The sequence below is a fragment of the Aestuariivirga sp. genome (assembly GCF_046294715.1).
Taxonomy (GTDB): Bacteria; Pseudomonadota; Alphaproteobacteria; order Rhizobiales; family Aestuariivirgaceae; genus Aestuariivirga.
The window spans coordinates 1-51,731 of the sequence record NZ_JBKBKI010000027.1; the positions used below are offsets into that span (position 1 = coordinate 1).

Consider the following 51,731-nt stretch of genomic DNA (forward strand, 5'->3'; position numbering starts at 1 on the left):
GGCGAGCGCGAAGCCCACCCAGCCGAGGGGCGGCATCTCCTCGCCCAGCATCGGCCAGGCCAGCAGGGCCGAGAGCGGCGGCACCAGGTAGAAAAGGGAGGAAACCCGGCTGACCTCGCCCGCCCGGATCATCGCGAGCAGCAGCGAGATGGCGATGATGGAATTGCCGATCACCAGATAGGCCAGGGCGCCGACGAAGGGTGGGTTCCACTCGAAATCGAAGCTTTCCAGCGCAATCGCAACAGGCAGGGTTCCGGCGAGGCCGGCGGCATATTGCACGGCGTTGGAGGCGAGGGGATGGTGGTTCTTCCCGAAGCGCTTCTCCCAGAGCGTTGCCGCAGTGATGGCGAAGAGGGCGATTACCGCGGCTGCCACCCCCCACGCATGTTCCGCTTCCACGCTCGAGCGCGAGACAATCACGGTCGCCGCGCCGGCGAGGCCCAAGCCCAGGCCAGCCCAGCGCATCAGGCCCACCTTCTCGCCCGCAAAACGGGGCGCGAGAATGCCGACGAGGAGTGGTTGCAGGCAGACGATGATGGCAAGTCCCCCCGCCGAGACTCCCGCCTTGAGGCCGAGATAGGAGAGCCCGAAATAGACGGTCTGGATGAGGAAGCCGACCAGAGCGAGGTGCCCCCAATCCGCCGCCTTGCGCGGCAAGGGCGGCCGCATCGCGGCGAGCAGCGGCAGGATGATGGCGAGCACCAGCCCATAGCGGAGTGACAGGAAGCTCAAAGGCTCGGCATGGGCGATCCCCAGCTTCGCCACAGGGAAGCCGGCCGACCACAGGAGCAGGAAGATGAAGGGAGCGGCGATCAGCCAGATTGGTTTCTTGCCGGGCATGGAGGGACCATAGGGTTGCCCATTCTCCCACGCCATCCTCACAAGGCGCCGGGCGGCCATGATCGGCCGCCATGACATCGCCGGGGTCTGCTGCTAGTGATGAGACATGCGCGTTCCCCCTTCATTCCTGGAAGACATCCGCGGCCGGCTGCCGATTTCCTCCGTCGTCGGGAGAAAGGTCACATGGGACCGGCGCAAATCGAATCCGGGCAAGGGCGATTACTGGGCCTGTTGCCCCTTTCACGGTGAGAAGTCGCCCTCCTTCCACGTGGACGACAGGAAGGGACGCTACCACTGCTTCGGATGCAAGGCCTCGGGCGACATCTTCACCTTCCTCGTCGAGAAGGAGGGACTGAGCTTCCCGGAAGCGGTCGAGCGGCTCGCGGCGGAGGCGGGGCTTCCGATGCCCGTCATGTCCGAGGCGGAAGCGCGGCGCGAGGAGCAGCGCGCCAGCCTCTACGACGTGATGGAGATGGCCGCGAGGTTCTTCGAGGCCGAGCTCCAGTCCGCCCGGGGCTCCCGCGCGCGGGGTTATCTGGCCGACCGGCAGCTCTCTCCGGCGATCCAGAAGGAGTTCCGTCTCGGCTATGCACCGGACGACAGGGCGGCGCTGCGCACCCACCTGGCTGACAAGGGCATCACGGTGGAACAGATGGGCGAGGCGGGCCTCGTCGTTTCAGGGGAGGGGATCGCCGTCGCCTATGACCGCTTCCGTGACCGGGTGATGTTCCCCATCCGTGACCCGCGCGGCCGGGTCATCGCCTTCGGCGGCCGGGCGATGTCGAAGGACGTCCCGGCAAAATACCTGAACTCTCCCGAAACCCCGCTCTTCCACAAGGGCAATGTGCTCTACAATCTCGACAAGGCACGGGGGCCAGCCCACGAGCGGGGCACGATCATTGCGGTCGAGGGATATGTCGACGTCATTGCCATGCACCGCGCCGGATTGCCGCAGGCCGTGGCGCCGCTCGGCACGGCGCTGACGGAGGACCAGCTCCGCATCCTGTGGAAACAGGCCGCGGAACCCGTACTCTGCTTCGACGGCGATGCTGCCGGGCTCAAGGCCGCCCACCGGGCGCTGGACCTGGCACTGCCGCTTCTCGAGCCGGGTCATTCCCTGCGTTTCGCCTTGCTGCCGGAGGGCCAGGACCCGGACGATCTCTTGAAGGCGCAGGGACCGGACGCCCTGCGCGCAGTCATCGAGACCGCCCAGCCGCTCTCCGACATGCTCTGGCAGCGGGCGCTCACCCAGAACGACCGCTCGACGCCGGAACGCCGCGCCCAGTTCGAGCAGGAATTGAGAAGTGTTCTCAATAGTATAGCGGATGATGTTGTGAGAAAGCATTATCTTGCGGAGTTCTCCGAGCGGGTGCGGGGCCTGTTCCGGCCTGCAGGCGAATTCCGCAGCCAGGGCGGGCGCCGCCAGTTCGGCGCGGTCGGCGGCAGGCGCCCGTTCAAGCCTGGCGTGCGGCCCTGGGATGTTCAGCAGCCGCCCACCGCCCAGCTCAAACGGCTCGCCGGGCAGCCCGCTTTCCAGTCAGGCGCCGAGCGACGCGAGAGGCTCATCGTGCTGACCCTGATCAATCATCCAGAGCTCCTGCACGAGTTTCTGGACGAATTCGCGAGCCTTGAAATGACGGTCCCGGAGCTTGACTCGCTCCGTACACAAATCATAGATAGCGCGGCCCTGGGGTCCGGCCTTGACGGAACGGACCTGCGGGGCCACCTGAAGCACGTGGGTTCGGGTCCTTTGCTGGACCGATTGGAATCCCAGGCGAAACGGCTGAACGAATGGTTCCTTGGGAGCGGGGCTGCGCAAGATGACGCCCGCACAGGCCTCCGTCAGATGATCGCCCTGCACCGGAAAACCGTGACCCTCGAGCGGGAGCTCCGGGCGGCCGAGGCCGCCTTCGCTGCCGACCCGACGGAGGAGAAGCTCAACGCGCTCAAGGCGGTGCGCGAGCAATTGTCGTCCCATGCGGGATCGGAAGCCCAGATCGAGGGCTTCGGCGCCGCGAGCGGAAGGCCGATTGACGCAATCACCTGAGGGGCGCCCGAAAAACCGGGTTTGGGTCTCAATCTTGGGGTTAATGCGCGCTTAACAGCCCGCCTCCTAGGTTTTGACCGCGAATCACAACGCTGCTATGGCGGTTCCCCCGCCTCGCAAGATCAAGGACTTGTTCATGGCTCGAGCCCAAGTGCGCGCACCCGCCCCGGACGATCAGGAAACCCCGACCGCGGCCGACGAAACCGAAGCCCCCGAGGCACAGGGCGGCGACGGCTCGGACTCGCCCATCCTCGATCTCTCGGATGCGGCCGTCAAGCGGATGATCAAGCTCGCCAAGGCGCGAGGCTATGTCACGCTCGACGAGCTCAATGCCGTGCTCCCCTCGGAGGAGACGAGCCCCGAGCAGATCGAGGACATCATGGCGATGCTCAATGAGATGGGCATCAACGTCGTCGAATCGGAAGAGGAGTCAGAGAACCTCGCCGCCAAGGTCGAGGCCGAGGCAGAGGGCGAGTCGACCGAGACGGCCCTCATCAAGGTGGAAGCCGCCAAGACCCCGGCCGACCGGACGGATGATCCGGTGCGCATGTATCTGCGCGAGATGGGCCAGGTCGAGCTTCTCTCGCGCGAGGGCGAGATCGCCATCGCCAAGCGCATCGAGGCTGGCCGCGAGGCGATGATTGCAGGGCTCTGCGAAAGCCCGCTCACCTTTCAGGCCATCATCATCTGGCGCGACGAGCTGAACGAGGGGAAGATCCTTCTCCGCGACATCATCGACCTCGAGGCCACCTATGCCGGCCCCGACGCCAAGAAGCAGGGCCCGGTGCAGACGCCCGCCCCCTATGTTCCGCCCAAGGAAGAGGTGAAGAAGAAGGCCGAGGCCAAGCGCGCCGAGGCCAAGCGCGCCGCCGCCGCGATCCGCCGCCCCTCGGCCGACGACGAGTTCGGCGACGTGCTGAGCCCCGAGGATTTCGACAAGCCGCAGGTCGAGGAGGAAGATGACGAGGAGGGTGACGATCTCGGCGTGTCGCTCTCCGCGATGGAAGCGGAGCTGAAGCCCAAGGTCCTCGAGATCTTCGACACCATCGCCCGCAACTACAAGAGCCTGCGCAAGCTGCAGGACCAGGAGGTGGCCGAGGGCACCGAGCTGTCGCCCTCCCAGGAGCGGCGCTACAAGAAGCTCCGCGAGGAAATCGTCGCCGAGGTGAAATCGCTCTCGCTCAACAACGCGCGCATCGAGGCGCTGGTGGAGCAGCTCTACGACATCAACAAGCGCCTCAACGCGCTGGAGGGCCGGCTCATGCGGCTCGCCGAGACCTACAAGGTGCCGCGGCCCGAATTCCTGAAGGAATACCAGAGCCACGAACTCGACCCCGACTGGCTGAAGCGGGTCGGCCGGCTGGCCAAGTTCGGCTGGAAGAAGTTCGTCAACGACGAGAAGGAATCGATCAAGGTCATCCGCGACGAGATCTTCGAACTCGCCACCGCCACGGGGCTCCAGATCCCGGAGTTCCGCCGCATCGTCGCCATGGTGCAGAAGGGCGAGCGCGAGGCGCGGATCGCCAAGAAGGAGATGGTGGAGGCGAACCTCCGCCTGGTGATCTCGATCGCCAAGAAATACACCAACCGCGGCCTGCAGTTCCTGGACCTGATCCAGGAGGGCAACATCGGCCTCATGAAGGCGGTGGACAAGTTCGAATACCGCCGCGGCTACAAGTTCTCGACCTACGCCACCTGGTGGATCCGGCAGGCCATCACCCGCTCGATCGCCGACCAGGCGCGCACCATCCGCATCCCCGTGCACATGATCGAGACGATCAACAAGATCGTGCGCACCTCGCGCCAGATGATGCACGAGATCGGCCGCGAGCCGACGCCGGAAGAGCTTGCCGACAAGCTCTCGATGCCGCTCGAGAAGGTGCGCAAGGTGATGAAGATCGCCAAGGAGCCCATCTCGCTCGAGACGCCGGTGGGCGACGAGGAGGATTCGCACCTCGGCGACTTCATCGAGGACAAGAACGCCATCCTCCCCATCGACGCGGCGATCCAGGCGAACCTGCGCGAAACCACGACGCGGGTCCTGGCCTCGCTCACGCCGCGCGAGGAACGCGTGCTGCGCATGCGCTTCGGCATCGGCATGAACACCGACCACACGCTCGAGGAGGTCGGCCAGCAGTTCTCGGTGACCCGCGAGCGCATCCGCCAGATAGAGGCGAAGGCGCTCCGGAAGCTGAAGCACCCGAGCCGCAGCCGGAAGCTGCGGAGCTTCCTCGACAACTGATCGGGCTGGTATAACGGGATGTGATTTTATAGACTTAGCGCATCACCCGGCCAGCGGAGGGCCAGCCATGTCATTTCTGAAGAAGCTTTTTGGCGGCGGCAGGTCAGCGGATTCCGGGCCGAGCAAGCCCAAGAAGCAGGTCGAGTACAATGGCTATCTGATCTCCGCCACGCCCTACAAGGAAGGTGGGCAGTGGCAGACCTGCGGCACGGTCTCGAAGACTCTCGACGGCATCGCGAAGGAGCACCGCTTCATCCGCGCCGACCGGTTCGCGGACGAGGAGGGCGCCGTCGATCACTCCATCATGAAGGGACAGCAGATCGTCGATCAGCTCGGCGACCGCATCTTCGACTGATGGCGCTCAGGCGAGCACGTAATTGAAGCTCACGCTGATGCGGTTGCCCTCCGCCCGGTTCAGCGGCACCTCGTGGCGGAGCCAGCTTTCCCACAGCATCAGCGTTCCGGTCTCGGGCCGGAAGGAGACGTGCGACTTGAACTCCCGCGGCAGGGTCTGCTTTCTCGGCGGCGCGGCCATCATGAAGCCCAGGCGAGGATCCTCGTAGACGATGGGGCCCGCGCCTTCGGGCACCGCGACGTAGTATGTCCCGCTGATCACCGAGTTGGGATGGATGTGGGAGGTGTGCGAGCCGCCCTCGGGCATCACGTTCACCCAGAGGGAGTCGACACGGGGCTTGGTTCCGCGCAGGTCCCAGTGCAGCTCCTTCGCATAGGCGAGGCAATGCCGGTCGATTGCCTTCACCAGCTTCCGGAACTCCGGGAAGCGCCAGGGAAGATCGTTCAGCGAGGCATAGGACGTATAGCCCGGATAGCCGTGCTTCTCGCACCAGCGCAGGCCGGCTGCATCATCGACCGCGAGCGACATGCACAGCGCCTCGACGGCGTTGTTGAGTCTCTCGGGCACGATCTTCTCCGCCCGGTAGATGCGGGTGACGAAGAGATCGTGCGTCTGCGCGGCGGTCGCCTTCTTCTTCTCTGACATGCCCTTCCGTTAGCGGAGGGCTCAATCGCCTTCAAGCGCCTTGACGACGATGGCGGCGACGTCAGACGCGGCGTGCTTTGTGAGATCCTTGTTGATCTCCATCAGCGTCGCCTTTTGCAGCTGCTGCGAGGCGGCCTTGCGGTAGACGCCCAGCGCGACCGGAGGTGCCACGACGATGAGTTCCTCGAACTCCCCCGCCTTGAGGTCCTTGTCCATGTCGTCGGCGATCTGCATCACGAAGCGATCTTCCGCCTGCTGGTGCAAGTCGGTCTGCTCCGATGCCGAGCGCGCCATGCCGACGCTTTCGTTCACCCGGGCAGGCTTGTCGGTGCCCTGCTCGCGGGTGGGAGGGTTGTCATGGGCATAGACCTTGAACTGCTGCAAATCCGGCTTTCCCACCTGTCCGGCGTTGCGGAACACGATGGCGCGGCCCCCGTCGGTGACCAGAACCCGGGCGTTGTGGCGAAGTCGCTTCATGTTTCAAACCTCCGTAAGTGAGACAAACAAGACACCGGCGGATGGGTTCCCGCCTTGCGAAAGATCAATTATGAAGGCGCTTTAGAGGGGACAAGTTGCCAGAATGCGCAGGCTTTTCAACTTCGAGAAACGAACCGAGCCGGTTGCAAGCTCCACGGTCTTCTTCAACCGGCTCTCGCGGAATGCGTTGTGGTCCGCGGTGGTCGTGGTGCTGTCGTTGCTGGTCGGTTCGACAGGCTACATGTATTTCGAAAGCATGCGGGTGGTCGATGCCTTCGCCAATGCCGCCATGATCCTCTCCGGCATGGGGCCGCTCAGCCCTCTGGTGACGGATGGCGGCAAGATCTTCGCTGCGCTCTACGCAATCGTTTCTGGGCTGCTCCTCTTCGCCATCGCGGGCCTGATGCTGGCGCCGGTCTATCATCGCATCCTGCATCGCTTTCACGTCGACGGGATCGAGGCCGAGGGAGAACGGAGCCGCAGCAGGCGGCGCTAGGCGGGAGTGAGGATGAGATCCGGCGGATAGGCGGCGGCGAGCCTCCGGCGCGCCGCCATCGCGGCGCCGAGGTCCGTCGCGTTGATCACGGCAAGCCTGAAACCGCCGGGCGGCATGGGATGGTCCTCCGGCGGCTTGTCCTCGTGGAAGGTGATCTGCAGGCTCTGGACCTCCGGCATGGCACGCAACTCCGCTTGCAGACCAGGCGGCGGATGGGAGTAACGCCGGCCATGCACTGCGAAGAGTGGAACCGAAAAGCCGTTCCTTCGCTGCCCGTCGGCGAATTCCCAGTGTCCCTTGTCGTAGAGCCCGACGACCGCCTGGACCCAGCCTTGCCCATAAAGATCGCACCACTGGTCGGCAAACCTGAGATGAGCCTCGATGATGGTGCCGCCGATCGTTTCGAAATTCATCATGCCGGTGTAGCCGCGCATGTGCCGTTTCACCCAGCCGGAGAGCTTCTCCTCCAGTTCCGGGAAAGGGGCGGCGTGGATGGTCCAGTGGCGGAACATGCCGTCAGCCGCAGCGACGCCGGTGGCGTGCCGTATCCAGCAGATGAGTCCTTCGCGCACGGCGCAGTCGGTGGAGACGTGATCGCCCTCGAGCAGCGGCATCCACATGTGGCCGGGCTGGTAGGAATGATCCATTTCCGCCGCGCTGCCTATCGCACGGCTGCCCAGCCCCATGCCCTTGAGGTTGACGATGGGTTTCGAGAACACCGGATAGGAATCCGGCGGAACCCCGTGCGGCCCGCAGGCGAGGCCCTGCGTCTCCGCCACCTTGAGCTTGTCATAAATCCAGCGGCGGTCGGGAAAGAGCAGCCAGCAATCGGGATCGTCCACCGGAATGAGCACATGCTCCGGACACGGGACGTGTTCGAAATACTGGAGCCGCCACGGGTCTCGCTCGAGCACCGGCATGGGCGGAGACTAGCATGGCTGTCCCTTGCCGCAATCGGCCTCAGCGGATCTCCCATGTGATGTTCACGTCGATCGAGAGCGTCTGCTCGCCCGCCGCCACCGGAACCGGAGCGGAGGCGGCCTCGGCCATCATCGCCTTGCCGCGCATGAACGGCACCGGCGGCTCGAGCGTCATGCCTTCGCTGATCGACATGACGGGGCCTAGCGTGACGCCCATCGCACCCGCGTAGAGCTTCGCCTTGCGGGTGGCATCCTCCGTGGCGAGCTTGCGGGCCTCGTCCAGCGCGGCATCGGGTTCGGACACCTGGAAGGATATACCGTGAATCTGGTTGGAGCCGGCCTGCACCAGCCTGTCGAGCAGTGTTCCGAGGTCTCCGATCTTCCGGAGCGTGACGGTGACGTTGTTCGAGACGTCATAGCCAACCAGCCTGGGCGGCTGCCTGTCCTGGAAGTCGTAGCGCGGCTGCACGGTGAAATTCGACGTCTGCACGTCCTTCTCGGCGATGCCTGCCTCCTTCAGCGCCGCGAACAGCGCCGTCATGGCGGAGGTGTTGGCAGCGAGCGCCTCGGCGGCGGTGGCGCCTTGGCTGAACACGCCGGTTGTGACGAAGGCCAGGTCCGGCGGGCTCTTCACTTCCCCGTGGCCGACGAGGGAAATGGTGCGGGGCATCCTGGCCTCATCTGCAAGGGCGGGCGTGGCGAAGGCGGCGAGCGCAGCCAGGGCGGCTGCGGCAAAGGTGAGACGCTGCATGGGGTTCTCCTTCCAGTGGTGACTGGATCGTATGGGATTGCGGCGCCTTTTTGACGTCAGCGGAAGGGCGGCTCGTCGAAGCTGCGGAGCTTCCGGGAGTGGAGCTGGCCGACATTGCCGCGCAACAGTTCGATGGTCTCGAGCCCGATCAGCAGGTGCTCGCCCACCGCGCGGTCATAAAAGGCGTTTGCCGCGCCGGGGAGCTTGATCTCGCCGTGGAGCGGCTTGTCGGAGACGCAGAGCAGCGTGCCATAGGGCACTCGCAGCCGGTAGCCCTGGGCGGCGAGCGTTCCGGATTCCATGTCCACTGCGATGGCGCGCGAGAGGTTGATGCGGCGCAGCTCCTGGCTCCAGCGCAGTTCCCAGTTACGGTCGTCGTTGGTCACCACGGTGCCGGTGCGCAGCCTCTCCTTCAGCGCATCTCCACGCTCGCCGGTCACGCGGGCCGCAGCCTCCTGAAGCGCCACCTGCACCTCGGCAAGGGCCGGGATGGGGATTTCCGGCGGAACGAGGGAATCGAGAATGCGGTCCTGGCGCAGATAGCCGTGGGCCAGAACATAGTCGCCGATGCGCTGGCTCTGGCGGAGCCCCCCGCAGTGGCCGACCATCAGCCAGCAATGCGGCCTCAGCACCGCGAGGTGGTCGGTGATGTTCTTGGCGTTGGAAGGGCCGACGCCGATGTTGACGAGGGTCACGCCACCCTGGCCGTCGCTCCGCGCCAGGTGGTAGCCCGGCATCTGGAAGCGGTGCCAGTGCGAATTGGCGACGACGGCCTCCGCCTCCGCCGCGTTCATGCCGCGCGTGATCTTGCCGCCGCCCGGCAGATGCAGCACCCCATAGGGGCTCTCGGCGGCAAGCTGGGCGATGCTCCACTTCACGAACTGGTCCACGTAGCGGTGATAGTTGGTGAGAAGGATCCAGGGCTGCACCGCGCGCCAGTGGGTGCCCGTGTAGTGCTGCAGCCGCTTCAGCGAATAGTCGACCCGCACCGCATCGAAGAGGGCCAAGGGCAGCGGCTGGCCTGGCTCGTGGTGCCAGAGGCCGTCGGCCACCTCGTCACCGACATGGGAAAGCTTCGGGGCTGGAAAGTGCAGCGCCAGCTCCGCCGCCGTGACACCGTTGCGGCCGAGATCGTCGCCCTGTTCCAGCACATAGGGATAGGGGATCTCCTGGTCCGACTGGTCGACACCGATCGAGGCGCCGTAATCCTTCACCAGATAGCGCAGCTGCTCGGTGAGGTATCGGCCGAAATGCTCGGGATGGGTGATGGTCGTGGCATAGCTCCCGGGGCTCTGGAATTTTGCATAGGCCCTGGCGATGCGCGGCTGAACACCGCCTCCACGGTAATCGACCCGTAACTCGGGATAGCAGAAGCGCCGCCGCTCATCATCGCCCGGCGGCTCGCGGGTGTCGAAATAGCGCTCGAGGCAGGTCTTGAGGCTGCTCGTGGCCTCGCGGTGGAGCTCGATCAGGCGGGAGACGGCGGCTTCGGGCGAAAGGTCGTTGTTCATGCCGCCGAGCCTATAGCATGCGGCGGAGATTTGCTGTAGCCATGCCCGCCGTGGGGGCCCATAGCTCAATGGTCAGAGCTGACGGCTCATAACCGTCTGGTTCCAGGTTCGAGTCCTGGTGGGCCCACCACGTCCGGCCCCTCAGGTAAGGCCGAGGTGGGTCTCCAGGTCGAGCCTCACGGCGACGCCGGCGGTGGCGATGACGGAGACGCCGCCGCGTTCCTCGTCGGGAACGTCGAGGCCGCCCTTCACCACCTTCACCGTCACCTGGCCGTGGGGAAGGCTTGCGGCCACGGCGGCCTTGTCCACCTTCTCCGGTTGCTGCACGCCGATCGTCACCTCGATCTGCATGGTCTTCGGATCGACGCCGAGCGTTCTCAGGAAGGGCAGGGAGGAATGGTGGATGCAGTCCTGGACGGCGCGCAGGGCCGCCTTGGTGTAGTCGCCGCCATGCATGTCGTTGCCATGGCCCATTTCGAGGATGATGCGCTTCAGTGCCATCACGTCTTCTCCGGCATGTCGAGATAGACGATGGCCGCGGCATTGGCCATCAGGGTGAGGTTGGTGCCTTCGTCGTTCATGATCTCGAGGCCGCCCTCGACCACCTCGACGGAGGACTTGCCGTAGGGCAGCACGGCGGCCACCGCCGCCCTGTCCACCTTGTCGGGCTTCGGCACGCCGACCAGCACCTTCACGTGCATGTCATGCGGCTTCTGGCCCACCGCATTGGCGATGGTGAGCGAGTTGTGCCAGAGCGCGTCCTTCAGCGCCCGTATGGCGGCCTTGGTATAGTCGGCCCCGGTAAGGTCCGTTCCCATGCCGAGTTCGACGATCATGCGTGTGAGCGCCATTCGTGGTTCTCCAGTTCCGTTTTCCGTCACGATGAGAGGAAGGCCGAGACTTCCGCGTTGAAGCGGCGCGGGTTCTCGAAAAACATGAAGTGACCGCCGCCTTCGTCCTCCTCGTAGATCGAGGCCCGGGCGTTCGGGTTGACGGCCGCAATCCATTCCTGCGATTCCGCCGAGAAGATGCTCTTGCGGCCGCCGATGACGAGTGCCGGCAGCCGTGTCGCGGTGATCACGTCCCGCCAGTCGTTCAGGCAATGGTCGAAGAGCAGGTCCGCCGCCGCCATGCGGGGCATCTTGAGGTTCTCGCCTGCGATCCAGCGAAGATCCGCCTCGGGCAGGGCCGGGGTGAACATGCCCTTGAGGATGGCCATGGTTCCCTCCACCTCCTGCGTGCCGCGCACGGCGTCACAGAAGCCGGCGACCGATTGAACGTCCGGCAGCAGGCAGCCGTATTTCCGCTTCACGTCCTCGTTCCAGCCGGGCAGGGCCGCCACCATCGGCGCCTGGTCGACGATGACGAGGCGGCGCAGCTTCGCGGGCCCGAAGAGGTCCAGATAGCTCCAGATGATGGAACTCCCCATGGAATGGCCGAGCACGTCCACACCGCTCAGTCCGAGCACGTGGATGACCTCATCCAAGTCCTTGGCGAGGCGCTGGATGCGGTGACCGCCTTCGGCGTTGGGGCTTTCGCCGTGGCTCCGCATGTCGAGGGCGATCACCCGGCGGTGCTTCGCCAGGTCGTCGATGTTGCGGCCATATTCGGCGGCCGACTGGGACCAGCCGGGTATCATGATGAGCGGCTGGCCGCGCCCGGCCTCCAGCGCGTGCAGAACCGCACCGCCGGGAAGCTCGATCTTTCGGCTCGTGGGCATGATGTCTCCCCCTTCCCTTAGAGCTGAACGCCCTTGGTGAGGGCGCCATCGATCACCAGGTTGGTACCCATGGTGAAGCTCGATGCGGGGCTGGCGAGGAAGACGATGCCCTTGCCGATCTCCTCCGGCGTCGCCATGCGGCCGGTGGGGTTGAGCGAGAGGGCCTGCTTGAACAGGTCCGGCAGGTTCTGTTCGATGTAGTGCCAGATGCCGTCCTTGAAATAGACGTTGCCGGGCGAGACGGAGTTCACGCGGATGAGCTTCGGCGCCAGCTTGTGCGCGAGGCCGTGGGCGTAATGGATGAGTGCCGCCTTGAACGCCCCATAGGCGGGAGTGGTGAAGTCGATCTCGCGGCCCGAGACCGATGAGACGACGACGATCGACGGCCACTTCGACTTTTCGAGGTGGGGGAGGGAGGCGTTCACCGTGCGCACGGTGTGCATCATGTCGATCTCGAATTCGGCTTGCCAGGAAGCCTCCGTATCCTCGGCGGCGGCAAGAGCGGAGACATTGGCGATCACGATGTCGATACCGCCGAGTGCCTTCGCACTTCCCTCAACCCAGGCTTCGAGTGCGGCCTTGTCGCCGACGTCGATTGCCCGCCCGAAGGCCTTCACCCCGGCGGATTCAAGGCTTGCCACGGTGGCCTTCACCTCCGCCTCGTTGCGGGCGCAGACAGAGACATTGGCGCCCTCCGCCGCGAAGATGTCAGCGGCCCGCCGGCCGATGCCTTTGGTGCCGCCGGTGACCAGCACGTTCAAACCCTTGAGCCCCAGATCCATTGCCGTCCCTTCCCTGTGTGTTTGCGCCTGCGAAGATCGTTCGCCGGTCGTCGCGAGCCTCGATCTGGCTCTGCACGTCCCGTGCCACTGTGCAATGCAACACAGAGCCCGAAAGGACCGTCCTCCTTCCGCAGGCGGTCACGCGATCATGCGCTCTGCAGACTTGACATGCGGATTCTGCCGGCGTGATAGTCTCGGTCTTCGCAAAGGAGCCACGCCGATCTCTTCAGCGCGCGCCGAGCACATCGAGGAACTGGTCCGCGTCGCTGAGGGCCGCGACACGGCGCGCGATGAACTCATCCTCAGGTCCTGGCGGCGCTGCATCGACGGCCACAAGCTGGACCCGACGGTCCTGCGCCCGGCGGTCATCGTGGAAGACCGGAGGCTGCGCGAGCATCGCGAGGTCATTGAAGACCTGCTGCACACCGCGCGCTTCGGCGTCGAGGCGCTCTATAGGCAGGTGGCGGGCCTCGGCTACGTGCTCTTGCTGACCGATCACGAAGGCATCACAGTCGATTACATAGGCGATGAGGCGACCACGGACTACCTGCGCGAGGCCGGGCTCTACCTCGGCGCGGACTGGAACGAGGCGCGCGCCGGAACCAATGGCACGGGCACCTGCATCGCCACGGGCGAGGCCCTCACCGTCCACCAGGACGACCATTTCGACGCCATGCACATACCGCTGACCTGCACGGTGGCGCCGATCTTCGACCCCGTCGGCAACCTCTCCGCCGTACTCGACATTTCGGCGCTGCGGTCGCCGCGGGAAAAGTCGAGCCAATACCTGGCGCTGCAAATCGTGAAGAGCTTCGCCCACCGCATCGAGACCGCAAATCTCATTCGATCCTGCTCGCGGAACTGGATCGTCAAGCTCACCTCCAACCAGGCTTTGGCGGAAGTCGACATCGAACACGTGCTGGTGCTCGATTCCTCCGGCCGCATCGTCGGTTTCAACCATCACGGCCGCCGGCTCCTGGCCCAGGAACTCCGCGCCGATTGGCGGGAGGAAAGCCGCATTCTCGGCCGCCCCTTTTCCGATTTCTTCGACTGCGAGATCGACGGCCTCACGCGGTTCGTGGCGCCCAACGCAATAGAGCGCAACGTGGTGAGGCTCACCGCAACCGGCCGGAGCCTGTTCATCCAGGTGGTCCCGCCGGCCACGATCCGGGTGTTGCCCTCCGCCGTCGCGCAGGAGGACTGCAAGCTGCCGCAGCCGCTCAGGGCCGTCGCGGGCGAGGAAGCGTCGATCCAGAAGAATCTCAAGAAGCTGTCACGGCTGCTCAACACCAACATGAGCATCCTGGTGAATGGCGAGACGGGGACCGGCAAGGAATACCTCGCCAAGGCCATCCACCAGGCCAGCGCGCGGGCGAGGGGCCCATTCATCCCGGTCAATTGCGCCGCGCTCCCGGAAAACCTCATTGAAAGCGAGCTCTTCGGTTACGAGAGCGGTTCCTTCACCGGAGCGCTGGCCAAGGGCAAGAAAGGCCTGATCCGAGAGGCACATGGCGGAACCCTGTTCCTCGACGAGATCGGCGACATGCCGCTCAGTTCGCAGACGCGCCTGCTCCGCGTTCTCGCCGAGCGCGAGGTCACGCCGATCGGCGGCTCGCGGCCAAGTGCCGTCGACATGCGGGTGATCGCCGCCACCCACCGCGACCTTCTTTCACTCGTAAAAAGTGGCCGCTTCCGCGAGGATCTCTATTTCCGGCTCAACGGCGCCACAATCTCGCTCCCGCCGCTCAGGGAGCGCAGCGATCTCTCCTGGATCGTGATGCAGCTTCTCGAGAAGCGTCCCTATGTGGATGGCACGCCGCGCAGCATCTCACCTCAGGCGCTGGGGGTGCTGGCCTCCTACGACTGGCCCGGCAACATACGAGAGCTCGTCAACGTCGTCGATTTCGCCTGTGCCGTGGCGAGCGACCCCGCGATCGACATGGAAGATCTGCCGGATCAGGTTTTCCGCCGCACGGATGAAAGCCCGGCACGTGGGGAGGATACGAAATTGCCGCGGGAAAACAGCGAGGCAGCCGTCCTGCGGGAAGATTTGCGGCGCGCCGGATGGAACGTTTCTGCCGCCGCGCGTCTTCTGGGTATCGACCGCACCACGTTGCACCGCCGAATGAGGCGCCTTGGCGTGACCTTGCCGCCGCGCGCCACATAGAGGCGTGGCGCCACACCTGTGGCGCCCGGCTGCCACAGCTGTCGCAGCCCGCGCGCCTGCTTCTCGCAATTGCAAACCAACTTTGTTGCGGCGCTTTTCGCTGGAATGCGCATGAGGCCTGTGCGCATGCAAACTGGCACGCCCCTTGCTGCTCGGTCATCCAAACACAATAAGGACGTCCAGGGTTCAAATGGGAAGCGCCATTGGCATCATCGCCAATCCTGTCTCCGCGCGTGACATTCGCCGCGTCATCGCCAATGCGACGGCGCTGCAGATCACAGATCGTGCAAACATCGTTCTGCGCGTGCTCTCCTGCGTCAAGGCGTGCGGCGTCGACCATGTCTACATGATGCCCGAGAACGGCGGTATCCGGCATCACGTGCGGCGTGGCATCGACCGGGCGGAGAACCAGGGCCTGAAGCATTTTCCGAAAATCGAGTACCTCGACTACAAGATCTCGGGGACGGTCGAGGACACGCTGAAAGCGGCCCGTCTCATGAAGGAGAAAGGCGTCTCGGCCATCGTGGTGCTCGGCGGCGACGGAACGCACCGTGCGGTGGTGACGGCCTGCGGCGACGTGCCCATCGCCGGGATTTCAACCGGCACCAACAACGCCTTCCCCGAACATCGCGAGCCGACGATCACCGGCCTGGCCGTGGGGCTGGCGGTCACCGGCAAGGTTCCGCCCAAGGAGGCCTTCCTTCCCAACAAGAAGATCGTGGTCCGGGTCAACGACCAGGAGGAAATCGCTCTCGTCGATGTCGCCGTCGTCACCGAGCGCTACATCGGTGCGCGTGCGCTGTGGCGGACGGAGACCTTCCGCGAACTGTTCGTCACCTTCGCCGATCCCGAGGTGATCGGCATGTCGGCCATCGCGGGGCTGTTGACGCCCGTCACGCGGCTGGACGGCGGCGGGCTCCATGTCCGGCTCGCGCCGGAGGACGAGGCCAACATCGTCCTCGATACGCCCATCGCACCCGGCTACATGCGCGGGATCGGCATCCGCGATTACACGCCGATGAAGCCCAACGTGAAGTATCGGCCATCGATCACCGACGGTTCCATCGCGCTCGACGGCGAGCGCGAGCTCTCCTTCACGCGCGACGACGACGTCACCATCGAACTCGTGCCCAACGCTTTCCGGACCGTGAACGTCAGCGGCTGCATGCAATACGCCTCGCGTCACGGCCTGATGCGCCTGAAGACCAAGATCAACGCATAACACCACTGGGAGGACATTGATGACTGCACCCAACAGCACAGCCGGGATTTTCCCGCTGGACAAGCCGGACCTTCTCAAGGCCTACCGCACCATGCGCACCATCCGCGAGTTCGAGGAGCGGCTCCACGCCGACTTCGCCAAGGGTGACATTCCTGGCTTCGTGCATCTCTATGCCGGCGAGGAAGCGGCCGGCACCGGCATCATGATGCATCTCGAAGACAAGGACCGCATCGCCTCAACCCACCGCGGCCATGGCCATTGCATCGCCAAGGGCGTGGACCCCAAGGAGATGATGGCGGAAATCTACGGCAAGGTGACGGGCTCCTGCCGCGGCAAGGGCGGCTCCATGCACATCGCCGACCTGTCGAAGGGCATGATGGGCGCCAACGGCATCCTCGGCGCCGGTGCCCCGCTGGTCTGCGGCGCGGCGCTCGCAGCCAAGTACCGCGGCGATGGCGGCGTGGCGATTTCCTTCGTGGGCGACGGCGCCTCCAACCAGGGCACCTTCCTCGAGAGCCTCAATCTCGCGGCCGTCTGGAACCTGCCGGCGATCTTCGTCGTGGAAAACAACGGCTATGCCGAGTCCACCTCGCGCGACTATGCGGTGGCCGTGGACTCCTACGTCGACCGCGCTGCGGGCTTCGGCCTACCCGGCGTCACGGTGGACGGGCTCGACTTCTTTGCCGTCTACGAAGCGGCGGGCGAAATCATCAAGCGGGCTCGCGAGGGCGGCGGCCCCGCGCTCCTCGAATGCAAGATGATCCGCATGTACGGCCACTTCGAGGGCGACCAGCAGACATACCGCGCCAAGGGCGAACTCGAGGACATCCGCGCCAACAAGGACTGCATCAAGATGTTCTCGCAGCGCGTCACCGAGGCCGGCGTCGTCAGCCGCTCCGAACTCGACGCCATAGACCGCGAGGTGGTGGCGGAAATCCAGCAGGCCGTGACCTTCGCCAAGTCGGCGCCGCTCCCGACGGCAGCCGACCTCACCACCGATGTCTATGTCAGCTACTGATCTGAAGGAGAGATAAGCAATGGCACGCAAGATCAGCATGCGCCAGGCGATTAACGAGGCGCTCGACCAGGAAATGGCCCGCGATCCGAACGTGATCGTCATGGGCGAGGACATCGTCGGCGGCGCCGGCGGCGAAGGCGAGGAGGATGCCTGGGGCGGCGTTCTCGGCGTCACCAAGGGGCTCCATGCCAAACACAAGGGCAGGCTGCTGGATACGCCGCTCTCCGAGTCGGCCTATATCGGCGCGGCCATCGGTGCCGCTGCCTGCGGCATGCGCCCGGTCGCGGAACTCATGTTCCTCGATTTCATGGGCGTCTGCTTCGACCAGATCTTCAACCAGGCCGCCAAGTTCAAGTACATGTTCGGCGGCAAGGCGGAGACGCCGGTGGTGATCCGCGCCATGGTCGGCGCCGGCTTCCGCGCCGCGGCCCAGCACAGCCAGATGCTGACGCCGCTCTTCGTGCACATTCCGGGCCTGAAGGTGGTCTGCCCGTCCAACGCCTATGACGCCAAGGGCCTGCTCATCCAGTCGATCCGCGACAACGATCCCGTGATCTTCTGCGAGCACAAGAACCTCTATGGCATCGAGGCGGACGTTCCCACCGAATCCTATGCCATCCCCTTCGGCGAGGCGAACGTCGTGCGCGAGGGCAAGCATGCCACCATCGTCACCTACGGCATGATGGTGAACCGCTCCATGGAAGCCGCGGCGGCACTCGCCAAGCAGGGCGTGGAATGCGAGGTGATCGACCTGCGCACCCTCTCGCCCATCGATTGGGACACCGTGATCGACAGCGCGGAGCGCACCGGACACGTGGTCTGCGTGGACGAGGCCAATCCGCGCTGCTCCATCGCCTCGGACGTGTCGGCGATGGTCACCCAGGAGTGCTTCAAGGCGCTGAAGGGCCCGATCCAGATGGTGACGGCGCCGCACACGCCCGTGCCGTTCTCGCCGGTCCTGGAAGACCTCTACATCCCCTCGGCCGAGGCGATCGCCAAGGCGGTGAAGCGGTCGATGGCGAACTGAGCGTTGCATTGCAAGTGAGGACGTGAAGATGACTGACACCCGTATCGTGCCGATCGTCATGCCCAAGTGGGGCCTCTCCATGAAGGAGGGGAAGGTGACGGGCTGGCTCCTCGAAGACGGCTCGAAGATCAATGTCGGAGACGCGATTCTCGAAGTCGAAACCGACAAGATCGCGGGGTCCGTCGAAGCGCATGAGGCCGGCGTGCTGAGAAGGCGCGTCGGCCAGCCCGACACGATCTATCCCGTCAAGTCGCTGCTTGGGGTGATCGCCGATCCTTCCGTGCCGGACTCCGAGATCGAGGCCTTCGTGTCATCGTATGTGACGCCTGCCTCGGACGACGAGGGCGAGGAGCAGGGTCCGAAATACGAGTTCGCGGACACGGCGGCTGGCAAGCTCCGCTACGCCAAGCGCGGCTCGGGGGACGAGACCCTGATCCTCATCCACGGTTTCGGCGGCGATCTCGACAACTGGTTGTTCAACATCGATGCGCTGGGCGAGAAGGCCACCGTCTATGCCCTCGACCTGCCGGGCCATGGCCAGTCCGCGAAGGCGCTCGAAAACCCCGGGCTCGGCAGCCTCACGGCGGCGCTTTCCTCCTTCATGGACAAGCTCGGCATCGGCAAGGCCCATCTCGTGGGCCATTCCATGGGTGGGGCCATCGCCATGCAGCTGGCGGCCGACCAGCCGCAGAAGGTCAAGTCGCTGACGCTGATCTGCTCGGCAGGGCTCGGCCCCGATATCGGCAGCTATGTGGACGAGTACGTGGCAGCGCAAGGCCGCAAGGACCTGAAGCCGGTCCTCGAGCAGCTCTTCGCCGACAAGAGCCTGGTAAGCCGGCAGCTCGTCGAAGACGTGCTGAAATACAAGCGGCTGGACGGTGTCGAATCCGTGCTGAAGGCGCTTTCGTCCGCACTCTTCGGCGGACGCAAGCAACATGACGCGCCAGGTGCGAAGCTCGCCGGAAAGCTGCCGCCGACGCTCGTCATCTGGGGGAAGGAAGACCAGATCATACCCGCAGCCCACTCCGCCAACCTGCCCGGCACCAAGGTGCACGTCATCGATGGCGCCGGCCACATGGTGTTCATGGAGAAGGCCAGCGATGTGAACAACCTGATCAAGGCTCACATCGCTGGCTCGTGACCACCCCGTCGCCCAGCCGTTCACACGGCCAGAGAAAGGAGGACCACGGATCACGGAAGCTTGGGACTTTCCGCGAGATGCGACGGCGCTGCAACGCCACCGCGTCTCCTGTTTGATCGACAAGAACACGAAAATCAACATGGGAGAAAACGCTGATGTTTTCGATACCGAAGAATGCGGTCTACTCGCGCGTAAGCCGCCGCAAGTTCCTGGAATTGGGTGGTGGCGCGGCATCGGCTCTGGGCGTCGGATCGATGACGCTGGGTCTCGGCTCCACCATCACCAGGAGCAGGGTTCAGGCGGCCTCGTCGGACGATGCCAAGTGGAAGCAATATGCCGGCTCGAAGCTCGTCTTCATGTCGGAGAACACGCCCCCGTCCTTCGCCATCCGTGACAACATCAAGGCCTTCACCGATCTCACCGGCATCGAGGTGACCATTCTCACGGACGACCTCCCGGTGGTGCAGCAGAAGGTCGGCATCGACCTGCGCGGCGGCAAGTCGGACTATCACCTGAACTACGTGCAGGACAAGCCGATCGGCGCGCCCTTCGGCGAGTTCTACGCCGACATGTCGCCGATGTTCGGCGACGACACGCTGCCGCAGGACCCCGACGGCTATGGCGACGAGGCCTGGTTCGAGAACTTCCTGTCGGCCTGCGGCCGCTTCTACACCGAAGGAAAGATCGTCGCACTTCCCTATGATGCGGCCATCGCCTGCACTTTCTACCGCCAGGACCTGTTCGAGGCCAACTCCAAGGACTTCGAGGCGGAATACGGCTACCGCCTCGAATTCACCAAGGATTCGACCTGGCAGAACGTCATCGACATGGCGGCCTTCTTCAAGAAAGCCAAGGAGGCCGGCAAGGACGTGCCATATGGCTACGCCCAGCACCAGGGTTCCTTCGCTTGGACGACGCAACTCGACATCCAGCGCTTCCTGTTCGCCAACGGGCGCTGGATGGACTGGAACATCGACGACGTCTACGGCTCCAAGGAGCCGGGCAAGACCAACTGGGGCGACGAATCCTCGATCGCCATGCTGACCAAGTTCAAGGAGCTGGCGGACGTCTGCCATCCGGACAATCTGGCCAACGGCACGCTGGAACTGAACACCGTCTACCAGGCCGGTAACATCGCGATGCAGACGCAGTATCACGAGTTCGCGGCCTCGATCGAGGATGAGAAGACCTCGCGCGCCGCTGGCGGCAAGACGGCCTATGCGCCCTGCCCGAAGGGCGATCCCAAGTGGATCAAGAACGGGGGCGAGGCGGTCAACGGCACCAACTGCGGCATCGGCGGCATCGGCATCAACGGCAATGCCCCCGACGATCTCAAGCGTGCGGCCTACATCTTCGCCATCTGGTCGGTATCGCGTGACAACCAGTTCAACGTGCTCAAGGGTCTGGGCGGCACGCCGACCCGGAAATCGGTGCTGGAGATCGACGAGGTGAAGAAGGCGCAGCAGCGCCCGACCACCATGCCGAACGCGCTCACCTTCGACCCCGTCTACAATTACGGCATCAAGAACCCGCATTTCGTTCTTGGGCCGAAGATCCCGAACGCCAACGAGTACCACTCGATCCTGGCGGCGGAAGTGCAGAAGTGCCTCTCCAATGAGCAAACGCCGGAAGAGGCGGCGAAGTCGATCCAGACCCAGCTCGACGAGCTGAACGGCGCCGGCTGATTTTACCTCCCTGCACGAAAAGACCGGCGGCCTCCGGGCCGCCGGTTCACCCCACCCTTTCCATTGCGAGAGCCCGATGACCGACGTCACAATGTCCACCGGCCCGGGATCACCCGAGAGGGCGAAGAAGGCCAGCTCCGGCCTCGAGCTTTTCCGCGTCCGTCACATTCCGGACAGCGTCGAGTCGCGGCCGGTTTCGGCAGTGGCGGCGGAACCCGCGTCGGTGAACCCGCCGGCCTCCAAGGCCTATTACTTCCTGCTCATGGCACCCGCCATTCTCGTCCTGGCCTTCATCTCGATCTATCCCTTCTTCTGGATGATCTACATGAGCCTGCACGAGGTGGACATCGGGAAGATCGAATGGAACAACTTCGAGAATTTCACCAGGCTCGCCGGCGACACGCGTTTCCTGATGGGCTGGTGGCTTCTCATCCAGTACAGCTTCCTGTGCCTGGCGCTGCAGATCGCGATCGGCGTGTTCCTGGCGGTCTCGCTCAACGGCTCCCGTTACGAGAAGGTGCTCGTCACCACGCTTCTCATGCCGATGATGATGGCCCCGCTGGTGGCCGGCATGGTCTGGTACTTCCTCTATAACGGCACGTTCGGCTGGTATCACTGGCTGCTGCAAAGCATGGGGATACTCGGCCCCAAGTCGATCCTCGCCAGTTCCAGCACGGCGATGATCGGCATCGTGCTGGTGGACGTGTGGCAGTGGACGCCCCTCATCACGCTCATCACGCTGGCGGGCCTCAAGCGCGTGCCGCAGGACCAGCTCGAGGCCAACATGGTTGACGGCGCCTCGCCGATCCGCAACTTCATGTCGGTCACGCTGCCCAATCTCTACCCCGTGCTTCTGATCGCCATCATGCTGCGCTTCATGGACAATTTCCGCTTCATCGACTCGATCCTGGTGCTCACCGGCGGCGGGCCGGGCAACGCCACGAAGATCCTGCCCGTCTATCTCTTCGAGGTGTCGTTCAAGTTCTTCAAGCTCGGGCGGGGTGCCGCGATCGCGCTCATCCTGCTGATCGTCACCATCATCCTTGGCATGCTGCTCGTGCGCGTCTTCGACCGCCAGCAGCCGAAGAAGGTGTAAGCCATGGCATCGCGCGAAGTCATCCACTACGAGACGCCGCTGTCGAAGGCGCTGAAGTGGTTCTCGGCCGTGTTCATCGCCTTCTACGTGGTGTGGACGGTGCTGCCGATCTTCATCATGTTCGTCTCCTCCTTCAAGGACCTGCTGGAGGCCTTCAAGCTTCCAGCGGTGGGAGACTGGGGCGGTATCACGGTGTTCTTCGAATTCACCCCCACGACCAAGCATTACTACGAGCTCTTCGCCAATCTGGGCTTTTCGACCTATCTCTTCAATTCGCTGGTGGCCGCGGCAGGCTCCGCCGTGGTGTCGGTCATACTGGGCTCGATGTGCGCCTACTCGCTTTCGCGCATCGATTTCCGCGGCAAGAGCGACCTGTTCTTCTGGATCATCTCGACGCGCATGGCGCCGGTGGTGGCGGTGATGGTGCCACTCTACTGGATCTTCCGCGAGCTCGATCTCGTGGGCACGCTGCCGGGCCTTATCCTCGCCTACACGACCTTCAACCTGCCCTTCGCCATCTGGATCCTGAAGGGCTTCTTCGACAATGTCCCCTATGCCATCGAGGAGGCGCAGATGGTGGACGGCGCCACCCGGCTCCAGGCCTTCCGCGCCATCCTGCCGCTGGTCGCGCCGGGCATCGGTGCCTTCCTCGTGCTGTGCATTCTCTTCGCCTGGAACGATTACCTGTTCGCCGCAATCATCGGATCGGGCGGTGCCAAAACGCTTCCGGCCGCCACGCGCGAACTGGTGCAACCGCAGAACATCCAGTGGGGGCAGATCATGGCGGCGGGCGTCGTCACCACGCTTCCCATGATGTTCCTGGGCCTGGTCATCCGGAAATATCTCGTCACCGGCCTCACCATGGGCGCGGTCAAGGAATAGCAGGAGTTCGCAATGGCAAAGGTATCGTTCCGCAATGTCTGGAAGAAATACGGCAGCCTTCCGGCCGTGAAGGACCTCAACATCGAGTGCCCGGACGGGTCCTTCCTCTCGATCCTCGGGCCCTCGGGGTGCGGAAAGTCCTCGACCATGCGCATGGTGGCCGGCCTCGAGCACATCACAGCCGGTCAGATCCTGTTCGACGAGAAGCCGATCAACGAGCTTGCTCCGAAAGACCGTGACGTCGCGATGGTGTTCGAGAACTATGCTCTCTACCCGCACAAGAGCGTGTACGAGAACATGGCGAACCCGCTGAAGCTGCGCGGCCAGGACGTGGCCAAGATCAAGGAGAGGGTCACCGCCGCGGCGAAGCTCCTCGAGATCCATCACCTGCTCGAACGGCGCCCGCAGGAGCTTTCGGGCGGGCAGAAGCAGCGCGTGGCGATCGGCCGCGCCATCGTCCGGGAGCCGAACCTGTTCCTCTTCGACGAGCCGATCGCCCACCTCGACGCCAAGCTCCGCGCCCACATGCGCGGCGAGATCAAGCATCTCCAGCGCACGCTCGGCACCACCATGATCTATGTCACCCATGACCAGCTCGAGGCCATGTCCATGGCGGATAAGATCGCCGTGATGCATGAGGGCGAGCTGCAGCAGCTCGGAACCCCGCGCGAGGTCTACAACAGGCCGGTGAATGCGTGGGTTGCGGGCTTCGTCGGCGAGCCCGCGATGAATTTCGTCGACGTGCAACTGCAGGACAAGGCCGGCACGACCCATTTCACCCATCCGAACTTCTCCATCCCGGTGACCGGCGAACAGCAGCAGATCATCGGCCGCGGGGCACGGCCCAATGCCCTGCGCATGGGCGTGCGACCCGATGCGCTGTCGATCTCCATGACGCGGCCACAGGAGGATCACATGACGGGCAGGATCTTCGTCACCGAGCTTCTGGGCGGCGACATGATCATCGACGTCGACCTCGAGGACAGCCGCATCCGGGTGAAGACCTCGACGGAGTTCGACGGGGTCGAAGGCCAGACCTGCTACATGACCGTCAATCGCGACAAGTGGCATGCCTTCTCCAAGGAGAACGGCAAGGCCCTGTTCTGAGACTCTGAAAGGAACCGATCATGGCTGACGCCAAGGAACTGCTCGCCGGCGTGAATGCGCGACTGATGAACCTGTTCAAGGCCGAAAAGCAGACGATGATGGCCTTCAACGGCCTCGCCGTCGCGGCCACGCGGGAGGGCAAGATCTCGCCGGCGCTGAAGGAGCTGACGGCCGTCGCCATCGCGGTCGCCACAGGCTGCGAGGATTGCATCGTCTATCATGCGGCAGCCGCGAAAAAACATGGCGCCACGCGCGAGGAATTGGGCGAGATGCTGGCGGTCGCCGTCGAGATGTCGGGGGGACCAGGCGCGGTCTATTCCGCCAAGGCGCTGGACCTGTTCGACCAGCTCTCCTAACTCAGCGGGAGAGCAGCTTCGTCCCGATCAGCACCGCGAGGGCGGACACGGATGCCGTCAGCGCCGTGCCCCAGATCATGTCGATGATCGCGATGCGCGCCGTGAAGCCCTTCATCACCGCGAGATTGGTGAGATCGTAGGTGCCATAGGCAATGAGGCCCAGCAGCGCTCCATAGAGGAGACCCTGGAGCGCGGACTGGGCCTGAACGGCCGGCCAGATCACCATCACCAGCATTCCCGTCACGTACAGAAGATAAAAGGCGGCGGCGGCCCAGAGGTTGGGCGGCTGGCGCAGGATCTCGCCGATCTCGCTCACATAGAGGCTGCGGCCAAGCCAGAGCAGCCAGGCCATGTCGATGGCGAGAAACAGGATCGCCGCGGCAAACCAGAGAACCATCCACTGCATCATCGGCCGCCTCCCCGTCACGCACGACTCCTTACGGACGGCAGCCGGGAGGGATCACATGCCGCCCGCCATCAGGCGACTGCCCGTGAAAGCGCGCATTGCGACCAGAGCTCCGACAGGGCGGACACGAGATGGTCGATGTCGGCATCGGTGTGGAGCGGGGTCGGTGTGATGCGCAGCCTTTCGGTGCCGCGCGGCACGGTGGGATAGTTGATGGGCTGGATGTAGATGCCGTAGCGTTCCAGCAGGATGTCGCTGATCCACTTGCATTTCTTCGCATCGCCCACCATCACGGGCACGATGTGGCTGTCGTTCGCCTTGTAGGGAACCCCCGCCTGGTCGAGCTTGCGGCGCAGCCTGGCTACCCTCTCTTTCTGGCGCATGCGCTCGAACTGGCTCACCTTGAGATGCCGGATCGAGGCGGCAGCACCAGCCGCCACCGCCGGCGGCAGCGCGGTGGTGAAGATGAAGCCCGAAGCAAAGCTCCGCACGAAGTCGCACAGCGCCGCCGAGCCGGTGATGTAGCCGCCCACCACGCCAAAGGCCTTGCCGAGCGTTCCCTCGATCACCGTCAGCCGGTCCATCAGCCCGTCTCGCTCGGCAATGCCGCCGCCGCGCGGGCCATACATCCCCACGGCGTGCACTTCGTCGAGATAGGTCATGGCGCCGTAGCGCTCCGCCAGGCCGCAGATGTCCTCGATGGGGCCGAGGTCGCCATCCATGGAATAGACGGATTCGAAGGCGATCAGCTTCGGGCGGGCCGGGTCGGCCGCCTTCAGCAGGCGCTCGAGGTCGTCGAGATCGTTGTGACGGAAGATGTGCCGCTCGGCCCGGCTGTGACGGATGCCCTCGATCATCGAGGCGTGGTTGCCGGCGTCCGAGAAGACGATGCAGTTCGGGATGCAGCTCGCCAGCGTGCCGAGCGCCGCCCAGTTCGAAACATAGCCCGAGGTGAAGAGCAGGGCGCTCTCCTTGCCATGGAGGTCGGCCAGTTCGCGCTCGAGTTCCACGTGATAGTGGTTGGTGCCGGAAATGTTGCGTGTGCCGCCGGCGCCCGCGCCGCAGCGGTCCAGCGCCTCGTGCATTGCGGCGAGCACCTTGGGGTTCTGGCCCATGCCGAGATAGTCGTTGGAGCACCAGACGGTGATCTCGCGTCCTTCCGTTCCGTGATGGATGGCCTTGGGAAACTGTCCCGCCTTGCGCTCGAGATCGGCGAAGATGCGGTAGCGGCCCTCGGCACGCAGCGTGTCCAGTTCCGACTTGAAGAAATTCTCGTAGTCCATCAGGTCCTCTCCGCCAGGCGCGCGCTCGCACCTTTCCGGGGTTCGGTTTTCAGGGCTGTATAGTCAAATCCCCCCGGGAAGGACTTGCGAGATTTCGCCGCGTTGCGGCAAGATGGCCGGTCTGGGGGCATGAAACCTCCGCGTGAAGCGCCCTGACGGTTTCAGCGGTTCCATTGCCCCCGCGTCCTTGATCCTGCTCAAGGCACTCGCTTTCCGCGACGCTCAGTTTTCTGGATCGGAATGGACTTGGAAGCCTTCATTTACAGCGGACGCATCGCCGACACGGTCCTCGTGGTGCTTTCCGCCGAGGTAGCCCTTGTCGGCTTCCTGCTCTGGCGGCGGAGCGAGGCCTTCGGCCTCCTCTCCTTCGTGGCGAGCGCGCTGGCATTGGGATCGATTGTCCTCGCGCTGCGCGCCGCCTTGCTCGGGGCGGGAGGTCTCTTTGTCGCAATCTATCTCGGCGCGGGGCTCCTTGCGCACGGCTCGGAGATCGCCTTAAGAGTGCTGGCCACGAGACACGCGGACGGCGTTTCCTCGGAAGAAAAGAAGTAACCGAACCCATCCTTCGAACGACGAGGAGTATTCCCCATGTTCAAGACCGCCATCCTCGCCGCTGCCGCGGCGGTGCTGCTTGCCGTTCCGGCTCACGCCGAGGGCGATGCCGCCAAGGGAGAAAAGGTCTTCGCCAAGTGCAAGGCCTGCCACGAGGTGGAGAAGGGCGTCAACAAGGTCGGTCCGACGCTGAAGGGCGTGGCGGGACGTGCGGCAGGCAGCGTGCCGGATTTCAAGTATTCGGAGGCCATGCTGGCGAAGGGCGGCGAGGGCCTGGTGTGGGACGACGCCAATCTGGGCGCCTATCTGGCCGATCCCAAAGGCTTCATTCCCAAGAACAAGATGGCCTTCGCGGGTCTGAAGAAGCCTGAAGAGGTGGCGGACGTGATCGCCTATCTCAAGGCGCACCCCTGATCATTGCTTGAGCAGCCGGGGCGCGCTCACTCCACCCGCACGCGCGCCGTGGCGGTCTTGCCCCTGGCGTCGATCACCGATAGCCGGGCGAAGCCCTTGGCCGGCCCTTCCCAGAAGGATTCGCGGCGGAATTCGCCCGCGGTCACCGGCACGCCGTCGACGAGCCAGGTGAAGGGCGGCGTCCCGCCATAGACCTTGAGGCTCACGGGCGACGTCTCTCCGCCAAGGTCGATGCGCGCACCGTCGGGCGGGAAGGCGATGGCCGGCGGCGCTTCGCCCGAAGACGCGCTCGCCACCTCCGGCAGGCCATGCGGGCGGAAGCGCTGGAGTGCCGCGGAAAGCTCGGTCGTACGCGCGATCACGGTGCCGGGAGGTGCCGGGGGAAGCGGGCTTCGCGATGGCCACAGCCGCTGGAACGCCTCGAAAAGGATCGGGGCCGCGGCGAGCCGCCCGACGACGCCGGGAACGGCGGCGCCGTCCGGCCGCCCCACCCAGACGGCGATGGTGGCTGCGCCGTCATAGCCAACCGCCCAGGCATCGCGGTAGCCATAGGAGGTGCCGGTCTTGTAGGCGATCAGCCCGCCCACCGCGTTCTGCGGCGCCGGAGCGCCCCTCAGAACGTCGCCGATCATCCAGGCGGCGGAAGGCTCGAAGAGGCGGCGGAGCGGCTTGGCATTGCGGCGCTCCTCCAGCTGCCAGCTCAGGCTGACGGGCTCGCCGCCGCGGGCCAGCGCCAGGTAGAGTGCTGCAAGGTCGGTCAGGCGCACGCCCGCGCCGCCCAACCCCACGGCGAGCCCTGGCCCGGCATTGGGCGGCAGCACCGGCTTCACGCCGGCATTGGCGAGCCGCGCCATGAGCCGGTCCGGCCCGACCTGGTCGAGGATCTGCAGGGCGGGAACGTTCAGCGATTGCTGGAGCGCGGTGCGCACCGTCACGGTGCCGTGGAAGGCGTCGTCGAAGTTCTCCGGCGCGTAGGCGCCATAGCGCACGGCGCGATCGTCGATGAGGGTCTCGGGGTGGACGATGCCATCCTCGAAGGCCAGCCCATAGATGAAGGGCTTCAGCGTGGAGCCCGGGGAACGGAGCGCCAGCGCCAGGTCCATCTGCCCGGCCCGGACGCGGTCGAAATAGCCGGTTCCCCCCACATGGGCGCGAATCTCGCCGGTGCGGTTGTCGGCAACGAGAATGGCCGCGGCGACGCCTGAGCCGATCGCCAGCGCCCGGTCCCGCGCCAGGGTCTCGAGCGAAGCCTGCAGCTCGCGCGCGAGGGTCGTCGTCACGACAGCCCCGGAAAGCGACTGCTTCGCCAGGCGCTCCGCCACATGGGCCGCCAGCAGCGGAAAGGCGAGGCGGCCCTTCGGCGCCTCTTCACCGGATGCGGCCTGCGCCTGGTCGGCGTTGACGACGCCCTCTGCCGCGAGGCGCGCGACGACGCGGTTGCGCGCGGCCTTCGCCGCCTTGGGATTGCGGTCCGGCCGCCGGCTTTCGGGCGCCTGAGGCAGCGCCACCAGCAGCGCGCTCTCGGCCGTCGAGAGCCTTTTCGGTTCCTTGCCGAAATAGGCGAGCGCGGCGGCGCGCGTGCCCTCGATGTTGCCGCCATAGGGCGCGAGCGTCAGGTAGAGGTCGAGGATCTGGCGCTTCGACAGCCGGCGCTCGATCTGCACCGCACGGATCATCTCCGCGATCTTGTCGGTGAGGCGCCGCTGCGGCCGTGGTTCGAGCAGCCGTGCCACCTGCATCGTCAGCGTCGAGCCGCCCGAAACGATCCTGCCATGGCTGAGCGCCTGCCAGGAGGCGCGGAGAAGGGCTCTCGGGTCCACCCCATGGTGGGAGTAGAAGCGCTTGTCCTCATAGGCCACGAGCATATTCAGGAAGCGCGGGTCGACGTCGTCCGCAGTCACCGGGAGCCTCCAGTAACCGTCCTTGGTGATGAAGGGGCGGAGCAGCCTGCCGTCGCGGTCCACCACCAGCGTCGAGTAGGTGACGTCCTCGCCGAGGGGCACGGGCCCGAGGCGGCGCAGCGTCTCGCTGACGCCGAAGCCCACGCCGTTCAGGGCGAGCAGCACGAAGAGCAGCGCCACGTAGAGCCGCAGGGGCCAGCGGCGGGGCTCGCCCTTCATGTCATGGCGCCTGGACGGTCACCGTGCCATGCGCGGTGCGGGCATTCATCTGCGGGCGGTACATGTCCTCCACGTAAGCGCCCGGATGGCTGAAGCTCCCGGGGGCCACGGCACGCACCATGTAGGCGAGCTTGGCGGTGGAGTTGTTGAAGCTCGCCATGAAGCGGTCGTCGCGGAACTCGGTGTAGCTCGCCCAGGTCGTGTCGGTGAGCCACGGGATGTTGGCAACGCCGCCGGAGGAGACGAGCACCGGGTTCTCGATTTCGAAGCCCGCGGGCAGCGGGTCGACCAGCAGGAAGGTGCCGTTCTCCGAGTCCCCAACCGGCTTCATCACCGAGAGCACAGCGATGAGGCGCGTGTTCTGCTTCACCGCCGCGATGTCCGCCGGCTGCCCGTCAGGCGTGAAATACTTGCGCTCGATGGTGAGGCCGTTGCTCGTGGCGGGCTCCGGCACGAAGGGCGAACCGGATACGGAGACCACCGCCCGGACGGGCTCGCCGCCGAGGTTCGCCACGCGCACGTCCTGGCCCAAGGCCGCTTCGGAGAAGACGCGGTTCAGGCTGCCGTCATGCGTCTTGCCGCCGACGTCGAGGCGGATCGCCATGGCCTCCTGCTGCACGGCGCGCGCCGCCAGCACCATCCAGGCCATGTCCTGCGTCGAGACATGGTACGTGCGGGCGCGCTCCACCTCGACGGCGCTCATCGCCGTGCGGATGACCTCTGGCCTCGCCTTCGCATCCGTGGCAAGCGCCAGGATGGCGGAGGCATCCCGCAGCACGCTGCCATAGTCGGAGCGCCAGCCGCCGCGGTTCGCGGATTCGACATCGCTCGCCAGCGCGTCGGTCGCGGCGGCGAAGGCCCGTTCCGCCCGGTCCCGGTCGCCCAGCATGGCAAGTGCGGATGCCATCTGCGCCCGCGCCAGCGGCGAACCGAAATCGCCGATCTTGGTATCGGCCAGGTACTTGAGGTCGCCCACCGGCGCGCGGCCGGCGCGGGCCAGCACGTATAGGGCATAGGCCGTGTCCTGGCCGCTCCCCTGCACGATGTCGGGCGCATTGCCCACCATGTTTCGGAGGTAGTCGAGCCCGCCCATCAGCGTATCCTCCGGCACGTCGAAACCCTTCTCGCGGGCACGCAGCAGGAAATCCGTGACATAGGCGGTGAGCCACAGGCTGCCGTCGTCGCCGAAGGCGGACCAGAGGCCGAAGGCGCCGGAGCCGGACTGGCGGTTGACGAGTCGCGTCACCGCCTGCTGCATGCGCTCCCCGAGGTCGGCGTCGATGTCCTTCGCGCTGACGCCGAGATCGCTGAGGTAGAGGAGGGGCAGGGCCCGGCTCACCGTCTGTTCCGAGCAGCCGTAGGGATACCGGTCGAGATCGCGCACCAGCCCCGCCGCGTCGAGCTGCGGCAGCGGGCTGATCGAGAGCGCAACGCTCCCGGTGCCCGGCAGCATGTCCATCAGCAGATCCTTGCCGATGGTCAGCGCTCCGCCATTGGCGGTGAGCGGTGTGGTGATGCGGCGCGTCACGAGCGGGTTCGCCGGCATGACGCCCAGCGCGAATTGCTGGTCGAGCAGCATGTCTCCCGGTCCCTTCAGCGTGGCGATGATGCTGGCGGTGCCGGGACCCGTCGCATTCACCGGCACGGTCAGGCTGGTCCGGGCCCCGGCCGCACCGATCGTCACGGTGCGGATCAGGGAGCCGGGTGCGGCCGCGAGCGGCCCGTCGATCGAGACGCCGAGCGTGTATTCGCCTGCCGGGCCCTCGGCGTTGACGATGTCGAAGCGGAGCTCGGAGGCATCGCCCACCGCGAGGAAGCGCGGCAGCGTGCCGGCGACCACGACAGGGTCGCGCACGATCACGTCGGCGGAGGCATGGCCCGCCTTGTCCCGGGTCCAGGCCACCGCCATCACCCGCACCGTTCCGTTGAAGGCCGGGATCTCGAAATCCACCGAGGCCGTGCCGTCCTCTGCCACCTTCACGATGCCGGAATAGAGGCTCAGCGGCTTCTGCGCCGGGGGTGGGGCATTCAGGGCCGCGCCGCCGTCGCCGCCGGAGCGCAGCCGGCCGCGCTCGCCCTGCATGCCGTCGATGAGCAGGCCGTAGATGTCGCGCAGCTCCGCCGTGAGGCGCTTCTGGTCGAAATAGAAGTTCTCGGGCGCGGGAGGATCATAGCGCGTCAGGTTCAGGATGCCGACGTCGACGGCTGCCACCGTGATGAAGGCCTCCTCGCCAGCAGCGAGATTGCCGAGCTTCACCGGCACGGTGAGCTTCTGGCGCGGCTTCATCATCCCGGGAGCCGTGAGCGTCACGTCGAGGGTGCGCGCGGCGCGGTCGATGCCGAACCAGGCGAGCCCCATGGCGCGAGAGGGCATGCGCTTGGCCTGAACGTCCATCGGCCGGTAGAGGCTCGCCAGCACATAGGCGCCGGTTCCCCAGCCTTCGCCCACCGTGAAGGGCAGCGTGATGCCGCCTTCGGGCACATCCACCTCGCGCGCCGCGAGGAGCTTCTCGCCCACGATCTGCACCGTGGCCTTGCCCGCGCTGCGGGCCTCGATCTTGACGTTCACCGTGTCGCCGGTCTTCGCGTCCGTCGTGTCCAGCGCCACCTTCAGCGTGTCGGGCGTATCGGCCTTGGCGATTCCTGCGCTGTAGTAGCCCGACGAGAAGTCGATCGAGACCGGGGTCACGCCGGCCGCGCCGATCTCCAGCCGGTACTCGCCCCAGGAGAGGGTCTGGGCGAAGTCGGTCGGCTTGTCGCCGGCAAGGTCAAGCGTGCCGTTGGCGATCTGCGAGGTGCGGGTGATCGCCTCCCAGCGCCAGCTGCCGTCGACGTTGAACCACTGCCAGTCGCGCGTCAGGCGCTTCAGCGTCCAGTTCGCACCCTTGGCGGCGCTGAGCTTTCCCGCGGCATCGAGTGCGATCACGCTGAAGCCGGCGGGCTGTCCCTCGGGTGCCGCGCCGTCCTCGAAGAGCGGCTTGATGCCGAGCATGGGCTGGTTCGCGGCGATGGGCAGGCTTGCCGTCTTCTCCACCGCACGGCCGCCGGGCTCGCGCAGGCGCACCGCCACGTCGGCCCGGAGGGGCCGGGTCGTCACCGGCAGCTCGGGCAGCGCGATCGTCAGGTCGGCATGGCCGCTGATGTCGGTCTCGGGAAGTCCTTCCGCCGTCACCTGGATCGTGTCAGGCCGCTCGTCCATCAGGCCGAAGCTGTAGTCCTTCCAGCCCGGGAAGGGGGTCTCGTCGGGCGTCACCGCCACATTGGCCTCGAGCTGGAGGCCGGCGCCCGGGGCGCCGAAGAGGTAGCGCCCGTCGACGGTGAGCAGCAGGCCCTCCGCCGGCTTGACGCGCGGCGTCTTTGAGGCGAGGTCGAACTCGATACGGTCTGGAATATAGTCCTCGACCAGGAAAGACGTCTCGCCCACCGGCTCGCCGTTCGGATCGGTCAGGGCCTTGATGCGCCAGGTCCCGCCCTGCGCCCCGGCGGCGATGTCGAAGCTGTGGCTGTAGCCGCCGGCACCCTGGTCCGACAGCGCCTGCCCCAGATACTCCACTCCGTCCGGCCGCTCGACCACGAGCGTCACCGGCGTTCCCGGCATGGCCACCGCCTTGTCGTCGCGCAGCAGGACGGTGGCGTGCACCGTCTCGCCGCGGCGGTAGACGCCGCGTTCGGTATAGACGAAGGCGTCGACGGCGCCCGAGGGAGCGCGGCCATCGACGCCGCGGTCGGTCAGGTCGAAGGCGGGCTGGGCCAGGTCGACGAAGCTGTAGTCGCCCTGATCGGACTGCGCGACGAGGAGGGCCGGCGCCGTTCCGCCAACGCCCTTGAGGAGGCCGGGCTCGAACAGCACGCTTCCGGCGGCGTCGGGCGTCGCCTCGGCCAGCACCTCGTTGTTGCGGGCGAGAAGCCGGACCCTGGCGGCGGAAACGGGCTCCGCCGTGGCGATCGAGCGCAGGGCCACGCGCAGGCCGTCCTTGCCGTTCATGGTGGAAAGGCCGAGGTCGGAGACCACGAACCACTGCGTCGCCACCGCTTCGTATTCCTCGGCCTCGTGCGTGGCGGGCTCTGCCGTCATCACATAGAGGCCGGGCTCGAGCTTGCCCATCGCCTCGTCCACGGGAATGGCGGTGGTCACGTCCTGGTTCAGGGTCGAAGGCGTTTCCAGGCTTCCCTCCCACACCAGCTGGCCCTTGTCGCGGGAGATGTCACCCGCGGCGTAACCGTTGATCTGGGCGCGGAAATCGGAGCCCAGCACGCTGCCGATGAGGTTGCGGTCGCCGATGCGGTACAGTGCGAGCTTCGCCTCGCCGCTGTTCACGGAGACGAGCGGAATGCCGGTCTGGCCGGTGCGCGGCAGAACATAGGCATTGCCGGCGAAGCGCACGGAGGGGCTCCGGTCCCGGACGTAGAGATCGTAGGTGAAATCCTTTGCCGTGCTGTCGTCCACCGCGGCGGGCAGGCCCTGGCGCAGGGTGATGGAATAGCGCTCGCCATGTTTCAGGCCTTCGACGCAGAGCCTGGTTCCTTCCGCCGTCACCGCCGCCACGGGGCCTGGCTGCTGGGTGAAGTAGGAGGTGAAGTCGGTCAGCGTGCGCGACACCGGCTCCGACATCTCGAAACAGGCGCGCGGCGGGTTCGATTCCGTATCGACCTTGTAGTCGGCGACGCGGAACCCGTGCTCCACCCGCATCGCCTCGTAGGCCTCGCGGGTTTCGCCATCGTCGAGGAGGCGCAGGCTTTCCTTGTAGGCGGTGAGCGCCGGGCGCCAGTATTCGCGCCGGGCGAAACCCTGCGCAACGACGTTGAGTGCCGCCGCCTCGTCTTCCGGGCTCCCTGCCATGCCATAGGCCTTGAGCCCGGCGCCGATCATCTTCGAGGGAAGCGCATAGCCGTCGGAGTCGTTGATGGGTTCGGCGGCGGCGAGCTGCTCGGCGAGCCTGAGCCACAGGCTGCCGTCGGTCGGGCGGATCGCCAGCAGCTGCTCAAGGGAGACGGCGGCGAGCCTGGCGTTTCCGGCGGCCTCCGCGGCGGCGAGGTCGGCCTCGATTTCGGGGGCGCTGCGCTTCAGGTCCCGGGCGATGCGGGAGAGCTCGTAATCGTAGTCACTGACATAGGCGCTGAATTGATCGGCGGGGAACGGCTTTGCCGCCAGGGAGGGGGCCGCCGCCACGAGGAGCGCGAGGAGGATGCTGAGCAGGGCGGCAACCGGATGGTGGCCGCAAACACGATGCGCCGTCATGGTCTTTCCCTCCGCACGTTCTTATGTCGCGTGGAGGGAAGCTTCCATCCGCCGCCGCCCGCTTGTCAACGGGCGGTGCTGAGCCTGGGCCGCCTTTGCGGCGAATTGTTGAAGCGGCGGGCTTCAGGACTTCGGTTTGTCGTCGTCCTGAAGGATGCGCCAGGAGGCCCCCTCGAGATCGTCAAACTGGCCGGACTTCAGCGACCAGATGAACGCCGCGAGGCCGATGGCGCCCATGAACAGGGCGATGGGGATCAGGTAGAGAAGACCGGTCATGCGGCATCCTTCAGCGACCCGGCCGCTACGGGACCGGCATCGCCTTGCTGGGCGGCAGCGGGTTCGCCCTTCGCCTTGAGCCCCGCCCGGAGCGCGTTGGCGATGACGATGATCGATGAAGTGGACATGGCGATGGCGGCGATCAGGGGCGAGACGAGGCCCGCCATGGCCAAGGGCACCGCCAGAACGTTGTAACCCACCGCCAGCGCGAAATTCTCCTTGGCGATCTTCTGGCTGCGGCGGCCCATGGCGATGGCGCGCGCAACGCCCGAGACCTGCTCGCCCATCCACACTGTCTCGGCCGCGGTGCGCCCGATGTCGGAGGCGGTGGCGGGCGCCATGGAGGTGTATCCCGCCGCGAGCGCCGGGGCGTCGTTGATGCCGTCGCCCACCATCAGCACCTTGCGGCCGGCCTTGGCGAGCGCATCGACATAGGCGAGCTTGGCCTGGGGGCTCGCCCGCCAAACGGCGGTTTCGATGCCCACTGCATCGGCGACGCGGCGCACGGCGGCCTCGCGGTCCCCCGAGAGGAGGTGAACGTCGAGCCCCAACGCCTTGAGGTCCCGAACCGTATCGGCCGCCGCGGGGCGAAGCCTGTCCTCGAACTGGAAAACCACCGGGGTGTTGGCGCCGCGCCGGAAGACGAATTCGAGCAGGCCCTGATCCTGCCCGCCCTCTTCCATGCCGCACCAGGCGCGGCTGCCCAGCCTCAGCTTTTCACCCTGGTGGAGGCCGGAAAGGCCGAGGCCGGGGTGTTCGGCGATCTCGGAGACGGCGGAGGGCGCGAGACCCCGCGCCGCCACTTCGCGCACGAGCGCGCGCGACAGCGGGTGCTTGCTCGACTGGGCGAGGCCCGCCGCGAGCGCCAGCGTCCCGGTCGAGACCATGAGCGGCGAGACCAGCACCGGCTCGCCCTTGGTGAGCGTGCCCGTCTTGTCGAAGATGACGGTGTCGACGAGGCTCAGCTTTTCCAGCGCCGCGCCGTCCTTGATCATCACGCCGGTGCGGAACAGCCGGCCGCTCGCCACCACCTGGACGGCGGGAACGGCAAGCCCCAGCGCGCAGGGGCAGGTGATGATGAGCACGGCAACGGCGGCCATGAGCGAGGCGTGCCAGCCATTGCCGAGAAGGAGCCAGCCGGCGAGCGTGGCGGCCGCCAGCGTGTGGACGGCCGGGGAATAGAAGCGCGCCAGCCGGTCGGCGATGCGGATATAGCGCGACTGGCCCTGCTCGGCGGCCGACATCAGCCGGACGAGTTCGCTGAGGAAAGTGTCGTTGCCCGCCGCGGTGACCTCCACCGTGATGGGTGCGGTGAGGTTCAGCTCTCCGGCATGAACGGCGGAGCCGGGCTTCACCGTCTCCGGCGCGGATTCGCCGGTGAGCAGGGAGCGGTCCAGGTCGCTCACGCCGTCCCGCACCGTGCCGTCGGCGGGGAGCCTGTCGCCGGCGGCGACGGCCACCGTCATGCCCGCCTTGATCTCGCGCGCGGGAACATAGCGGCGGCTGCCGTCCGGCTCGATCACGCTCGCACCCTCGGCGGAGAGGGAGACGAGCTGGGCAATGGCGGAGCGCGCACGGGCCCGCATCAGGTGGTCGAGGTAGCGGCCGGCGAGCAAAAAGAAGAGCAGGGTGACGGCGGCGTCGAAATAGGCGTGATGGGCGCCGTTGATGGTCTCGAACAGGCTCATCAGGGCGGCGAGCGTCACGCCGAGCGAGATCGGCACGTCCATGTTCAGGCGGCCGAGGCGCAGCGCATTGACGGCCGAATAGAAGAACGGCCTCCCGGCATAGACGACGGCGGGCAGCGCGATCAGGGCGGAGAGCCAGTGGAACAGGTCGCGGGTCGCGCCCTCCGCCCCGGACCAGACGGAGACCGAGAGCAGCATCACGTTGCCGGCGGCGAAGCCGGACACGGCGAGGGCGCGGAGCAGCCTGCTCCCCTCGCGGTCGTCGCTCGTGAGGCCCGTCTCGCGGGGGTCGAAGGGGCGCGCCATGTAACCGAGAAAGCCCAGCCGGTCGACGAGCGCCTGCGGCGTGATCACGCCGTCCTGATAGATCACCACCACGCGCCGTCCGGTGAGGTTGACGCGGGCCGAGGTGACGCCGTCGAGTGCGGCAAGATCGGCCTCGATCTCACCCATCGCCTGGGGGCGGTTGGCCTGGGGCACCAGGAACTCGATGCGCTTCAAGCCCGGGCCGGCGGAGGAGATCCAGCGCTCGGCGTCCTCGCCCTCGAGCTTGAAGGGCTGGAAGTATTCGCCGTCGATGGTGCAGCAGGGCAGCGTCACGGCTGCGCACCCTTCACGAAGAACCGGAAAATCTTGCGGTAGTCGGGAACGCCCTCGCCCTGGGCGTGGACCTCGACCTCCCAGACGCCACTGGAGAGGCGGGCCGGGGCCGAATAGACGCCCGCACCCATCGCGGCAAAGGTGAGCTTCTGGTCCTCCTTGTCGGTCACCGTGCGCTCGAGATTGCCGGCAATCGAGAGGCCGTCGATCTTGGCGCCGCCGGCATCTTCGAAGGTGAGGCGGATGCGGTCCTCGCCGAAGGTGAAGCCCACGTTCCAGCCGAGTGCGTCCTGTGCCTTGGCGCGGGCAAGGTCCTTGTCGAAGCTCTGGCTCGCCACATAGCCGTTGGCGACGATGAGGCCGGACCAGGTGGAGTTGGCGAAATAGGCCATCAGCCCGTTCACCCCGATGATGACGCCGAAGAAGGCGAGGAGCATGGCCAGCACGTGCCAGCCGGTGAGTTGCTTCTCGGTCGCTGCGGTGGTCATGGTTCACTCCTTGCCTTCGGGCGCGTGGAAGAGGGCATCGTAGCTCGCCTCCTCGGCGCGGTCCTGTCCGTTCAGTTCCTCGACCCGGAACACGAAGTCGCTGCGCTCGCGGTTGACGATGGCGGGGTCGCTGGTGGAGACGTAGATCTTCACCGCCTTCAGCTTGTCGGGCTCCACGGTGATGTCGAAGCTCGTGCCGGTGGCGCCGGAATCGCCCACCATTTCCATGCTGGCCCCGGGCAGGTTCTCCAGCGAGAGGCGGAAGGTGCGTTCCTCCTGGCGCTTGTTGAGGATCTTGACGGTGTAGCCGTTGCGGATCGCGCCGTCGGAGAGCGTCACGTAGAGCGGGTTGCGGTCCGGCACGACGTTGACGTCGAGCTGGGTGCGGTTGAGGAGGGTGACGAGCATGGCCAGTCCCACCGCCGTCCACATGGAGAAATAGATGACGGTGCGAGGGCGGAGCAGGTGGTGCCAGTTCCAGTGCTCGTTCTTGCCCTGGACGTTGGCGGCATAGAGGCTGGAGGTCGTGTAGTTGATGAGGCCGCGCGGCTTGCCGATCTTGTCCATCACCGCGTCGCAGGCGTCGATGCAGAGGGCGCAGTTGATGCATTCGAGCTGGTTGCCGTCGCGGATGTCGATGCCCATCGGGCAGACGGCGACGCAGGCGTTGCAGTCGACGCAATCGCCCACCTTGAGGCCCTGCGCCTCCGCCTTCTTGCGGCCGGCCATGCGCGGTTCGCCGCGCCAGGCATTGTAGGTGACGATGAGGGATTCCTCGTCCAGCATCGCGCCTTGGATGCGCGGCCAGGGGCACATGTAGGTGCAGACCTGCTCGCGCATGAAGCCGGCGAAGGTGAAGGTGGTGGCGGTGAGGATGGCGATGGTGAAATAGGCGACCGAAGGCGCCTGGCCGGTGAGGAGATCGCGGAGCAGGGCGGGGGCGTCGGCGAAGTAGAACACCCAGAAGCCGCCGGTGGCGATGGCGATCACCAGCCAGACCGCCATCTTGCTGGCGCGCCTGGCGAACTTCGAGGCGCTCCAGGGCGCGGCGTCGAGCTTGATGCGGGCGTTGCGGTCGCCCTCGATCTTGCTCTCGACCCAGATGTAGAGGTCGGTCCAGACCGTCTGCGGGCAGGCATAACCGCACCAGGCGCGTCCGAAGAGAGAAGTGATGAGGAAGAGCCCCACGCCCGCCATGATCAAAAGACCGGCGACATAGTAGAATTCCTGCGGCCAGATCTCGATGAAGAAGAAATAGAAGCGGCGGTTGGCGAGATCGATGAGGATCGCCTGGTCGGGCGCATCGCCCGGCCTCGCCCAGCGCAGCCAGGGGGCCACGTAGTAGATGCCGAGAAGGACGATGAGCAGCGTCCACTTCAGGCGCCGGAAGGTGCCATGCACCGCCTTGGGATGGATGGCGACGCGGGAGGCGTAGAGCGAGCGGTTCTCGGCCTTGTTGACGGCCTCGGCGTCGTGCGTGTCGACCTCGGCGTGCTTGCCGTCGACCGTATTGATAATCTGAACCATCATTCCCCTCGAATCCGGGATTCTACATTAGCGTCGTCTAATATAGATCCGGCTTCAGCCGTCCGCATTGTGGCCCGAGGCCGCATGCCATGATGTCACGGCACGCGGCCTCCGGCCTTGCCGTTACTGGGTGGCGGGCACTGCCGCTTCGCCGCCGCCCAGGGAGTGCACATAGACCGCGAGCTGCTTGATCGTAGCGTCGTCGAGACGGTGCGACCAGGCGGGCATCACGCCGTGACGGGGCTTGGCGATCTGCGCCTTCACCTGGTCCAGCGTTCCACCATAGAGCCAGATCTTGTCGGTCAGGTTCGGCGCGCCGAAATCGCGGCCGCCCGCGCCGGTGTCGCCGTGGCAGGAGGCGCAGTTCTCGGCGAAGACCTGCTGGCCTGCCTGGGCCTCCGCGGCATCCGCCTGCTCGCCCGCGAGGGTGAGCACATAGGCGGAGACCTGGCCGATCTGCTCCGGCGTCAGGATGCCGTCCGTGCCGAAGGCGGGCATCTGCGAGTCGCGCGTCTCGGCGTTTTCCGTGTAGCGGATGCCGTTCTTGAGCGTCACGTAGATGGCCTCGGGCGAGCCGCCCCACAGCCAGTCGTCGTCGTTGAGGTTCGGGTATCCGGCGGAGCCGGCCGCGCCCGCGCCGTGACACTGAACGCAGTTCACCTTGAAGGCCGCCGCACCGCCCGCGCGGGCGAAGGAGAGGAGCGTCTCGTCCTTCAGGATGTCATCGACGTTCGCCGCGGCGATCTTGTCGAGGTTCTCCTTCTGGGCGGCCCTTGCGGCCTCGATCTGCGCCGAGACGTTGGCGCGCGAGGAATAGCCGAGGAGGCCCGGCGTTGCCGCGTTGATGAGCGGCCAGGCGGGGTAGGCGATGGTGTAGGCCACCGCCCAGATCACGGTGCCGTAGAAGGTGTAGAGCCACCATTTCGGGAGCGGGGTGTTCAGCTCCTTGATGCCGTCCCACTCATGGCCGGTCGTCGGGGTTCCCGAGACTTCGTCCTTTTCGATCTTCCTTGCCATTGCTTCAGTCCTCGGAACCGTTCTTGAGGGGGATTTTCGCGGCGTCCTCGTAACGGGCCTTGGAACCCGGCCGGAACACGAAGAGCACCGCGCCGATGAAGAAGGCGAACATCAGGAGGAGGCCCCAGCTGTCGGCGAAGTGCCGCATGACGTCATATTGGGTCATGGCCTTACCTCGACACGTCGGCTTTGAAGGTGGAGAAGTCGACGAGGGTGCCGAGCATCTGGAGATAGGCGATCAAGGCGTCCATCTCCGTCAGGCGCGGGTCGCCGTCGAAGTTGCGGGCCACCGTCCTGGGGTAGCGCTGCAGCAGCCCGTCGGTGTTCTCGCCCGTCGCCTGGGCCAGCATGTCGGCCTCGGCGCTGGCGATGGCCTCCTCCGTGTACATGGCGCCGTTGCCGTTGTTCACGGTGAGGTTCAGCGTGGCGAGATGCTTGCCGATCCCCTTCGCGTCCACTTCCTTGTCCTGGAGGTAGGCGTAGCCGGGCATGACCGACTCCGGCACCACGTTGCGCGGGTTGGCGAGATGCTCGCGATGCCATTCGTCGGAGTACTTGTTGCCGACGCGGGCGAGATCCGGGCCGGTGCGCTTCGAGCCCCACTGGAAGGGGTGGTCGTACTGCGACTCGGCCGCCAGGCTGAAGTGGCCATAGCGTTCGACCTCGTCCCGGAAGGGGCGGATCATCTGGCTGTGGCAGGTGTAGCAGCCTTCGCGGATGTAGACGTTGCGGCCCGCCAGCTCGAGGGGGGTGTAGGGACGCATGCCCTCCACCTGCTCGATCGTGTTCTGGAGGTAGAACAGCGGGACGATCTGGACGAGGCCGCCGATCGTCACCACGAGGAAGCTGAAGATCAGCAGCAGCGTGGCGTTCTTTTCGAGTGTTTCGTGCTTCATGGCACCAGTGTCCTTGTTCTTAGGCCGCTGCCGAGATCATGCCCACGGGCTGGGTCACGGGCTGGGCATTCCTGATGGTGCGGTAGAGGTTGTAGACCATGATCAGCGAGCCGGCGAAGAACAGCAGGCCGCCGAAGGCACGGATCACGTAGTAGGGATGCATGGCCTGCACCGTTTCCGCGAAGGAATAGACGAGGAAGCCGTTCTCGTCGTACTCGCGCCACATCAGGCCCTGCATGATGCCCGAGACCCACATGGCCGAGGCGTAGACCACGATGCCGAGGGTGGCGAGCCACACGTGCCAGCTGACGAGGCGGAGCGAGTAGACCTCCGTCTTGCCCCACAGCCGCGGGATCAGGTGATACATGCAGCCCATCGAGATCATGCCCACCCAGCCGAGCGCGCCGGAGTGAACGTGGCCGATGGTCCAGTCGGTGTAGTGGGAGAGCGAGTTCACCGCCTTGATCGACATCATCGGACCTTCGAAGGTGGACATGCCGTAGAAGGCGACCGAGATCACCATCATGCGCAGGATGGGGTCGGTGCGGAGCTTGTCCCAGGCGCCCGAGAGCGTCATCAGGCCGTTGATCATGCCGCCCCAGGAGGGCATCCACAGCATGATCGAGAACACCATGCCCAGCGTCTGCGCCCAGTCGGGAAGGGCGGTGTAGTGCAGATGGTGCGGCCCGGCCCAGATATAGAGGAAGATCAGCGACCAGAAATGCACGATCGACAGCCGGTAGGAGTAGACCGGCCGGTTGGCGCGCTTGGGGATGAAGAAGTACATCATGCCGAGGAAGCCGGCGGTGAGGAAGAAGCCCACGGCGTTGTGGCCGTACCACCACTGCGTCAGCGCGTCCTGGACGCCGGAGAACAGCGAGTAGCTCTTGGAGCCGAGGAAGGACACCGGGATCGACAGGTTGTTGACGATGTGCAGCATCGCGATCGTCACGATGAAGGAGAGGTAGAACCAGTTCGCCACGTAGATGTGGGATTCCTTCCGCTGCAGGATGGTGCCGAAGAACACCAGGAAGTAGGCCACCCAGACGACGGTGATCCAGAGATCGATGTACCATTCGGGTTCGGCGTATTCGCGGCCCTCGGTGACGCCGAGGAGGTAGCCCGTGGCGGCCAGCACGATGAAGAGCTGGTAGCCCCAGAACACGAACCAGGCGAGGTTGCCGAGCGCCAGGCGGGTGCGGTTGGTGCGCTGGACCACGTAGAAGGAGGTGGCGATCAGCGCGTTGCCGCCGAAGGCGAAGATCACGGCCGAGGTGTGAAGGGGGCGGAGCCGGCCGAAGTTGAACCATTCGAGGTCAGGGTTCCAGGCGGGATAGGCGAGCTGAAGCGCCACGACGATTCCGACCAGGAAGCCGACGACGCCCCAGAACACGGTGATGATGGCGCCCCAGCGCACGACACCGTCCATGTATCCGGAGGTGTCGGGAGCGGGCTGCCCGAAGCTGCGCGCCTTGACGATCAGCGCCAGGATTGCGGCGCCGGCGAAGATGAACATGTGGACCGCGTAAGGCGTATCTTCCGCCTTGGCACCCAACGAGATGGCGATGACGGCGAGCAGGCCCCAGAGGCCCATCATCACCATCGCACCGCCTCCCGAGGGCGATCCTTTGTGCACAAGTGTATCAGCCCCCATAGGAGACCCCCTTTCTGAGTAGAAACCGCCTCCACGAATGCGTGTGGGGCGGCAAGAGGGCATTGACTTGGATCAATCGGCCCTGCGACTCCGGTGCATGTCCGGGGAGCTTGCGCCGGAAGCCGGGTGGGCCCGGCGCCGAGGCTTGATTCGCCATGGCTTCGCGCCGATCATGCCGGGCGCATGATCGGCGAATGGAGCATCCTGGCCTCTGGCCTCATCTACCTCGGGGCGCTGTTCGCGGTGGCCACCTATGGCGACCGCATGGCCCGCACCTCCGGCACGTGGACCGTCCGGGCCGGCCGGCCCCTGATCTATGCCCTCTCGCTCGGCGTCTACTGCACCTCGTGGACCTATTTCGGCAGCGTGGGGATCGCCTCGCGCACCGGGCTCGACTTCCTGCCCATCTACATCGGGCCGATCCTGGTCTTCGCGCTGGGCTGGAAGCTCCTGCAAGCGATTGCACAGCTGACCAAGCGGCACAACATCGCCTCGATCGCCGATTTCCTGTCCGCCCGCTACGGCAAGAGCCAGGCGCTGGGCGCGCTGGTGGCGGTGATCGCCGTCATCGGCATCGTTCCCTACATCTCGATCCAGCTCAAGGCGGTCGCGGTCTCGCTCCAGGTGCTGATCGCCGAGCCCGAATGGTCGCGCGAGATCCTGCGGCCCTCGACGGGCCTCGACGGGCTGTCGCTGTTCGTCGCCCTCACCATGGGCATCTTCGCCATTCTCTTCGGCACCCGCCACATCGACACGACCGAGCACCAGGACGGCATGATCCTGGCGATCGCCGTCGAATCGATGGTGAAGCTCCTCGCCTTCGTCGCGGTGGGGGCCTTCGCGGTGTTCGGGCTCATGGGGGGTGCGGGCGCCTTCCTCGAGCGCGCCGCGGCCAACCCGGAGGTGAGGGCCCTGTTTTCCGGCGGCCTCGACGGCGGCCAGTGGCTGACGATGACGCTGCTCGCGGCCTTCGCCGTCGTGCTGCTGCCCCGGCAATTCCACGTGGCCGCGGTGGAGAACGCCAGCCGGGAGGAGATCCGGCGCGCCGCCTGGCTGTTCCCGGCCTATCTGGTGGCGATCAACCTCTTCGTCATCCCGATCGCCGTCGCGGGGCTCCTGCTGCTGCCGGCGGGGTCCGACGGCGACACCTTCGTGCTGGCCCTCCCGGTGCAGGCCGAAAGCCCCGGCTTCGCGCTGATCGCCTTCCTCGGCGGGCTCTCGGCCTCCACCGCGATGGTGATCGTCGAGTGCATCGCGCTCTCCATCATGGTGTGCAACAACCTCGTGGTGCCGTTGCTGCTCCGCCGCCAGGTGGAGCGCTCGGAAGTGCACAAGGACATGGGCGAGACCCTGATCCTGGTCCGCCGCGTCGCCATCATGGTGGTGCTGGCGCTGGCCTATGCCTATTACCGCATGATCGGCTCCTCCGCGGCGCTGGCACAGGTGGGCCTTCTCTCCTTCGCGGCGGTGGCGCAATTCGCGCCCGCCTTCTTCGGCGGCCTCGTCTGGCGCCGGGCGACGGCGCGGGGCGCCATGTGGGGCATCACCGCGGGCTTCGCGGTGTGGGCCTACACGCTGCTGCTGCCTTCCTTCGCCGATGCCGGCTGGATCGGGCGCGGCTTTCTCGAGGAAGGGGCCTTCGGCATCGGCCTGCTCAGGGCGCGAACGCTGTTCGCCATGGAGTTCAGCCCGCTCACCCACGGCGTGATCTGGAGCCTGCTGGCCAACATCACGGCCTATGTCGCAGGTTCGCTCATGCGCCAGCCGACGCCGATCGAGCGGGTGCAGGCCACGAGCTTCGTCACCCGCGACATCCAGCCCGGCAGCGGCTCCGGCTTCAAGCTGTGGCGGACGGCGGTGACGGCGGAACGGCTGGAAGAGACCGTGGCCCGCTACATCGGCGCCGACCGGGCGCGCGCCGCCTTCGAGGGCTTCCGCGCCCAGCAGGGGCAGATCGGTGCGCGCGGGGGCGAGGCCGACGTGCGCCTGATCCGATTCGCCGAGCACCTGCTCGCCTCCGCGGTGGGGGTGGCCTCGGCGCGGCTCGTCATCGCGCTGATGCTGGAGCGGCACTCCACCCATGCGCGCGGCGCCATGAAGCTGCTCGACGATGCCTCGGCCGCGATCCAGCACAACCGCGACCTGCTGCAATCGGCGATCGACAACGTCGACCAGGGGCTTGCGGTGTTCGAGCCCGGCATGACGCTGATCTGCTGGAACTCGACCCTGCAGGAATTCCTCGGCCTCGGCAGTGACCTCAACCGCGTGGGCACCCCGATCACCGAGGTGATCGGCGCCTTCCTCGCCCGCACGGCCAGCGGGCGCGACGCAGTGGACGACCGGGTGGAAAAGATCGCCGTTTCGCACGAGGTCTTCCGCGAGCGCCGCGCCGACACCGGCCAGGTCTTCGAGTTCCGCTCGAGCCCGATGCCGGATGGCGGCGTGGTCGTCACCGTCATCGACGCCACGGAAAGCGTGCTCGCGGCGGAAGAGCTGCAGCGGGTGAACGAATCGCTCGAGCGCCGGGTGAGGGAGCGCACGGCCGAACTCACCCGCCTCAACGAGCAACTGGCGCAGGCCAAGGCGGAGGCCGACGCCGCCAACCTCTCGAAGACGCGCTTCATCGCGGCGGCGAGCCACGACATCCTGCAGCCGCTCAACGCGGCGCGGCTCTTCACCTCGACACTGGTCGAGCGCATGAAGCGCTCGAAGGACGGCGAACTCGTGCGCAACGTCGATTCCTCGCTCGAGGCGGTGGAGGAGATCCTTTCCGCCCTGCTCGACATCTCGCGGCTCGACGCCGGGGCGATGAAGGCGGATGCGGCGCCCTTCCGCATCGACGAGATCCTGCAGGCGCTCTCCCTCGAGTTCGGGCCCGCGGCGCGCAAGAAGGGGCTGCGATTCACCGTCATCCCCTGCGGGCTCAGCCTGATGACTGACCGCAAGCTCCTGCGGCGCGTGCTGCAGAACTTCGTCTCCAACGCCATCAAGTACACGCGCGAGGGGCGGGTGCTGATGGGCTGCCGCCGGCGCGGCAACCTGCTGCGGATCGAGGTGCACGACACCGGGCCCGGCATTCCGGAATCGAAGCTCGACGTGATCTTCCAGGAGTTCCAGCGGCTGCACACCGACGGCGACGGGACCTCGGGGCTCGGCCTCGGGCTGTCGATCGTGGAGCGCATGGCGAAGGTGCTGGAAGCGCCGGTCCACGTGCGTTCGCAGCCGGGCAGGGGATCGGTGTTCGCCATCGACATCCCGGTCGCCGAGGGGGTGAAGCCCGCGCCGGTGCCGAAGACGCGCAAGGTGCAGCCGCCCGCACTCGCCGGCGCCTTCCGCGTGCTCGTCATCGACAATGAACGGCCGATCCTCGAGGGCATGGAGCTCCTGCTCTCCGGCTGGGGCAACAGGGTGGATACTGCGACGGGACTCGAAGAGGCGCTCGCCGTGCTGGCGGAGGCCGACGGCAGGATCGACATGATCCTCGCCGACTATCACCTCAACAACGAGGACGGCATCTCGGCGATCCGGGCGCTGCGGACGCGGGCGCGCCGCCATATCCCTGCGGTGCTCATCACTGCCGACCGCACGCCCGCCGTCTCCGACATGGCCGTTGCGCATGACGTGCACGTGCTCAGAAAGCCCGTGAAGCCGGCGGCGCTCAGGGCCGCCATGTCGCACGTGGCGATCAGGACGGAGGCGTGAAGCCCGATCCACGCCCCCGGCGGGCCGAAGGGAATAAAATCCTTGACAGCGCGCGCTCGCCCGGGTAGAAGCAGGCATTCTCGACAATTGGGCAATGAAACGGGCGCGCCGGCCCTCATGCGGCGCGTGCCGCGCCCCCTTCTCCCATCCTTCGGACGGGAGAAGGGGGCCTGACTTCACTGTTCCGCCGCCTGGACGCCGTCGATGCGGGAGGCGGCGATCACCGCCTGGGTGCGGCTCGAGACGTTGAGCTTCTGGAGGATTGCCGAGACATGCGCCTTGATGGTGGCTTCCGAGACATTGAGCTCGTAGGCGATCTGCTTGTTGAGGAGGCCCTCCTTCAGCATCATCAGCACACGGATCTGCTGGGCGGTGAGGGTGGCCACGCGGCGGGCGATCTCCTCGGCCTCCCGGTCGGCGGCGGAGGACTCGGCATAGCCGTCCGGCACCCAGATCTCGCCCTTCAGGACGGCGTTCACGGCGGCGATGATGGTCTCGATGCCGGACGTCTTGGGGATGAAGCCGGCGGCGTTGAGGTTCAGCGCTTTGCGCACGAGGCCCTGGTCATCCGCCGCGGTGATGATGACGACGGGCACGTTGGGGTATTGCGCGCGGAGATAGATCAGGCCCGAGAGGCCCTGGACCCCGGGCATGCGGAGGTCGAGCAGGATGAGGTCGAAGTCGTCCTCCCTGTCGAGGATGGCGGTGGCCGCGTCGAGGGAGCCCGCCAGGGCGACAGCAGCATTGGCGACGCCCCCGGAAATCGCCTGCTTCAGCGCCTCCCGGAAGAGCGGGTGGTCATCGACGATCAGGATCCGGGTTGCCCCCATCTTCCGGCCCTCCCAAGCCTTGGGTTTCATTCTTCAACCAACTCGAGAGCCTTGACAAGAGTCGGCCGGCGCGGCGCCTCACCCCAGCGCCGGCTTTCCGCGCTCCGATTCGAGCGAGGTCTTGCGGTCCATGAAGGTGCGGCGCATCCACGGCACGTCGGGGGCGGACCAGTTGGGCTGGAGGCCCACCACCATGTCGAAGAAGGCCACCGCGTTGGCCGGGTTCTCGGCGGCGTTCTCGCGGAAGGAATCCCAGAAGCGCGGGTCGTCCGCGACGCCGGATTCGGCGGGTTCGGCATCGCCCATCTCGTTCAGCACGGCGGAGGCGACCGAGAGGCAGAAGCTCGTGTAGGCATAGCCTTCCGGCCAGCGCTTCAGGCGGTGGTCGATCGTGTCCGGCAGCGCCGGAAGGCCGAGCTCCGAGGGCACGATCGCGGTGATCGGCCGGGCGGCGAGCAGCTCCTTCAGCATCATGCCGGCGGCGAAGATGGTGAAATCCCGCCGGTCGATGTCGGCGAGGTGCTTGGTCCTGTCGAAGGCCTGCCGCCAGCGCGAGAAGGCCTCGGCGAGGGCCGCATGGTCCACCTCGGCGGCGAGCCCGGTGCCCTTGAACAGGAGCTCGATGTTCTTCTCGAAGCTCCACAGGATGGTGCGGAAGCGGCGGGCCTCGTGGCTGAGGTCGTCGACTTTCAGGACTTCCGTCTTGAGGGGCGTCAGCATGGCCGCATTCTAGACCCCCCGGGGGTGCAATCAATCGGGAAAAGCCCGCGCCGCGGAAAGGGTTGCAAATCAACGCCGTTCAGGGCCAGAAATGAGGCCAGAAGGGGGAATTGCCCAATGTCTTCGCCGATCTCGAGCGACCTCAAGTCGGGCTCGCTGTTCTATCACGCCGAGCCGAAGCCCGGGAAACTGGAGATCCGGGCCACCAAGCCGCTCGGAAACCAGCGCGACATGGCGCTCGCCTATTCGCCCGGCGTGGCGGCGGTCTCCGAGGCGATCCACGCCGAGCCGGCGCTGGTGTCGAAATACACGAGCAGGGCGAATCTGGTCGGCGTGATCACCAACGGCACGGCGGTGCTGGGACTCGGCAACATCGGCCCGCTCGCCGCGAAGCCGGTGATGGAAGGCAAGGCCGTGCTCTTCAAGAAATTCGCCGACATCGACGTCTTCGACATCGAGGTGGCGGAGACCGGCGTCGAGGGCTTCGTCAGCACGGTGGCCGCGCTCGAGCCGACCTTCGGCGGCATCAACCTCGAGGACATCAAGGCGCCGGAGTGCTTCGAGATCGAGCAGCTCTTGCGCGAGCGCATGAACATCCCCGTCTTCCATGACGACCAGCACGGCACGGCGGTGATCGTGGGGGCCGCGGTGACCAACGCGCTGATGCTGGGCGGCAAGGACATTTCCCGCGTGAAGATCGTGGCGAGCGGCGCGGGTGCCGCCGCGCTCGCCTGCCTGAACCAGCTCGTCAGCCTCGGGGCCGACATCCGCAACATCTGGGTGACCGACCTCGAGGGCGTCGTCTACAAGGGCCGCGAGGCCCTGATGGACCGCTGGAAGGCGGCCTTCGCGCAGGAGACGGAGGCGCGGAGCCTCGCCGAGGTGATCACCGGGGCGGACATCTTCCTCGGCCTTTCGGCGGGCGGCGTGCTGAAGCCCGAGCTCCTGAAGCGGATGGCGCCGGACCCGCTGATCCTGGCGCTCGCCAATCCCACGCCGGAGATCATGCCGGAAGAGGCGATGGCGGTGCGGCCGGACGCCATGATCTGCACCGGGCGCTCGGACTATCCGAACCAGGTGAACAACGTGCTGTGCTTTCCCTATATCTTCCGCGGCGCGCTGGACGTCGGCGCTTCCACCATCAACGAGGAGATGAAGCGGGCGGCGGTGAACGCCATCGCCGGGCTCGCCCGCGAGACGCCCTCGGACGTGGTGGCGCGGGCCTATGGCGGGGAAACGCGGCTGTTCGGCAAGGACTCGCTCATCCCCGCGCCGTTCGACCCGCGCCTCATCCTCAGGGTGGCGCCCGCCGTGGCGAGGGCCGCGATGGAGAGCGGTGTCGCCACCCGGCCGATCGCCGATTTCGAGGCCTATGGCGAGCGGCTGCAGCGCTTCGTGTTCCGCTCCGGCTTCGTGATGCGCCAGATCTTCGCCGCGGCGAAGAAGCAGCCGAAGCGCGTGATCTATGCCGACGGCGAGGACGAGCGCGTGCTGCGCGCCGCCGAAGTGCTGCTCGAGGAGAAGATCGCCAGGCCGATCCTGATCGGCAGGCCGGCGGTGATCGAGACGCGGCTCAGGCGCTATGGGCTTTCGATCCGGCCCGGCCGCGACTTCGACATCGTCAACCCCGAGGACGATCCGCGCTACCGCGACTACGTGGCGACCTATGTGGAGATCGCGGGGCGGCGCGGGGTGACGCCCGACGCGGCGCGCACGCTGGTGCGCACCTCGACCACGGTGATCGCCGCGGTGGCGCTGCGGCGCGGCGAGGCGGATGCGATGATCTGCGGGCTCGAGGGCCGCTTCCGCTCCAAGATCCGCCACATCCGCGACATCATCGGGCTGGCGCCGGGAATGCGCGAGCTCGCCGCCATGAGCCTGATGATCACCTCGCGCGGCATCCTGTTCCTCACCGACACGCATGTGCAATCCGACCCTTCGGCCGAGGCGATCGCGGATACGGTGCTGATGTGCGCCGCACACGTGCAGCGCTTCGGCATCACGCCCAAGGTGGCGCTGGTGGCGCATTCGGATTTCGGCGATTTCGACACCAACGACACGGTGAAGATGCGGAGCGCCCTCGGGCTCATCCAGGCGCGGGCGCCCGAGCTCGAGATCGACGGCGAGATGCAGGCGGACACGGCGCTGATCGAGGCGGTGCGGCAGCGGAAGCTTCCGTCCTCCACGCTCAAGGGCGAGGCCAACCTGCTGGTGATGCCGGACCTCTCCTCGGCGAACGTCGCCTACCAGATGATGAAGGTGTTCGGCGATGCGCTGCCGGTGGGGCCGATCCTGCTCGGCACGGCGATGCCGGCGCACATCCTGACGGGCTCCGTCACCTCGCGCGGTGTCGTGAACATGACCGCCATTGCCGTTGCCGAGGCAGCGACCGCGGCCCGCGCCTGATGATCTGAGACGATGACACAGAAGACCTATCTCATCGGCGTCGACACCGGCGGCACCTACACGGATGCGGCGGTGATCGAGGCCCTGGGGCACAAGGTGGTGGCCTCGGCGAAGTCCATCACCACCAAGGGCGACCTCTCGATCGGCGTCACCGGCGCGATCAAGGCGGCGGTGGCGAAGCTTCCGCAAGGCCTCGCGCCTGAGGACATCTCGCTCGTCTCCGTCTCGACGACGCTCGCCACCAACGCGGTGGTCGAGGGCCATGGCAGCGCGGTGGGGGTGATCCTCATCGGCTTCGACCAGCCCATGGCCGAGCGCACCGGGATCGCCAAGGCATTCCCCGGCATGCCCATCGCCATGGTCTCCGGCGGGCACGACCACAATGGCGAGGAAGCCCGCCCGCTCGACGTCGAGGCGCTGGCGGCGGCGGTCTCGGCCATGCCGGTCGATGCCTTCGCCATCGCTTCGGCCTTCGCCGTCAGGAACCCCGCCCACGAACAGCGCGCGCGCGAACTCGTCGCGCAGATCACCGGCAAGCCCGCCACGCTTTCCACCGAGCTCACCTCGGCGCTCGACGCCCCGCGCCGGGCCCTGACCGCGGTGCTCAACGCACGGCTCATCTCGCGCATTTCCATGCTCATCTCCGCCGTGCGCCGCTCGATGGCGGAGCTCGGCATCGCCTGCCCGCTGATGATCGTGAAGGGCGACGGCACGCTGGCGCTGGCCGAACGCGTGGCGCTGAAGCCGATCGAGACGGTGCTTTCCGGCCCGGCGGCGAGCCTCGTCGGCGCCTCATGGCTGTGCGGCCGCAAGGACTTCATCATGTCCGACATGGGCGGCACGACCACCGACCTCGGCATCCTGGCAGAGGGCCGGCCGCAGGTTGCGGAGCAGGGAGCGGAAGTCGGCGGCTGGCGCACCATGGTGAAGGCGATCGACGTCAAGACGGTGGGGCTCGGCGGCGACAGCGAGATCGCGATCGGGCTCAACGGCAAGTTCAGCGTGGGACCGCAGCGCGTCGCCCCCGTCTCGCTGCTGGCCTCGCGCTACCCGGAAGTCGTCGCCATGCTCGAGGCCGATCTGGCCGACAGCGAGGGCGGCTCGCTGCACGGCAAGTTCGTGCTGAAGCCGTTCGGCGCCTCTTCCGCCTTCAACGCCGAGGTGAGCGCGCGCGAGGCGGAAATCCTGACGATGGTCGAGGACCGGCCGAAGCCCATGCGCAAGGTGGCGGTTTCTTCCGCGGCACAGCGCGCACTCGCCTCGCTCAAGCGCAAGGGCCTCGTGCAGACGGGCGGCTTCACGCCTTCGGATGCCGCGCATGTGCTGGGGCTTCAGGACAACTGGCCGGGGCCCGCGGCGGAACTCGCCGCGAAGCTCATGCTGCGCTTCCGCGACATGAAGCTCGGCGATGCCGCGCGCGTGGAGG

Annotated in this window: 43 protein-coding genes and 1 tRNA gene; 20 read left to right on the top strand and 24 right to left on the bottom strand. The window is 66.3% G+C overall.

All coding sequences use genetic code 11. The features are described 5' to 3' along the window. Positions 1-840, bottom strand: an 840-nt coding sequence (locus tag ACK4HL_RS15595) for a DMT family transporter (RefSeq protein WP_409761979.1), incomplete at its 3' end; no start/stop codon positions are given. A 106-nt stretch (positions 841-946) separates the two neighbouring features. On the opposite strand from ACK4HL_RS15595, the gene dnaG reads away from it, so the two are divergent. The 3 genes from dnaG to ACK4HL_RS15610 all read left to right on the top strand — a co-directional run bounded on the left by dnaG (position 947) and on the right by ACK4HL_RS15610 (position 5,484). After that, positions 947-2,887, top strand: a complete 1,941-nt coding sequence (gene dnaG / locus ACK4HL_RS15600; protein WP_409761981.1) for a DNA primase — start codon at positions 947-949, stop codon at positions 2,885-2,887. A 136-nt stretch (positions 2,888-3,023) separates the two neighbouring features. Then, positions 3,024-5,129 carry an RNA polymerase sigma factor RpoD gene (rpoD, locus tag ACK4HL_RS15605; protein WP_409761983.1) on the top strand — a complete coding sequence of 702 codons (2,106 nt, stop codon included), beginning with the start codon at positions 3,024-3,026 and terminating at the stop codon, positions 5,127-5,129. 67 nt (positions 5,130-5,196) lie between these two features. Then, positions 5,197-5,484 (top strand): HlyU family transcriptional regulator, encoded by a 288-nt coding sequence (locus ACK4HL_RS15610; protein ID WP_409761985.1) that lies wholly within the window; start codon positions 5,197-5,199, stop codon positions 5,482-5,484. Between the two features lie 6 nt (positions 5,485-5,490). On the opposite strand, the gene ACK4HL_RS15615 is transcribed toward ACK4HL_RS15610, so the two are convergent. Together ACK4HL_RS15615 and ACK4HL_RS15620 are read right to left on the bottom strand one after the other, a co-directional pair. Then, positions 5,491-6,129, bottom strand: a complete 639-nt coding sequence (locus ACK4HL_RS15615; RefSeq protein WP_409761987.1) for a TIGR02466 family protein — start codon at positions 6,127-6,129, stop codon at positions 5,491-5,493. 21 nt (positions 6,130-6,150) lie between these two features. After that, positions 6,151-6,606, bottom strand: coding sequence for a host attachment protein (locus ACK4HL_RS15620; RefSeq protein ID WP_409761989.1), 456 nt, complete (start codon positions 6,604-6,606; stop codon positions 6,151-6,153). A gap of 103 nt (positions 6,607-6,709) precedes the next feature. On the opposite strand from ACK4HL_RS15620, the gene ACK4HL_RS15625 reads away from it, so the two are divergent. Next, on the top strand, positions 6,710-7,102 hold the full coding sequence (locus ACK4HL_RS15625) for a hypothetical protein (protein ID WP_409761991.1): 393 nt from the start codon (positions 6,710-6,712) through the stop codon (positions 7,100-7,102). Here ACK4HL_RS15625 and ACK4HL_RS15630 read toward each other — a convergent pair. The 3 genes from ACK4HL_RS15630 to ACK4HL_RS15640 are packed head-to-tail and all read right to left on the bottom strand — an operon-like array spanning position 7,099 to position 10,284. Beyond that, a complete protein-coding gene (locus tag ACK4HL_RS15630; RefSeq protein WP_409761993.1) occupies positions 7,099-8,022 on the bottom strand; it encodes a hypothetical protein in 924 nt (307 codons plus the stop codon). The two genes, ACK4HL_RS15625 and ACK4HL_RS15630, sit on opposite strands and share 4 nt — an antisense overlap. 40 nt (positions 8,023-8,062) lie before the next feature. Beyond that, positions 8,063-8,773, bottom strand: a complete 711-nt coding sequence (locus tag ACK4HL_RS15635) for an SIMPL domain-containing protein (RefSeq protein WP_409761995.1) — start codon at positions 8,771-8,773, stop codon at positions 8,063-8,065. A 56-nt stretch (positions 8,774-8,829) separates the two neighbouring features. Then, complete coding sequence (locus ACK4HL_RS15640) at positions 8,830-10,284, bottom strand: AMP nucleosidase (RefSeq protein WP_409761997.1); 1,455 nt, start codon at positions 10,282-10,284, stop codon at positions 8,830-8,832. Positions 10,285-10,338: 54 nt separating this feature from the next. Here ACK4HL_RS15640 and ACK4HL_RS15645 point away from each other — a divergent pair. Beyond that, positions 10,339-10,414: transfer RNA gene (locus ACK4HL_RS15645), tRNA-Ile, on the top strand. Between the two features lie 11 nt (positions 10,415-10,425). On the opposite strand, the gene ACK4HL_RS15650 is transcribed toward ACK4HL_RS15645, so the two are convergent. From ACK4HL_RS15650 to ACK4HL_RS15665, 4 genes are read right to left on the bottom strand one after another with little or no spacing between them, the layout of a single operon-like run. Beyond that, the gene (locus tag ACK4HL_RS15650; RefSeq protein ID WP_409761999.1) at positions 10,426-10,785 is read right to left on the bottom strand and encodes a Lin0512 family protein; all 360 of its coding nucleotides are present in this window, start codon (positions 10,783-10,785) and stop codon (positions 10,426-10,428) included. Continuing rightward, entirely contained in the window at positions 10,785-11,135 is a 351-nt protein-coding gene (locus ACK4HL_RS15655; RefSeq protein WP_409762001.1) for a Lin0512 family protein, read from the bottom strand. Before ACK4HL_RS15655 ends, ACK4HL_RS15650 begins: the two co-directional genes overlap by 1 nt. Positions 11,136-11,161: 26 nt before the next feature. Then, positions 11,162-12,004 (bottom strand): alpha/beta fold hydrolase, encoded by an 843-nt coding sequence (locus tag ACK4HL_RS15660; RefSeq protein ID WP_409762003.1) that lies wholly within the window; start codon positions 12,002-12,004, stop codon positions 11,162-11,164. A 17-nt stretch (positions 12,005-12,021) separates the two neighbouring features. Further along, positions 12,022-12,786 (bottom strand): SDR family NAD(P)-dependent oxidoreductase, encoded by a 765-nt coding sequence (locus ACK4HL_RS15665; RefSeq protein WP_409762005.1) that lies wholly within the window; start codon positions 12,784-12,786, stop codon positions 12,022-12,024. 148 nt (positions 12,787-12,934) lie between these two features. Between ACK4HL_RS15665 and ACK4HL_RS15670 the strand changes: the two genes are divergently transcribed. From ACK4HL_RS15670 to ACK4HL_RS15715, 10 genes are all read left to right on the top strand, one after another. After that, the gene (locus tag ACK4HL_RS15670; RefSeq protein WP_409762007.1) at positions 12,935-14,953 is read left to right on the top strand and encodes a sigma-54-dependent Fis family transcriptional regulator; all 2,019 of its coding nucleotides are present in this window, start codon (positions 12,935-12,937) and stop codon (positions 14,951-14,953) included. Between the two features lie 190 nt (positions 14,954-15,143). Next, positions 15,144-16,175, top strand: coding sequence for an ATP-NAD kinase family protein (locus tag ACK4HL_RS15675; protein WP_409762009.1), 1,032 nt, complete (start codon positions 15,144-15,146; stop codon positions 16,173-16,175). Positions 16,176-16,194: 19 nt separating this feature from the next. Beyond that, positions 16,195-17,193 carry a thiamine pyrophosphate-dependent dehydrogenase E1 component subunit alpha gene (locus tag ACK4HL_RS15680; protein WP_409762011.1) on the top strand — a complete coding sequence of 333 codons (999 nt, stop codon included), beginning with the start codon at positions 16,195-16,197 and terminating at the stop codon, positions 17,191-17,193. A 19-nt stretch (positions 17,194-17,212) separates the two neighbouring features. Further along, a complete protein-coding gene (locus ACK4HL_RS15685; protein WP_409762013.1) occupies positions 17,213-18,220 on the top strand; it encodes an alpha-ketoacid dehydrogenase subunit beta in 1,008 nt (335 codons plus the stop codon). Between the two features lie 28 nt (positions 18,221-18,248). Then, on the top strand, positions 18,249-19,361 hold the full coding sequence (locus ACK4HL_RS15690) for an acetoin dehydrogenase dihydrolipoyllysine-residue acetyltransferase subunit (protein WP_409762015.1): 1,113 nt from the start codon (positions 18,249-18,251) through the stop codon (positions 19,359-19,361). Between the two features lie 155 nt (positions 19,362-19,516). Next, the gene (locus ACK4HL_RS15695; RefSeq protein ID WP_409762017.1) at positions 19,517-21,046 is read left to right on the top strand and encodes an extracellular solute-binding protein; all 1,530 of its coding nucleotides are present in this window, start codon (positions 19,517-19,519) and stop codon (positions 21,044-21,046) included. Between the two features lie 76 nt (positions 21,047-21,122). Beyond that, on the top strand, positions 21,123-22,142 hold the full coding sequence (locus ACK4HL_RS15700) for a carbohydrate ABC transporter permease (RefSeq protein WP_409762019.1): 1,020 nt from the start codon (positions 21,123-21,125) through the stop codon (positions 22,140-22,142). Between the two features lie 3 nt (positions 22,143-22,145). Next, entirely contained in the window at positions 22,146-23,024 is an 879-nt protein-coding gene (locus tag ACK4HL_RS15705) for a carbohydrate ABC transporter permease (protein ID WP_409762021.1), read from the top strand. A 12-nt stretch (positions 23,025-23,036) separates the two neighbouring features. Next, entirely contained in the window at positions 23,037-24,131 is a 1,095-nt protein-coding gene (locus ACK4HL_RS15710; RefSeq protein ID WP_409762023.1) for an ABC transporter ATP-binding protein, read from the top strand. Between the two features lie 20 nt (positions 24,132-24,151). After that, positions 24,152-24,487 carry a carboxymuconolactone decarboxylase family protein gene (locus tag ACK4HL_RS15715; RefSeq protein ID WP_409762025.1) on the top strand — a complete coding sequence of 112 codons (336 nt, stop codon included), beginning with the start codon at positions 24,152-24,154 and terminating at the stop codon, positions 24,485-24,487. A gap of 1 nt (position 24,488) precedes the next feature. Here ACK4HL_RS15715 and ACK4HL_RS15720 read toward each other — a convergent pair whose 3' ends face one another. Both ACK4HL_RS15720 and hemA read right to left on the bottom strand, forming a co-directional pair. Further along, positions 24,489-24,914, bottom strand: coding sequence for a DUF2177 family protein (locus tag ACK4HL_RS15720; RefSeq protein ID WP_409762027.1), 426 nt, complete (start codon positions 24,912-24,914; stop codon positions 24,489-24,491). Between the two features lie 50 nt (positions 24,915-24,964). Next, positions 24,965-26,176: a 5-aminolevulinate synthase gene (hemA, locus tag ACK4HL_RS15725; RefSeq protein ID WP_409762029.1), complete on the bottom strand. Its 1,212-nt coding sequence runs from the start codon at positions 26,174-26,176 to the stop codon at positions 24,965-24,967. A 246-nt stretch (positions 26,177-26,422) separates the two neighbouring features. On the opposite strand from hemA, the gene ACK4HL_RS15730 reads away from it, so the two are divergent. Next, entirely contained in the window at positions 26,423-26,728 is a 306-nt protein-coding gene (locus ACK4HL_RS15730) for a hypothetical protein (protein ID WP_409762031.1), read from the top strand. 36 nt (positions 26,729-26,764) lie between these two features. Continuing rightward, on the top strand, positions 26,765-27,142 hold the full coding sequence (locus tag ACK4HL_RS15735) for a c-type cytochrome (protein WP_409762033.1): 378 nt from the start codon (positions 26,765-26,767) through the stop codon (positions 27,140-27,142). A 26-nt stretch (positions 27,143-27,168) separates the two neighbouring features. Here the strand turns inward: ACK4HL_RS15735 and pbpC are convergent, their stop codons facing one another. From pbpC to ccoN, 10 genes are all read right to left on the bottom strand, one after another. Next, a complete protein-coding gene (gene pbpC / locus ACK4HL_RS15740; RefSeq protein WP_409762035.1) occupies positions 27,169-29,262 on the bottom strand; it encodes a penicillin-binding protein 1C in 2,094 nt (697 codons plus the stop codon). A 1-nt stretch (position 29,263) separates the two neighbouring features. Continuing rightward, positions 29,264-34,501: an alpha-2-macroglobulin family protein gene (locus ACK4HL_RS15745; RefSeq protein ID WP_409762037.1), complete on the bottom strand. Its 5,238-nt coding sequence runs from the start codon at positions 34,499-34,501 to the stop codon at positions 29,264-29,266. A gap of 123 nt (positions 34,502-34,624) precedes the next feature. Beyond that, positions 34,625-34,777, bottom strand: a complete 153-nt coding sequence (ccoS, locus tag ACK4HL_RS15750) for a cbb3-type cytochrome oxidase assembly protein CcoS (protein WP_409762039.1) — start codon at positions 34,775-34,777, stop codon at positions 34,625-34,627. After that, complete coding sequence (locus tag ACK4HL_RS15755; protein WP_409762041.1) at positions 34,774-37,065, bottom strand: heavy metal translocating P-type ATPase; 2,292 nt, start codon at positions 37,063-37,065, stop codon at positions 34,774-34,776. Before ACK4HL_RS15755 ends, ccoS begins: the two co-directional genes overlap by 4 nt. Then, positions 37,062-37,553 carry a FixH family protein gene (locus ACK4HL_RS15760; protein ID WP_409762043.1) on the bottom strand — a complete coding sequence of 164 codons (492 nt, stop codon included), beginning with the start codon at positions 37,551-37,553 and terminating at the stop codon, positions 37,062-37,064. Before ACK4HL_RS15760 ends, ACK4HL_RS15755 begins: the two co-directional genes overlap by 4 nt. 3 nt (positions 37,554-37,556) lie before the next feature. Further along, on the bottom strand, positions 37,557-39,080 hold the full coding sequence (gene ccoG, locus ACK4HL_RS15765) for a cytochrome c oxidase accessory protein CcoG (protein WP_409762063.1): 1,524 nt from the start codon (positions 39,078-39,080) through the stop codon (positions 37,557-37,559). 123 nt (positions 39,081-39,203) lie between these two features. Beyond that, the gene (gene ccoP, locus ACK4HL_RS15770) at positions 39,204-40,097 is read right to left on the bottom strand and encodes a cytochrome-c oxidase, cbb3-type subunit III (protein WP_409762045.1); all 894 of its coding nucleotides are present in this window, start codon (positions 40,095-40,097) and stop codon (positions 39,204-39,206) included. Positions 40,098-40,101: 4 nt separating this feature from the next. Continuing rightward, positions 40,102-40,263 carry a cbb3-type cytochrome c oxidase subunit 3 gene (locus tag ACK4HL_RS15775; protein ID WP_409762047.1) on the bottom strand — a complete coding sequence of 54 codons (162 nt, stop codon included), beginning with the start codon at positions 40,261-40,263 and terminating at the stop codon, positions 40,102-40,104. A gap of 4 nt (positions 40,264-40,267) precedes the next feature. Continuing rightward, a complete protein-coding gene (gene ccoO, locus ACK4HL_RS15780; protein WP_409762049.1) occupies positions 40,268-40,993 on the bottom strand; it encodes a cytochrome-c oxidase, cbb3-type subunit II in 726 nt (241 codons plus the stop codon). Between the two features lie 19 nt (positions 40,994-41,012). Further along, positions 41,013-42,596, bottom strand: coding sequence for a cytochrome-c oxidase, cbb3-type subunit I (gene ccoN, locus ACK4HL_RS15785; protein ID WP_409762051.1), 1,584 nt, complete (start codon positions 42,594-42,596; stop codon positions 41,013-41,015). A gap of 234 nt (positions 42,597-42,830) precedes the next feature. Between ccoN and ACK4HL_RS15790 the strand changes: the two genes are divergently transcribed. Continuing rightward, on the top strand, positions 42,831-46,349 hold the full coding sequence (locus ACK4HL_RS15790; protein ID WP_409762053.1) for a NahK/ErcS family hybrid sensor histidine kinase/response regulator: 3,519 nt from the start codon (positions 42,831-42,833) through the stop codon (positions 46,347-46,349). A gap of 176 nt (positions 46,350-46,525) precedes the next feature. Here the strand turns inward: ACK4HL_RS15790 and ACK4HL_RS15795 are convergent, their stop codons facing one another. Together ACK4HL_RS15795 and ACK4HL_RS15800 are read right to left on the bottom strand one after the other, a co-directional pair. Then, positions 46,526-47,179 (bottom strand): response regulator, encoded by a 654-nt coding sequence (locus tag ACK4HL_RS15795; protein WP_409762055.1) that lies wholly within the window; start codon positions 47,177-47,179, stop codon positions 46,526-46,528. A gap of 78 nt (positions 47,180-47,257) precedes the next feature. Further along, on the bottom strand, positions 47,258-47,899 hold the full coding sequence (locus ACK4HL_RS15800) for a hypothetical protein (RefSeq protein WP_409762057.1): 642 nt from the start codon (positions 47,897-47,899) through the stop codon (positions 47,258-47,260). Positions 47,900-48,016: 117 nt separating this feature from the next. Between ACK4HL_RS15800 and ACK4HL_RS15805 the strand changes: the two genes are divergently transcribed. Together ACK4HL_RS15805 and ACK4HL_RS15810 are read left to right on the top strand one after the other, a co-directional pair. After that, positions 48,017-50,305, top strand: coding sequence for an NADP-dependent malic enzyme (locus ACK4HL_RS15805; protein WP_409762059.1), 2,289 nt, complete (start codon positions 48,017-48,019; stop codon positions 50,303-50,305). Positions 50,306-50,317: 12 nt separating this feature from the next. Next, positions 50,318-51,731, top strand: a 1,414-nt coding sequence (locus ACK4HL_RS15810; protein ID WP_409762061.1) for a hydantoinase/oxoprolinase family protein, incomplete at its 3' end; no start/stop codon positions are given.

Coding starts and splice junctions, on each gene's coding strand:
- dnaG (WP_409761981.1), top strand. CDS start 947: ATGCGCGTTCCCCCTTCATTCCTGGAAGACATCCGCGGCCGGCTGCCG.
- rpoD (WP_409761983.1), top strand. CDS start 3,024: ATGGCTCGAGCCCAAGTGCGCGCACCCGCCCCGGACGATCAGGAAACC.
- ACK4HL_RS15610 (WP_409761985.1), top strand. CDS start 5,197: ATGTCATTTCTGAAGAAGCTTTTTGGCGGCGGCAGGTCAGCGGATTCC.
- ACK4HL_RS15615 (WP_409761987.1), bottom strand. CDS start 6,129: ATGTCAGAGAAGAAGAAGGCGACCGCCGCGCAGACGCACGATCTCTTC.
- ACK4HL_RS15620 (WP_409761989.1), bottom strand. CDS start 6,606: ATGAAGCGACTTCGCCACAACGCCCGGGTTCTGGTCACCGACGGGGGC.
- ACK4HL_RS15625 (WP_409761991.1), top strand. CDS start 6,710: ATGCGCAGGCTTTTCAACTTCGAGAAACGAACCGAGCCGGTTGCAAGC.
- ACK4HL_RS15630 (WP_409761993.1), bottom strand. CDS start 8,022: ATGCCGGTGCTCGAGCGAGACCCGTGGCGGCTCCAGTATTTCGAACAC.
- ACK4HL_RS15635 (WP_409761995.1), bottom strand. CDS start 8,773: ATGCAGCGTCTCACCTTTGCCGCAGCCGCCCTGGCTGCGCTCGCCGCC.
- ACK4HL_RS15640 (WP_409761997.1), bottom strand. CDS start 10,284: ATGAACAACGACCTTTCGCCCGAAGCCGCCGTCTCCCGCCTGATCGAG.
- ACK4HL_RS15650 (WP_409761999.1), bottom strand. CDS start 10,785: ATGGCACTGAAGCGCATCATCCTCGAAATGGGCCATGGCAACGACATG.
- ACK4HL_RS15655 (WP_409762001.1), bottom strand. CDS start 11,135: ATGGCGCTCACACGCATGATCGTCGAACTCGGCATGGGAACGGACCTT.
- ACK4HL_RS15660 (WP_409762003.1), bottom strand. CDS start 12,004: ATGCCCACGAGCCGAAAGATCGAGCTTCCCGGCGGTGCGGTTCTGCAC.
- ACK4HL_RS15665 (WP_409762005.1), bottom strand. CDS start 12,786: ATGGATCTGGGGCTCAAGGGTTTGAACGTGCTGGTCACCGGCGGCACC.
- ACK4HL_RS15670 (WP_409762007.1), top strand. CDS start 12,935: ATGCGCTCTGCAGACTTGACATGCGGATTCTGCCGGCGTGATAGTCTC.
- ACK4HL_RS15675 (WP_409762009.1), top strand. CDS start 15,144: ATGGGAAGCGCCATTGGCATCATCGCCAATCCTGTCTCCGCGCGTGAC.
- ACK4HL_RS15680 (WP_409762011.1), top strand. CDS start 16,195: ATGACTGCACCCAACAGCACAGCCGGGATTTTCCCGCTGGACAAGCCG.
- ACK4HL_RS15685 (WP_409762013.1), top strand. CDS start 17,213: ATGGCACGCAAGATCAGCATGCGCCAGGCGATTAACGAGGCGCTCGAC.
- ACK4HL_RS15690 (WP_409762015.1), top strand. CDS start 18,249: ATGACTGACACCCGTATCGTGCCGATCGTCATGCCCAAGTGGGGCCTC.
- ACK4HL_RS15695 (WP_409762017.1), top strand. CDS start 19,517: ATGTTTTCGATACCGAAGAATGCGGTCTACTCGCGCGTAAGCCGCCGC.
- ACK4HL_RS15700 (WP_409762019.1), top strand. CDS start 21,123: ATGACCGACGTCACAATGTCCACCGGCCCGGGATCACCCGAGAGGGCG.
- ACK4HL_RS15705 (WP_409762021.1), top strand. CDS start 22,146: ATGGCATCGCGCGAAGTCATCCACTACGAGACGCCGCTGTCGAAGGCG.
- ACK4HL_RS15710 (WP_409762023.1), top strand. CDS start 23,037: ATGGCAAAGGTATCGTTCCGCAATGTCTGGAAGAAATACGGCAGCCTT.
- ACK4HL_RS15715 (WP_409762025.1), top strand. CDS start 24,152: ATGGCTGACGCCAAGGAACTGCTCGCCGGCGTGAATGCGCGACTGATG.
- hemA (WP_409762029.1), bottom strand. CDS start 26,176: ATGGACTACGAGAATTTCTTCAAGTCGGAACTGGACACGCTGCGTGCC.
- ACK4HL_RS15735 (WP_409762033.1), top strand. CDS start 26,765: ATGTTCAAGACCGCCATCCTCGCCGCTGCCGCGGCGGTGCTGCTTGCC.
- pbpC (WP_409762035.1), bottom strand. CDS start 29,262: ATGAAGGGCGAGCCCCGCCGCTGGCCCCTGCGGCTCTACGTGGCGCTG.
- ACK4HL_RS15745 (WP_409762037.1), bottom strand. CDS start 34,501: ATGACGGCGCATCGTGTTTGCGGCCACCATCCGGTTGCCGCCCTGCTC.
- ccoS (WP_409762039.1), bottom strand. CDS start 34,777: ATGACCGGTCTTCTCTACCTGATCCCCATCGCCCTGTTCATGGGCGCC.
- ACK4HL_RS15760 (WP_409762043.1), bottom strand. CDS start 37,553: ATGACCACCGCAGCGACCGAGAAGCAACTCACCGGCTGGCACGTGCTG.
- ccoG (WP_409762063.1), bottom strand. CDS start 39,080: ATGGTTCAGATTATCAATACGGTCGACGGCAAGCACGCCGAGGTCGAC.
- ccoP (WP_409762045.1), bottom strand. CDS start 40,097: ATGGCAAGGAAGATCGAAAAGGACGAAGTCTCGGGAACCCCGACGACC.
- ACK4HL_RS15775 (WP_409762047.1), bottom strand. CDS start 40,263: ATGACCCAATATGACGTCATGCGGCACTTCGCCGACAGCTGGGGCCTC.
- ccoO (WP_409762049.1), bottom strand. CDS start 40,993: ATGAAGCACGAAACACTCGAAAAGAACGCCACGCTGCTGCTGATCTTC.
- ccoN (WP_409762051.1), bottom strand. CDS start 42,596: ATGGTGATGATGGGCCTCTGGGGCCTGCTCGCCGTCATCGCCATCTCG.
- ACK4HL_RS15790 (WP_409762053.1), top strand. CDS start 42,831: ATGATCGGCGAATGGAGCATCCTGGCCTCTGGCCTCATCTACCTCGGG.
- ACK4HL_RS15795 (WP_409762055.1), bottom strand. CDS start 47,179: ATGGGGGCAACCCGGATCCTGATCGTCGATGACCACCCGCTCTTCCGG.
- ACK4HL_RS15800 (WP_409762057.1), bottom strand. CDS start 47,899: ATGCTGACGCCCCTCAAGACGGAAGTCCTGAAAGTCGACGACCTCAGC.
- ACK4HL_RS15805 (WP_409762059.1), top strand. CDS start 48,017: ATGTCTTCGCCGATCTCGAGCGACCTCAAGTCGGGCTCGCTGTTCTAT.